The sequence below is a fragment of the Rossellomorea aquimaris genome (genome assembly GCF_020171925.1).
Classification (GTDB): domain Bacteria; phylum Bacillota; class Bacilli; order Bacillales; family Bacillaceae_B; genus Rossellomorea; species Rossellomorea aquimaris_F.
Genome location: NZ_JAIVAR010000006.1, coordinates 1 through 57,671, shown reverse-complemented (window position 1 = coordinate 57,671; position 57,671 = coordinate 1). Strand labels below are relative to the sequence as shown.

61 protein-coding genes, 1 pseudogene and 3 riboswitches (1 of these 65 running past the window's edge) are annotated in these 57,671 nt (G+C 42.5%); of the genes and pseudogenes, 46 read left to right on the top strand and 16 right to left on the bottom strand.

Annotation, left to right across the window (positions count from 1 at the left end; genetic code table 11):
- Positions 1 to 178, bottom strand: the 5' end (the start) of a protein-coding gene (gene mtnK / locus LCM10_RS16860) for an S-methyl-5-thioribose kinase (RefSeq protein WP_224877454.1). Its footprint begins 1,028 nt before the window's first position; 178 of the gene's 1,206 nt are visible here — the first part of the coding sequence; it begins with the start codon at positions 176 to 178; its stop codon lies off the left edge, out of view.
- 104 nt (positions 179 to 282) lie between these two features.
- Positions 283 to 434: riboswitch (SAM riboswitch) on the bottom strand.
- A 150-nt stretch (positions 435 to 584) separates the two neighbouring features.
- Positions 585 to 1,367: a carbon-nitrogen family hydrolase gene (locus tag LCM10_RS16855; RefSeq protein WP_224877453.1), complete on the bottom strand. Its 783-nt coding sequence runs from the start codon at positions 1,365 to 1,367 to the stop codon at positions 585 to 587.
- 125 nt (positions 1,368 to 1,492) lie between these two features.
- On the opposite strand from LCM10_RS16855, the gene LCM10_RS16850 reads away from it, so the two are divergent.
- The 11 genes and pseudogenes from LCM10_RS16850 (at position 1,493) to LCM10_RS16805 (ending at position 11,070) form a co-directional block, all read left to right on the top strand.
- Positions 1,493 to 2,692, top strand: coding sequence for a pyridoxal phosphate-dependent aminotransferase (locus tag LCM10_RS16850; protein ID WP_224877452.1), 1,200 nt, complete (start codon positions 1,493 to 1,495; stop codon positions 2,690 to 2,692).
- A 36-nt stretch (positions 2,693 to 2,728) separates the two neighbouring features.
- A riboswitch (SAM riboswitch) is annotated at positions 2,729 to 2,832 on the top strand.
- A 61-nt stretch (positions 2,833 to 2,893) separates the two neighbouring features.
- Positions 2,894 to 2,959, top strand: a pseudogene (locus LCM10_RS20895) (hypothetical protein); the annotation flags it as partial.
- Positions 2,928 to 4,127: a 2,3-diketo-5-methylthiopentyl-1-phosphate enolase gene (locus LCM10_RS16845; protein WP_412103416.1), complete on the top strand. Its 1,200-nt coding sequence runs from the start codon at positions 2,928 to 2,930 to the stop codon at positions 4,125 to 4,127. The pseudogene LCM10_RS20895 and the gene LCM10_RS16845, both read left to right, overlap by 32 nt.
- Positions 4,120 to 4,782: a 2-hydroxy-3-keto-5-methylthiopentenyl-1-phosphate phosphatase gene (locus tag LCM10_RS16840; RefSeq protein ID WP_224877450.1), complete on the top strand. Its 663-nt coding sequence runs from the start codon at positions 4,120 to 4,122 to the stop codon at positions 4,780 to 4,782. The genes LCM10_RS16845 and LCM10_RS16840 overlap by 8 nt, the downstream gene beginning before the upstream one ends.
- Positions 4,779 to 5,408 carry a methylthioribulose 1-phosphate dehydratase gene (locus tag LCM10_RS16835; protein ID WP_224877449.1) on the top strand — a complete coding sequence of 210 codons (630 nt, stop codon included), beginning with the start codon at positions 4,779 to 4,781 and terminating at the stop codon, positions 5,406 to 5,408. Before LCM10_RS16840 ends, LCM10_RS16835 begins: the two co-directional genes overlap by 4 nt.
- A gap of 16 nt (positions 5,409 to 5,424) precedes the next feature.
- Positions 5,425 to 5,937 (top strand): 1,2-dihydroxy-3-keto-5-methylthiopentene dioxygenase, encoded by a 513-nt coding sequence (locus LCM10_RS16830; protein ID WP_224877448.1) that lies wholly within the window; start codon positions 5,425 to 5,427, stop codon positions 5,935 to 5,937.
- Between the two features lie 839 nt (positions 5,938 to 6,776).
- A complete protein-coding gene (locus tag LCM10_RS16825; protein ID WP_224877447.1) occupies positions 6,777 to 7,022 on the top strand; it encodes an aspartyl-phosphate phosphatase Spo0E family protein in 246 nt (81 codons plus the stop codon).
- Positions 7,023 to 7,332: 310 nt separating this feature from the next.
- Positions 7,333 to 7,782, top strand: coding sequence for a MarR family transcriptional regulator (locus LCM10_RS16820; protein WP_224877446.1), 450 nt, complete (start codon positions 7,333 to 7,335; stop codon positions 7,780 to 7,782).
- A 178-nt stretch (positions 7,783 to 7,960) separates the two neighbouring features.
- Positions 7,961 to 9,655, top strand: coding sequence for a M3 family oligoendopeptidase (locus LCM10_RS16815; protein WP_224877445.1), 1,695 nt, complete (start codon positions 7,961 to 7,963; stop codon positions 9,653 to 9,655).
- Positions 9,656 to 9,786: 131 nt separating this feature from the next.
- The gene (locus LCM10_RS16810; protein ID WP_224877444.1) at positions 9,787 to 10,827 is read left to right on the top strand and encodes a hypothetical protein; all 1,041 of its coding nucleotides are present in this window, start codon (positions 9,787 to 9,789) and stop codon (positions 10,825 to 10,827) included.
- A 123-nt stretch (positions 10,828 to 10,950) separates the two neighbouring features.
- Positions 10,951 to 11,070, top strand: coding sequence for a DUF6254 family protein (locus LCM10_RS16805; protein ID WP_412103414.1), 120 nt, complete (start codon positions 10,951 to 10,953; stop codon positions 11,068 to 11,070).
- A 36-nt stretch (positions 11,071 to 11,106) separates the two neighbouring features.
- Here the strand turns inward: LCM10_RS16805 and LCM10_RS16800 are convergent, their stop codons facing one another.
- From LCM10_RS16800 to LCM10_RS16790, 3 genes are all read right to left on the bottom strand, one after another.
- Positions 11,107 to 12,495: a DUF2254 domain-containing protein gene (locus LCM10_RS16800; RefSeq protein ID WP_224877443.1), complete on the bottom strand. Its 1,389-nt coding sequence runs from the start codon at positions 12,493 to 12,495 to the stop codon at positions 11,107 to 11,109.
- A 175-nt stretch (positions 12,496 to 12,670) separates the two neighbouring features.
- Positions 12,671 to 12,850, bottom strand: coding sequence for a YkvS family protein (locus tag LCM10_RS16795; protein WP_224877442.1), 180 nt, complete (start codon positions 12,848 to 12,850; stop codon positions 12,671 to 12,673).
- A 184-nt stretch (positions 12,851 to 13,034) separates the two neighbouring features.
- Positions 13,035 to 14,156 (bottom strand): CotH kinase family protein, encoded by a 1,122-nt coding sequence (locus LCM10_RS16790; protein WP_224877441.1) that lies wholly within the window; start codon positions 14,154 to 14,156, stop codon positions 13,035 to 13,037.
- Positions 14,157 to 14,796: 640 nt separating this feature from the next.
- On the opposite strand from LCM10_RS16790, the gene LCM10_RS16785 reads away from it, so the two are divergent.
- From LCM10_RS16785 to LCM10_RS16775, 3 genes are all read left to right on the top strand, one after another.
- Positions 14,797 to 14,991 carry a hypothetical protein gene (locus LCM10_RS16785; RefSeq protein ID WP_224877440.1) on the top strand — a complete coding sequence of 65 codons (195 nt, stop codon included), beginning with the start codon at positions 14,797 to 14,799 and terminating at the stop codon, positions 14,989 to 14,991.
- A 139-nt stretch (positions 14,992 to 15,130) separates the two neighbouring features.
- Positions 15,131 to 15,718 (top strand): cell wall hydrolase, encoded by a 588-nt coding sequence (locus LCM10_RS16780; protein WP_224877439.1) that lies wholly within the window; start codon positions 15,131 to 15,133, stop codon positions 15,716 to 15,718.
- A 173-nt stretch (positions 15,719 to 15,891) separates the two neighbouring features.
- On the top strand, positions 15,892 to 16,629 hold the full coding sequence (locus LCM10_RS16775) for an SDR family NAD(P)-dependent oxidoreductase (protein WP_224877438.1): 738 nt from the start codon (positions 15,892 to 15,894) through the stop codon (positions 16,627 to 16,629).
- 71 nt (positions 16,630 to 16,700) lie between these two features.
- Here LCM10_RS16775 and LCM10_RS16770 read toward each other — a convergent pair whose 3' ends face one another.
- The gene (locus LCM10_RS16770) at positions 16,701 to 17,072 is read right to left on the bottom strand and encodes a PilZ domain-containing protein (RefSeq protein ID WP_224877437.1); all 372 of its coding nucleotides are present in this window, start codon (positions 17,070 to 17,072) and stop codon (positions 16,701 to 16,703) included.
- 156 nt (positions 17,073 to 17,228) lie between these two features.
- Between LCM10_RS16770 and LCM10_RS16765 the strand changes: the two genes are divergently transcribed.
- From LCM10_RS16765 to LCM10_RS16725, 9 genes are all read left to right on the top strand, one after another.
- The gene (locus LCM10_RS16765) at positions 17,229 to 18,161 is read left to right on the top strand and encodes an AAA family ATPase (protein WP_224877436.1); all 933 of its coding nucleotides are present in this window, start codon (positions 17,229 to 17,231) and stop codon (positions 18,159 to 18,161) included.
- Between the two features lie 5 nt (positions 18,162 to 18,166).
- A complete protein-coding gene (locus LCM10_RS16760; protein ID WP_224877435.1) occupies positions 18,167 to 19,360 on the top strand; it encodes a DUF58 domain-containing protein in 1,194 nt (397 codons plus the stop codon).
- Positions 19,330 to 20,601: a hypothetical protein gene (locus tag LCM10_RS16755; protein WP_224877434.1), complete on the top strand. Its 1,272-nt coding sequence runs from the start codon at positions 19,330 to 19,332 to the stop codon at positions 20,599 to 20,601. The genes LCM10_RS16760 and LCM10_RS16755 overlap by 31 nt, the downstream gene beginning before the upstream one ends.
- Before the next feature lie 115 nt (positions 20,602 to 20,716).
- On the top strand, positions 20,717 to 21,334 hold the full coding sequence (locus LCM10_RS16750; protein ID WP_224877433.1) for an ATP-binding cassette domain-containing protein: 618 nt from the start codon (positions 20,717 to 20,719) through the stop codon (positions 21,332 to 21,334).
- Between the two features lie 11 nt (positions 21,335 to 21,345).
- Positions 21,346 to 22,131, top strand: a complete 786-nt coding sequence (locus LCM10_RS16745) for an ABC transporter permease (RefSeq protein ID WP_224877432.1) — start codon at positions 21,346 to 21,348, stop codon at positions 22,129 to 22,131.
- A 117-nt stretch (positions 22,132 to 22,248) separates the two neighbouring features.
- Positions 22,249 to 22,509, top strand: coding sequence for a hypothetical protein (locus tag LCM10_RS16740; protein ID WP_224877431.1), 261 nt, complete (start codon positions 22,249 to 22,251; stop codon positions 22,507 to 22,509).
- Positions 22,510 to 22,778: 269 nt separating this feature from the next.
- A complete protein-coding gene (locus LCM10_RS16735; protein WP_032089054.1) occupies positions 22,779 to 23,045 on the top strand; it encodes a phosphocarrier protein HPr in 267 nt (88 codons plus the stop codon).
- A complete protein-coding gene (gene ptsP / locus LCM10_RS16730) occupies positions 23,045 to 24,766 on the top strand; it encodes a phosphoenolpyruvate--protein phosphotransferase (RefSeq protein ID WP_224877430.1) in 1,722 nt (573 codons plus the stop codon). Before LCM10_RS16735 ends, ptsP begins: the two co-directional genes overlap by 1 nt.
- A 762-nt stretch (positions 24,767 to 25,528) precedes the next feature.
- Positions 25,529 to 25,702, top strand: coding sequence for a hypothetical protein (locus LCM10_RS16725; RefSeq protein ID WP_224877429.1), 174 nt, complete (start codon positions 25,529 to 25,531; stop codon positions 25,700 to 25,702).
- Positions 25,703 to 25,754: 52 nt separating this feature from the next.
- Here LCM10_RS16725 and LCM10_RS16720 read toward each other — a convergent pair whose 3' ends face one another.
- Positions 25,755 to 26,909: an aminotransferase A gene (locus tag LCM10_RS16720; protein WP_224877428.1), complete on the bottom strand. Its 1,155-nt coding sequence runs from the start codon at positions 26,907 to 26,909 to the stop codon at positions 25,755 to 25,757.
- Between the two features lie 132 nt (positions 26,910 to 27,041).
- Between LCM10_RS16720 and corA the strand changes: the two genes are divergently transcribed.
- From corA to queE, 4 genes are all read left to right on the top strand, one after another.
- Positions 27,042 to 28,037 (top strand): magnesium/cobalt transporter CorA, encoded by a 996-nt coding sequence (gene corA / locus LCM10_RS16715; protein ID WP_224877427.1) that lies wholly within the window; start codon positions 27,042 to 27,044, stop codon positions 28,035 to 28,037.
- Between the two features lie 111 nt (positions 28,038 to 28,148).
- Positions 28,149 to 28,193, top strand: a riboswitch (PreQ1 riboswitch).
- A gap of 166 nt (positions 28,194 to 28,359) precedes the next feature.
- A complete protein-coding gene (gene queC / locus LCM10_RS16710; protein WP_224877426.1) occupies positions 28,360 to 29,019 on the top strand; it encodes a 7-cyano-7-deazaguanine synthase QueC in 660 nt (219 codons plus the stop codon).
- On the top strand, positions 29,019 to 29,456 hold the full coding sequence (queD, locus tag LCM10_RS16705) for a 6-carboxytetrahydropterin synthase QueD (protein ID WP_224877571.1): 438 nt from the start codon (positions 29,019 to 29,021) through the stop codon (positions 29,454 to 29,456). Before queC ends, queD begins: the two co-directional genes overlap by 1 nt.
- On the top strand, positions 29,453 to 30,172 hold the full coding sequence (gene queE, locus LCM10_RS16700; protein WP_224877425.1) for a 7-carboxy-7-deazaguanine synthase QueE: 720 nt from the start codon (positions 29,453 to 29,455) through the stop codon (positions 30,170 to 30,172). The genes queD and queE overlap by 4 nt, the downstream gene beginning before the upstream one ends.
- 52 nt (positions 30,173 to 30,224) lie before the next feature.
- Here queE and LCM10_RS16695 read toward each other — a convergent pair whose 3' ends face one another.
- Entirely contained in the window at positions 30,225 to 30,425 is a 201-nt protein-coding gene (locus LCM10_RS16695) for a hypothetical protein (RefSeq protein WP_224877424.1), read from the bottom strand.
- A gap of 182 nt (positions 30,426 to 30,607) precedes the next feature.
- Here LCM10_RS16695 and LCM10_RS16690 point away from each other — a divergent pair, with 182 nt between their 5' ends.
- Positions 30,608 to 31,510 (top strand): chemotaxis protein, encoded by a 903-nt coding sequence (locus tag LCM10_RS16690; RefSeq protein ID WP_224877423.1) that lies wholly within the window; start codon positions 30,608 to 30,610, stop codon positions 31,508 to 31,510.
- Positions 31,511 to 31,613: 103 nt separating this feature from the next.
- Here LCM10_RS16690 and LCM10_RS16685 read toward each other — a convergent pair whose 3' ends face one another.
- Complete coding sequence (locus tag LCM10_RS16685) at positions 31,614 to 32,081, bottom strand: YkyB family protein (RefSeq protein ID WP_224877422.1); 468 nt, start codon at positions 32,079 to 32,081, stop codon at positions 31,614 to 31,616.
- A gap of 219 nt (positions 32,082 to 32,300) precedes the next feature.
- Entirely contained in the window at positions 32,301 to 32,597 is a 297-nt protein-coding gene (locus LCM10_RS16680; RefSeq protein ID WP_412103415.1) for a hypothetical protein, read from the bottom strand.
- 234 nt (positions 32,598 to 32,831) lie between these two features.
- On the opposite strand from LCM10_RS16680, the gene LCM10_RS16675 reads away from it, so the two are divergent.
- The 6 genes from LCM10_RS16675 (at position 32,832) to LCM10_RS16650 (ending at position 38,905) form a co-directional block, all read left to right on the top strand.
- Positions 32,832 to 34,907, top strand: a complete 2,076-nt coding sequence (locus tag LCM10_RS16675) for an EAL domain-containing protein (RefSeq protein WP_224877420.1) — start codon at positions 32,832 to 32,834, stop codon at positions 34,905 to 34,907.
- Between the two features lie 118 nt (positions 34,908 to 35,025).
- Positions 35,026 to 35,241 (top strand): hypothetical protein, encoded by a 216-nt coding sequence (locus tag LCM10_RS16670; RefSeq protein WP_224877419.1) that lies wholly within the window; start codon positions 35,026 to 35,028, stop codon positions 35,239 to 35,241.
- Between the two features lie 119 nt (positions 35,242 to 35,360).
- Positions 35,361 to 36,128, top strand: coding sequence for a 2,4-dienoyl-CoA reductase (gene fadH / locus LCM10_RS16665; RefSeq protein WP_224877418.1), 768 nt, complete (start codon positions 35,361 to 35,363; stop codon positions 36,126 to 36,128).
- Positions 36,129 to 36,560: 432 nt separating this feature from the next.
- Positions 36,561 to 37,784 (top strand): EAL domain-containing protein, encoded by a 1,224-nt coding sequence (locus tag LCM10_RS16660; protein WP_224877417.1) that lies wholly within the window; start codon positions 36,561 to 36,563, stop codon positions 37,782 to 37,784.
- Between the two features lie 158 nt (positions 37,785 to 37,942).
- Entirely contained in the window at positions 37,943 to 38,182 is a 240-nt protein-coding gene (locus LCM10_RS16655) for a hypothetical protein (RefSeq protein ID WP_224877416.1), read from the top strand.
- Positions 38,183 to 38,398: 216 nt separating this feature from the next.
- Positions 38,399 to 38,905 carry a DUF3993 domain-containing protein gene (locus LCM10_RS16650; RefSeq protein ID WP_224877415.1) on the top strand — a complete coding sequence of 169 codons (507 nt, stop codon included), beginning with the start codon at positions 38,399 to 38,401 and terminating at the stop codon, positions 38,903 to 38,905.
- 51 nt (positions 38,906 to 38,956) lie between these two features.
- Here LCM10_RS16650 and LCM10_RS16645 read toward each other — a convergent pair whose 3' ends face one another.
- Positions 38,957 to 39,190, bottom strand: a complete 234-nt coding sequence (locus tag LCM10_RS16645) for a glutaredoxin family protein (protein WP_224877414.1) — start codon at positions 39,188 to 39,190, stop codon at positions 38,957 to 38,959.
- A gap of 304 nt (positions 39,191 to 39,494) precedes the next feature.
- On the opposite strand from LCM10_RS16645, the gene LCM10_RS16640 reads away from it, so the two are divergent.
- Together LCM10_RS16640 and cbpB are read left to right on the top strand one after the other, a co-directional pair.
- Positions 39,495 to 39,740 (top strand): YkuJ family protein, encoded by a 246-nt coding sequence (locus LCM10_RS16640; protein ID WP_224877413.1) that lies wholly within the window; start codon positions 39,495 to 39,497, stop codon positions 39,738 to 39,740.
- Between the two features lie 216 nt (positions 39,741 to 39,956).
- Positions 39,957 to 40,394, top strand: coding sequence for a cyclic-di-AMP-binding protein CbpB (cbpB, locus tag LCM10_RS16635; RefSeq protein ID WP_224877412.1), 438 nt, complete (start codon positions 39,957 to 39,959; stop codon positions 40,392 to 40,394).
- A gap of 76 nt (positions 40,395 to 40,470) precedes the next feature.
- Here cbpB and LCM10_RS16630 read toward each other — a convergent pair whose 3' ends face one another.
- Positions 40,471 to 41,196 (bottom strand): sulfite exporter TauE/SafE family protein, encoded by a 726-nt coding sequence (locus tag LCM10_RS16630; RefSeq protein WP_224877411.1) that lies wholly within the window; start codon positions 41,194 to 41,196, stop codon positions 40,471 to 40,473.
- A 110-nt stretch (positions 41,197 to 41,306) separates the two neighbouring features.
- On the opposite strand from LCM10_RS16630, the gene LCM10_RS16625 reads away from it, so the two are divergent.
- The 3 genes from LCM10_RS16625 to LCM10_RS16615 all read left to right on the top strand — a co-directional run bounded on the left by LCM10_RS16625 (position 41,307) and on the right by LCM10_RS16615 (position 44,303).
- Positions 41,307 to 42,188 carry a LysR family transcriptional regulator gene (locus LCM10_RS16625; protein WP_224877570.1) on the top strand — a complete coding sequence of 294 codons (882 nt, stop codon included), beginning with the start codon at positions 41,307 to 41,309 and terminating at the stop codon, positions 42,186 to 42,188.
- Between the two features lie 87 nt (positions 42,189 to 42,275).
- On the top strand, positions 42,276 to 42,986 hold the full coding sequence (dapD, locus tag LCM10_RS16620; RefSeq protein WP_224877410.1) for a 2,3,4,5-tetrahydropyridine-2,6-dicarboxylate N-acetyltransferase: 711 nt from the start codon (positions 42,276 to 42,278) through the stop codon (positions 42,984 to 42,986).
- A gap of 189 nt (positions 42,987 to 43,175) precedes the next feature.
- Entirely contained in the window at positions 43,176 to 44,303 is a 1,128-nt protein-coding gene (locus LCM10_RS16615; RefSeq protein ID WP_224877409.1) for an N-acetyldiaminopimelate deacetylase, read from the top strand.
- A gap of 52 nt (positions 44,304 to 44,355) precedes the next feature.
- Here LCM10_RS16615 and LCM10_RS16610 read toward each other — a convergent pair whose 3' ends face one another.
- Positions 44,356 to 45,231, bottom strand: coding sequence for a mechanosensitive ion channel family protein (locus LCM10_RS16610; protein ID WP_224877408.1), 876 nt, complete (start codon positions 45,229 to 45,231; stop codon positions 44,356 to 44,358).
- A 343-nt stretch (positions 45,232 to 45,574) separates the two neighbouring features.
- Here LCM10_RS16610 and LCM10_RS16605 point away from each other — a divergent pair, with 343 nt between their 5' ends.
- From LCM10_RS16605 to LCM10_RS16580, 6 genes are all read left to right on the top strand, one after another.
- Positions 45,575 to 47,329, top strand: coding sequence for an ABC transporter ATP-binding protein (locus LCM10_RS16605; protein WP_224877407.1), 1,755 nt, complete (start codon positions 45,575 to 45,577; stop codon positions 47,327 to 47,329).
- Between the two features lie 9 nt (positions 47,330 to 47,338).
- Positions 47,339 to 49,168, top strand: coding sequence for an ABC transporter ATP-binding protein (locus LCM10_RS16600; protein ID WP_224877406.1), 1,830 nt, complete (start codon positions 47,339 to 47,341; stop codon positions 49,166 to 49,168).
- 363 nt (positions 49,169 to 49,531) lie between these two features.
- Entirely contained in the window at positions 49,532 to 50,491 is a 960-nt protein-coding gene (locus LCM10_RS16595; RefSeq protein ID WP_224877405.1) for a nuclease-related domain-containing protein, read from the top strand.
- Positions 50,492 to 50,853: 362 nt separating this feature from the next.
- Positions 50,854 to 52,191, top strand: coding sequence for a cytochrome ubiquinol oxidase subunit I (locus LCM10_RS16590; RefSeq protein WP_224877404.1), 1,338 nt, complete (start codon positions 50,854 to 50,856; stop codon positions 52,189 to 52,191).
- A 59-nt stretch (positions 52,192 to 52,250) separates the two neighbouring features.
- On the top strand, positions 52,251 to 53,264 hold the full coding sequence (locus LCM10_RS16585) for a cytochrome d ubiquinol oxidase subunit II (RefSeq protein WP_224877403.1): 1,014 nt from the start codon (positions 52,251 to 52,253) through the stop codon (positions 53,262 to 53,264).
- A 133-nt stretch (positions 53,265 to 53,397) separates the two neighbouring features.
- Positions 53,398 to 54,060 carry a potassium channel family protein gene (locus tag LCM10_RS16580; RefSeq protein ID WP_224877402.1) on the top strand — a complete coding sequence of 221 codons (663 nt, stop codon included), beginning with the start codon at positions 53,398 to 53,400 and terminating at the stop codon, positions 54,058 to 54,060.
- A 51-nt stretch (positions 54,061 to 54,111) separates the two neighbouring features.
- On the opposite strand, the gene rnjA is transcribed toward LCM10_RS16580, so the two are convergent.
- Both rnjA and LCM10_RS16570 read right to left on the bottom strand, forming a co-directional pair.
- Positions 54,112 to 55,779, bottom strand: coding sequence for a ribonuclease J1 (rnjA, locus tag LCM10_RS16575; protein WP_224877401.1), 1,668 nt, complete (start codon positions 55,777 to 55,779; stop codon positions 54,112 to 54,114).
- 4 nt (positions 55,780 to 55,783) lie between these two features.
- Complete coding sequence (locus tag LCM10_RS16570) at positions 55,784 to 55,990, bottom strand: DNA-dependent RNA polymerase subunit epsilon (protein WP_224877400.1); 207 nt, start codon at positions 55,988 to 55,990, stop codon at positions 55,784 to 55,786.
- Positions 55,991 to 56,710: 720 nt separating this feature from the next.
- Here LCM10_RS16570 and LCM10_RS16565 point away from each other — a divergent pair.
- A complete protein-coding gene (locus tag LCM10_RS16565; protein WP_224877399.1) occupies positions 56,711 to 57,481 on the top strand; it encodes a Cof-type HAD-IIB family hydrolase in 771 nt (256 codons plus the stop codon).
- Positions 57,482 to 57,581: 100 nt separating this feature from the next.
- On the opposite strand, the gene LCM10_RS20890 is transcribed toward LCM10_RS16565, so the two are convergent.
- The coding region (locus tag LCM10_RS20890; RefSeq protein ID WP_224875669.1) for an IS3 family transposase at positions 57,582 to 57,671 on the bottom strand (90 nt) is incomplete at its 5' end.

The following is a 57,671-nucleotide window of genomic DNA, read 5'->3' as shown; positions in this document are numbered from 1 at the left end:
TGACGATGATTCCTTTTTGCCCGGATTCATAAATATGAAATACGAGATTTAAATTGCCGTCACCGATTTCACGGCAGTTTAATTCTGAATGCTGAGGGAAGTAGTTCAATGAAACGGCCAAATCCTTCGCGGTTTGTTCGTTCAGTGATTGATAATGTGTTACAGGACTGATTGACATGTTGATTCCTCCTAGGAAAATTATCATTCGGAGGCTTTCCTGCAGAGCATTAGAAAAGCCTCTTTCTTTTGCGGAAAGAGGCTTAAAGAACGAATCTTCGCTGCCTCTTATCTCTCAGAAAGTTTTCTTTCTGTTGGAATTAGCACCGTGCCTTATGGAATCATCCGGCGCATTCATGCGCCCCGTCTCACAACGGTATTACGGTCGGTTGCTGGGCTTCATAGGGCCAAATCCCTCAGCCAGCTCTTGATAAGAGTAATATTTAATTGGTGGTTTTTATGTTTGAATAGTATCATTTTTCGGAATACAGAGTCAATATCTTTTTTTAAAAACGGGCAGATGCTGAACATTTCTTTCACAGAAAACGCACTCTCCATTAGCAAGAAGAGGCTTATTGGGCAGAGGATCAATAAAATTCCGGACGACGATCCTGAAAGATGGGGATCTTCCGCCTTACTTGCTCGACTAGATCCAAATCAATCTCAGCACTAAGCAACCCTTCTGTTTCATCCGCTTCTCTAACGATTTCCCCCCACGGGTCAATGAGTAAGGAATGTCCCCCGAACTCGTTATTGGGGTCGCTGCCGGTCCGGTTACAAGCAATGACGTAGCACTGATTCTCAATGGCCCTTGCCATCAGCAAAGCCTTCCAGTGGGAGATTCTTTGGGCTGGCCACTCTGCCACAACGAATACTGCTTTAGCCCCTTGAATCACGTGCTTCCTGAACCATTCGGGAAAGCGGATATCATAGCAGATCAGCCCTGCCATCTGAATTCCCATCAAGTTAAATGATCCATCCGTTGTACCAGGTAGCATATAGTGATGTTCATCCATCAGTTTAAAAAGATGCAATTTACTATATTGCTTGATCAATTTTCCATTGTTGTCGATGACAAGGAGGGTATTGGTGATGCCTTCTTTCGTCTTTCTTGCAACGGAGCCGCCAACGATATGGATGGAATGACGGGAGGCAAGTTCGGAAAGGAAGCCTGTGATTTCCTCTGCTTCTTCGTCAGCGAGCTCACCGATTCTCTTCAAGTCATAGCCAGTGGTCCACAGTTCAGGAAAGACAACGATCTCGCAGCCGTCCTCACTTGCTCGTTCAACCCACTTCAGAACTCGCTTCTTATTTTCAGCAGGGTCCCCAAATGTAATATCCATTTGTGCAATGCCTATTTTCTTCTTCAAGATAACACCTCATTATGAACGGTAGTTTGGAATTAACCCTTTACAATCACTCCTTTACGTTATATCATTTGTGACTAGAATTTGAAAGTAATAAATTTTCAAAAAATAGATCGAAGGTGAACAGGATGAAAACCTTTAAAAAAGCGAATCGAATCGAATCATTGCCGAACCAGTTTTTTGCGTCTTTGAGTTCCAACGTACAGAATGTAATGAAAGAGGGGCATGATGTAATCAACCTCGGTCAGGGAAATCCTGACCGTCCCACTCCCGATCATATCGTGGAGGCGCTCATGAACGCAGCAAAATCGCCAAGTAATCATAGATATTCCCCATTCAGGGGGCTGGATTCCTTTAAGGAAGCCGTGTCCGTTTTTTACAAACGGGAATATGGGGTGGACATCGATCCCTACAAGGAAGTGGCAATATTATTCGGTGGGAAGGCAGGACTTGTCGAGCTTCCACAATGCATCTTGAACCCCGGTGATACGGTGCTCGTCCCGGACCCGGGATACCCGGACTATTTATCAGGTGTTTCACTAGCGGAGGCACGGATGGTGACGATGCCGCTGATAGAAGAAAATGAATTCCTTCCTGAATATGATGCTATTTCACATGCTGATAGGGAAAAAGCAAAGCTGATGTTTCTGAACTATCCCAACAACCCTACCGGTGCGATTGCTACTCGTTCTTTTTTCGAAGAGACTGTATCGTTTGCTGAAGAACATGATCTATGCGTCGTACATGACTTTGCTTATGGAGCAATCGGTTTCGGGGGGGAGAAACCCCTGAGCTTTTTGGAGATTGAAGGTGCGAAGGATACAGGAATCGAAATTTACACGCTCTCGAAAACCTATAATATGGCAGGCTGGAGAGTGGGCTTTGCAGTAGGGAATGAAAGTGTCATCGAGGCGATCAATGTTCTTCAGGATCATTTGTATGTTAGCCTATTCGGTGCCATTCAGGAAGCGGCGGTGACCGCATTACTGGGACCCCAGGACTGTGTTGGACAATTGGTTGAGACATATGAATCAAGAAGGCGGGTCCTTATGGACGGTCTTAAAAAAATCGGATGGTCGGTGAAAGCGCCACGTGGTTCGTTCTTTGCATGGTTGAAGGTCCCTGAAGGATTTACTTCCATGGAGTTTGCGGATTTTCTGTTGGAAGAGGCCAGGATCGCCGTTGCCCCTGGGATTGGCTTTGGCGAATATGGTGAAGGGTATGTCCGGGTTGGATTGCTGACGGGCAACGAAAGGTTACAAGAGGCCGTTGAGAGGATCGAAAATTTGAAATTATTCGATAAAAAGATTGACAGAATTGAAAAATGATGACATAATCCAACTGAAATTAATTGAATCTTTGAATTCTTATCAAGAGCAGGCGGAGGGACCAGCCCTATGAAGCCCGGCAACCGACTTTTACAAGCACGGTGCTAATTCTTGCAGCAGTTCATGCTGAGAGATAAGAGAGAGTGACATGAAAACCTCTTCTTATCGAAGAGGTTTTTTTCGTTCCTCAACAGAAACCAAATGACGTCGGGAGGCAAATCAATTGGGAGAAGTCATTGCTACATATGCTGTTTCAGGAAAAAGTGGGACATTCGAAAAGAAAGCGGAAGGAATCGCACTTGGGTTGACGGTCGGTTCATGGACAGACCTTCCGTTACTGGAAAAGGAGCAGCTCCAGAAGTACAAAGGTAGGGTTGTGAACGTAAAGGAATTGGATGAAGAGGGTAGAGCCGAAATCCAAATCGCTTACCCCTCCTGGAATTACTCTAACGATCTTCCGGCCATCCTGACAACGGTATTCGGTAAATTATCGCTGGATGGTCAAGTGAAACTGAAGGACCTGGAATTTTCCGAGGAGCTGAAAAAAGGGTACCCGGGTCCGCGATTCGGGATTGAAGGAATAAGGGAAAAAGTGAACGTCCATGATCGCCCACTTCTTATGAGCATTTTTAAAGGAGTGATCGGAAGGGATTTGGATTACCTAAAGGATCAACTGAAGGCACAGGCACTTGGCGGTGTCGATTTAGTGAAAGACGATGAGATCCTGTTTGAAAACGAGCTGACTCCTTTTGTGGAAAGGATAAAGGCAGGACGGAAGGTGCTTCGGGAGGTTGAAGAGATAACTGGTAAGCGCACCCTTTATGCTGTGAACATTACGGGTAGGACGAGTGAATTAAAGGAGAAAGCGAGGAGAGCAAAGGAACTAGGAGCAGATGCTTTGTTATTCAACGTTTTTACTTACGGATTGGATATGTTGCAGGAACTGAGGGAGGATGGGGACATCAATCTCCCGATCATGGCACATCCTTCATTCTCCGGGGCAATAGCCGCTTCTCCTATGTTTGGTGTGAGCTACTCTCTGTTACTCGGTAAATTCCTGAGGATGACAGGGGCTGATTTCTCCTTGTTCCCTTCTCCTTATGGAAGTGTTGCATTGGAGAAGGAACAAACGATTAGCATCAAGGAAGAGCTGACAAAGAGTGATCGTTTTAAACAGACATTTCCCGTGCCTTCCGCAGGGATCCATCCGGCACTGGTCCCTCAGCTTTTGAAAGACTTTGGCAGTGATTGTGTGATCAATGCAGGGGGCGGGGTGCATGGTCACCCGGATGGTGCCGAAGGTGGAGGCAAAGCTTTCCTTCAGGCGATTACGGCCACATTGGAAAATACACCCCTGTCTCATGCCGCCGCAGATCATTTTGAACTGCGAAGTGCACTGAGGCTATGGGGAGGAGAGGTCAAGGTCAGTGGGTAAGACAGTGATATTTTGTGATTTTGACGGTACGATCACAGAATCCGACAACATCATCTCCTTAATGAAGGAGTTTGCACCGCCGGAATGGGAGGCAATCAAGGATGGGATCCTTTCTAGGGACATTTCAATTCAGGAGGGGGTCGCGAAATTATTTGCCTTGATCCCCTCTTCCAGGAAAGAAGAGCTCCTTGATTTCTTACAAGAAACCGTGTCCTTCAGGGAAGGGTTTAAAGAATTCATCTCCTATACAAAGGCTCAGCATATCCCCTTGTACATTGTAAGCGGAGGAATGGATTTCTTTGTCTATCCGTTGCTCGAGGAGTATGGTCCTTTTGATGGGATCTACTGTAACGAAACGAACTTTGAGGGTGATGCAATCAAAGTGAACTGGCCACATCCATGCGATGAGGAATGTGAAAACAGGGGATGCGGCTGCTGTAAACCATCCATCATCAGATCGATGAATCTGTCTTCTGACCAAGACATCGTGGTGATTGGGGATTCCGTCACCGATGTTGAAATGACGAGATATGCGAATATGGTCATCGCGAGGGATTATCTATCAGAAAAATGCAGACAGGATTCCATCCCGCATGAAACCTTTGAAACATTTTATGATTGCATAACCATTTTAAAGAAAGGGGGATCTGAATGAAAGAATACGAATCAGAATGGAAAGAGCTTGCTTCCGTGAAGAAGGAATTGGCCGAGCGCGACTGGTTCATGGGCACTAGCGGCAATCTTGCCATCAGGGTCAATCAATCGCCGACCACCTTTCTTGTGACTGCAAGCGGAAAGGATAAGCGTCAACAAACGGCCGAGGATTTTCTTCTCGTAAGTGAAACAGGGGCCCCGTTGGAAGAGACGCATTTACGTCCATCCGCCGAAACCCTGCTTCACTGCAGGATATATGAACAAAGCAATGCCGGGTGCAGCCTTCATGTCCATACTATTGCGAATAATGTAGTAAGTGAATTGTATGGGGATAATGGCGTGATCACATTTCAACATCAGGAATTGATCAAGGCCTTTGATAAATGGGGAGAGGACGACACTCTCGAGATCCCAATCATTCCTAATCATGCCCATATCCCGGATCTGGCAAAAGAATTTTCAACGCATATCAGGGCTGATAAAGGAGTGGTATTGATCCGTAATCATGGAATCACTGTATGGGGGCGTAACGCGTTCGAAGCAAAAAAACTTCTTGAAGCAAGCGAGTTCTTATTTCAGTACCATTTGTCACTTCTTTCGTTAAAACAACAGAAAATACAAGTATGAAGGGGAGGAATTATATATGGCTACAATCAAAATTCAAGGTACAGGGACGATCATCGAGAATCAAGAGGAGGTAGAGGCGTTCTTAGATGAACAACAGGTGATCTATGAGAACTGGGACGTTTCTAAGTTGGATCCAAAGCTCAAGGAGCAGTTTCAATTGACTGCCGAAGAAAAAGAACAGATCATTGAAACATTCAAGGAAGAGATTGAAGATATTTCTGACAGAAGGGGCTATCAGGCATGGGACATCATCTCATTGTCTCCCACTACGCCCAACTTGGAAGAACTGTTGAAAAATTTTCAGCAGGAGCATCATCACACAGATGACGAAGTCCGTTTTATTGTCAGCGGTCATGGTGTATTCATCATTCAAGGCAGGGACGGGAATTTCTTTGAAGTGCACCTAGAACCAGGGGACCTCATTTCCGTGCCTGAACATGTGCGCCACTATTTCACGCTGAGTGATGATAAGCAAGTAGTTGCGGTGCGAATCTTTGTGACACAGGAAGGATGGGTGCCGATCTATTGATTTTGGCGACAAAACAGCTCTTTTTTTGGGGCTGTTTTTTGTTGTGTAGAGAAGTGTGATGGTGAAGAAGGAAGTGAACGGGCGAGGGGGATGACGGTGTGGTGACTGATCATCCAATCCCACTAAAAAGCTTCCACTTTCCGTCTATTTAGAGCTTTAATTTGTCTTTTTTAATTAAAACCCTGTGCTTTTTTACTTGAAGAGCCTATCATCCAGTTGAATGTATGCTAAGGCGTATCCCTCCCAATGTATTTCGATCGATATATTATCAAATACGAGGGGGATATTATCAAAAGAACGGATTTATTATCAAAACCGCACCCTTTATTATCAATAATGAAAATATTTTATCAAAACCAGCTTCGGTCCCCGTTTTCACCAGCCCGATACCCGGCGCCAACTCCATTGTCAGAATCCACGCCCCGATACCACCTCAACAAACCCCAATCAATCAAACAGCTATCCTCCCTGATGAGAATCCCCCACAGCAACGGATTCTTACCACACCCCGTTCTCCTTATCTCAAACCGACTCGACCGTTTCTACACAATCTTTTTTTTAGTAAAGGATCCTGAAGGCCGTACACGTAGTTCGAGAGTATGATGGATTTTGTCGAACGAAAGGACAAAACTAGTTATTTTGTCTTGTTTTGCGAATCTATTTACTTTTCTATCAATAGTTGCGATACTAACTGAGTAACGTTTGAATTGAATCGATTCAACTATGGATGTGATAGGCGCAAACGGTTGTACAATGGCAAATATCAGCGGGGTTCATGTAAAGAGACCAGTTAGATTTTGCAGCCTGATCGAAACAAAACGAAAAGGAGTTCGTATGAAATGGGTCAATATCTTAAAAAGAAATGGTTGCTTGTGAAAATCAGTCAGAAGAGAGCCGAAATGATTTCTCTGGGGGAGAGACTTGGATTGGGCGCGATTGAGACCATCGAGTGCAGTCAGCAATTGGACGAGCTATTGAATCAGTACGAGGATTGCACAAAGCGGGTTAATCCCGTGAATATTCAGGAAGTGCCATATGAGTTTGGGCAAGTCATAAGAAATCTATTAAAGAAGACAGCTTCATAATCAGCATTATCATTTCCTCTTATACCTTTTATTACATACTCCGAAGATTACCGCGAAAATATACACTATCAATTTGTCGTTAGTAACTGTAACTATATCAATGATAAAAAAAATAGATTCATCAAGCCCCTATGATAGTTCATGGGGGTTTTTATATGGCAATGGGAAGGATTGACTTTCTCACTTATTCCTAGTATAATACTTTGAAACTGAGATAATAATGCCGGATAGAATCAAATGTGACCGGCGGCCAGAATGAACCTGTTTCAATGCACATGATGGCTCTATACCAATCAAAGGAATGAAGAATATGCAAGGTAATCAAGATACAAAGCAATCTCTTAAACTGTTTATCGTTCTTTCTCGTGCATTTAAAGCATTGAATGAAGAAATCAACAAAAATATACAAGAGAATGGATTGAATCCGACTGAATTTGCTGTTTTGGAACTTCTTTATCATAAAGGGGATCAGCCTCTTCAGCAAATCGGTGGGAAAATCCTATTGGCCTCAGGAAGCATCACATACGTTGTGGACAAACTAGAGAAAAAAGGCTATTTGAAACGTGTCGCTTGCCCAAATGACCGCCGTGTAACCTACGCTCAAATCACTGGGGAAGGAAGAAGCCTGATTGATGGGATATTCCCCGATCATGAAGCGAGAATCCACGAATTGATGTCCTCGCTTTCAGCACAAGAAAAAAGCGAAAGCATCGAATTGTTGAAAAAGCTTGGCCTTTCCATCAAGGACCTATCATACTGACTAAAAAGAACCCATGTTGGGTTCTTTTTTTAATGAACTCATTTTCTGAAATGACAGGGAAAAGCTATCGACGTGTAGAATAGTTATAGAGGGATTACAGAAAGTAATCGATTGATGACCTCCGTAGATAATCGATAGAGAGGCCGTCTAAAAAAAGAATGAAAAAGGGGAAGAACATATGAAGTTCGAGCAATTTACATACGAAAGACCTGACTTAGGCGTGTTGAAGGAGAATTTCGAGAAAAAACTCTCTGCTTTTAAACAAGCGTCTACATTGGAAGAGCAAGTCAATGCGATGGATAGCATCAATAATCTTCGACTGGATTTCGATACAATGCTGAATATTTGCTATGTTCGGCATACGATCGATACCGAAGATGAGTTCTATAAAGAAGAACAGGATTATATAGATGATATCCTGCCTGAATTTCAGGGGCTCATCTCCGAATATTACAAAGCGCTCCTTGACTCAGAGTTCAGGGGTGAAATGGAGAGCCGTTGGGGAAAACAATTATTTTCACTGGCCGAAAGTGAAATCAAGACCTTTTCCCCTGAAGTAGTGGGACTTCTTCAAGAAGAAAATAAACTTTCCTCTCAATACACAAAGTTAATGGCTTCTGCCAAGATCCAATTTCAAGGTGAAGAAAGGACACTTGCCCAACTGGCACCATTCACTCAATCCATTGACCGGGATACGAGGAAAAAAGCTGCCACGGCTTCTGCTCATTTCTTTGAAGAGAATAAGGAAGAATTGGATCGGATCTTTGATGAGCTTGTCAAAGTTCGACATAAGATTGCCACTCAGTTAGGGTATGAAAATTTTGTGGAATTAGGCTACTATCGCATGACCAGGACAGATTATACACCTGAAATGGTCAAGGTGTTCCGGGAAGGTGTCAAACAATATGTAGTCCCTTTAGTGGAAAAGCTGAAGAAAAGGCAGAGTGAGAGAATCGGGATTGAAAACTTGAAGTTTTACGATGAAGGACTGAAGTTCACTTCCGGGAATGCCGTTCCAAAGGGCGATCCAGCTTACATTATTGAAAATGGGAAGAAAATGTATGAAGAATTATCAGAGGAAACGAAGGAATTCTTTCATTTTATGATCGATGGGAATTTAATGGATCTGGAAGCGAAGAAGGGAAAGGCTGGCGGCGGATATTGCACGTACATCCCTAATTATGAAGCTCCTTTCATCTTTTCAAATTTCAACGGGACATCCGGTGATATCGATGTACTGACCCACGAGGCGGGACACGCTTTTCAAGTATATAGCAGCAGGGGATTCGATATTCCCGAATATCATTGGCCAACTTATGAAGCTTGTGAGATCCATTCCATGAGCATGGAGTTTTTTACTTGGCCATGGATGGAACTGTTCTTTAAAGAAGATACCGACAAGTATAAATTCACGCATTTAAGTGATGGACTCAAATTCTTACCATATGGGGTAGCGGTAGATGAATTCCAACACTTTGTGTATGAGAATCCTGATGCAACACCAGCGGAAAGAAATGCTGCGTGGAGGGAGATTGAAGAAGCCTATCTTCCGGGCAGGGATTACGATGGAATCGAGTATCTCGAAACAGGCGGTTTTTGGCAGCGTCAATCACATATTTATAATTCTCCATTCTATTATATCGATTATACACTTGCTCAGATTTGCGCCTTTCAGTTCTGGGTAAAAATGAATGAAAACCGAGAGGAAGCATGGTCCGATTATGTGGATTTATGTAAATTGGGAGGTAGTCGATCATTTACAGAACTAGTGAAATCCGCTAATCTGGAGTCGCCATTTATTGAAGGCGCAGTCCAAAATGTCATTGAACCGATCGATGACTGGCTAAACGGGATCGATGATAAAAACTTATAAAGAGGCAAGTAAGGCAGCTGGTGAACAGGCTGCCTTTTTCATTTGAATGAGTAGGTAAGTAATTTATTTAATCTCTTCATAATTCCTCTGCTTGTACATAAAGTGAAGTAGAAGAGGTATGAGGTGAGAGGATGAAGAGAATTTCAGGAGCGTTCCAGATCGCTGCTGTGTATGTCGGCACGGTTATTGGTGCAGGATTCGCAACAGGGAGAGAGATTGTTGAGTTTTTCACCCGCTTCGGGTTTATCGGTTTTATCGCTATTCTATTTAGTGGGTATCTGTTCATTACTATGGGAACGAGAATCATGCTTAAGTCCCATGATTTAAAGGCTAAGTCCTTTGAGCAATTCAATGAATACTTGTTTGGAAAAGTGTTTTCTAAATTCATGAATATCATGATGATGGTCATGTTGATAGGAGTTTCTGCCGTCATGTTGTCCGGCGCAGGGGCAGTATTCCAGGAACAGCTCATGCTACCGAAACAGCTTGGTGTCCTCCTCACCATCGTGCTTGGCTTCATCACGATGATGATTGGGATGAAGGGTCTATTCGCGGTCAATACGTTCGTTGTCCCATTGATGATCCTGTTCAATTTATTTTTGATGACTCATTCGATATCGGAAAATGGATTTATGGATGCACTTTTGACAATCCCGCCGGTGGATGATGGCTGGAAATCCGTTGTTGCGCCGTTTTCGTATGTTGCATTCAATCTAGCGATGGCACAAGCAGTACTCGTACCGGTAGCGAGTGAAGTGAAGGATCGGAAAGTGATCAAGTATGGAGGATATTTGGGAGGGTTCTTCTTAACGGTGATCCTTATTTCAAGTCATTTTACGTTAGTCATGATTCCGGATGTGACATTGTACGAAATCCCGATGGCCGTCGTAATGAAATCATTTGCTGCAGGTTTTTACTTCATATATATACTCATCATTTACGGGGAAATTTTCACTTCGGTCATCGGTGGCGTTTTCGGATTGGAGAAGCAATTGGAGGGCTACGTGAAATCGAGTTCCTTGTCAAGATTCTTCGGTATTTTTATCATGATTTACTCGCTGAGCTTTTTTGAATATAGTGAGCTGTTATCATATTTGTACCCTCTTTTTGGTTATTTGAGTTTACTTTTCTTGGTGCTGTTGTGGATGAAACAGGACGGGAAGGATGAGTGAAGCACTGCTTTTTTTCCATTTACGGATCTCGCTGCTTTCTTGTTCTTTAAATTGATTGTGCTATACGATTATTTCTTCGTTTTTTGTTCAAGATAAACATGTAGCTGTAAAAAAGGAGGGGTAATGATGACCAAATCAAAGCACGAAAAAGAAAGGCAGTGGAACGTCCGTAAAGAAGATCAAAAGCCGCATGGAAAGGTAGCTTCCTTCAAGGAGTTAGGGGCGGGGGAAAAGAAGCAATAATGTAAAGAGGGGGTCGGCTTTTGAAGCCGCCCCCCTTTACGTTTTAAGGTCGGTATCGCGAAATGAATCAGAGGTCTTATATTTATCAGGAAAATAAGTATTACGGATTTTATCATGGTCCCAATCAGATAGCTCACAGCTTGAAGCAAGTTTTTCAATATGTGTCATCAGATATTTCATATCAAGGTTCTGCAGACTCTCATAGTCAATCCCTTCAAGGATATAATCTTTGAATGTCCATATGATTTTTTTTACATCTCCCTTGTTATTTTCTGAAATCATACTGAGAGACCTCAGAATTTCCGTCGTAACGGAGATATCCTGCTTTCCATAGTGCCTGAGCTGATAAAAGCTCTTATATAAATAATCATCAAATGATGGCTGTTCCAATATGATGCGCACATGACTTTCAGAGTCGGTTATATAAGAACCGGGCAACCGGTAGCGTGCAAGTTTAGATAGGATGATGCCGATTTCTTCAATGCAATTCTTCGCTGTATTCGGATCATTGATTGCGGGTGAGATGGCTCTTAACGCAATTTCAACCAATTTCCTGATCCCAAGATCGATATCCTCGATGGGCTCTTTATCTGGCCCGAGAATGAGAAAATTGACATATTCTTCTGGTTTGATCTCTTCATTGGCAGACCAGATCGTCATGACGGCCGTGCCTTCCAGAAGATACTCACCAGGCGTCTTTAGCAATCGGACGATGCAACCATCATGTGTCGCCTTTTTCATGAGTCCCTCTATTTCGATATGCTGTAAGTATCCGGAACTATTACTGTATGAATAAACGGGGTTTGTATCATCGAATGATATCGAATGAATTTCCTCTTCAGAATTATTTTCATCTTTATCTCGATAAAGCGGGCTTTCTTCGATCTTTTTATTTGTTTTGATCGTGATGTTATGAATCAAATTGCTTACTTTTACCCAATTTGACACGTGGTGCACGAAATAAACAAACACGAACAGGCAAATGATGGCTACAAGGGCAGCGAATGCCGCAGATATGAACAATTCCTGACCGGACTCGTCCTTCAACAGGATCAGGAGGGTAATGCAATATACGACACCTGATACAAAGATGGCCAATACACGCTGAGTAGGACGGTCATTAATGAAGTTTTGAAGTGTCCGGGGGGAGTACTGCGATAGAAAAGTCGTCAGGACGACCATGATTGTCGAGAAGGTGATGGTGGTCATGGTCATGATGGAAGAGGCGATTGTACTGATGATCATCGTGCTGAGATTGAAGTTGGCGAATAATACTTTCGGAAGGAATGGGTAGTTGTGCTGGCTCAGCCACCAATCAAAAGAAAAGGTAACCAGTGCAACTAGTAAGGAAATGAGTGAGAAAATGACAGGAACGAACCAAAAGCTTTTTTGAGCCTTCTTTAAGATATGGACATTCAGATGCATCGTATGCGAGCCACCTTATCATGAATTATTCTATAAGAATATCCTAAACGAAATAGAAGAAACTATTCATATTCATCATTGAATCGTTCGTCTACTCCAACATGTAAGTCATGAAGGCCGGTGTCCTTCAATCACGTATGATAGAAGATTGTCCACCCGGCCGTTCATAGAGGCATCAATGCCCGATAATCGAATAGTTCTTGTGGTTGACGACTGTTTTTTCTTCTAGTTCGAGGTCTCTGTAATTATCCATATAGGTAAGGTCGACAATGACAGAATTCTCATTTACTTTTTCAACAATCCCTTTCAGTCCATCCTTGAATTCAATAACATCTCCGATTTCCGCTTTTTTCATTAGAAGTCTCTCCTTTTGCCAAAATTCTACAAACGATTACTAATATTTTGACTTAAAGATGAGAAAAGGTAAAGAGTTTTCTAATAATTTAATTAAAAAACAATTGCTTGTAGATTTTCTACAAGCATTTTTTTATTGTTTGATTAAAAAAACGATAATAAATCTGAATTACTCGATAAGCTAATTACTTCAATTGCTTCAATTCATCCTTAAGAAAAGCGGCCCTGGCTTCAATGAATCGAAAAATAAACGATGGCTCCCTATCATACTGGCGAATACCTTTCTTGATATGAGGGTCGTTAAGAACATATGGCCTGAGGCTTTCATGTAACTTCATAACGTTCTCTTTTAAGTACTCTACGGTAAATTTCGTTTCTAAGATGTCCTCTACGATTTCTTTATATTGCCTTCTGAATTCGGGAACGTTCATAAGCTGAGTGGTTAGTTTATTTTTTGCTTTTCCTGTTAAGGGTACGTAATCATAATTCATGACGCCGCCACTGACTTTTCTCCCGAATGTAGCATCATAATCCCAGGGGATGATGGTGAACAGTCCATTTTCTGGATTGCGGTACAACGCGTAGTTATGAGTGAAGCCATCGTTATTCATCGTACAAACAGCCCCTGCGAGCCATTTTAAATAGTTTTCAACATCCAAAAGGTTGGGAAGGCTATCTGAGAGGGAAGCGATTGGAGAGGTATTGATTGTTTTTATGAGCTCAATGAGGTATTGATCATCTTGCTCGTTTCCAACTTTTCTCTGATAACCAGAGACTAACGATTTTTTCTTTTTTCCCTTTCTCATTAAGGAGAAATTCGCATTATTATTTGTGGCATAATAAATAGGGCCTAATGGGAGATTTCGACTCTCTAGGTAAATTTGATCGACCGATTCAAGCTGGAGGTAAAGGCCCAGAGGATTGCCATCTTGAACAAGAAATATATGCTGGCTTTCTGGCGTGTGGATGCCGATATCCCTCATGAAATCTAGGGAAAGTTTGTTCCGAAAGTGGGAAGGGTCATACAACTCAGCATTTAGGTGGATATCTAACTTGTCACCATATGTCCTCGGATTCACAAACTCTACATAATAAGATTTCTTTTCCAATTCCCTTGTATAGGACCCTCTGTAGCAAATATCGATATCATAGGTTTTTTGTTCAATTTTTAAATTGGCAGGTACAGGCAAATCATTCCAAACATCGCTTTCAAGCTCCCTTAAATCATTTTCCTCAAATAATAATTCATATAATGGGAGGGAAGAAGTCATGACCATGATGCTCCTTTCATCATAATGGTAGTCCATTAAAGTAATCTCTAAATAAAAAGTAGAAGAAACAGGAATGTATCTTCTACTTTTTTCTCTTTGGTTCCACTGTTACCTGTTTCTTCTTCTACGTGAACCAGTTGAACTACTTGAGCCAGTAGAACCAGTGGATCTTCTAGAGCTGTAAGAACCAGTAGATCTCCTAGAACCAGTGGATCTTCTAGAGCCAGTAGAACTTGTTGAACCGTAAGACCCTGTGGATCTTCTAGAACCAGTGGATCTTCTAGAACCAGTTGAACTAGATGAACCAGTAGAACTTCTTGAGTGTTTTTTTCTCCTTTTTGGTGGCATATCTTCTCCTCCTTTAAGTTAAGATAGAATATTATATTTGGTACTTGTCATTCTTGACACGTCACTTGTCCTGCTTTTAATCATCTATAAACATTTGGGTTGCAATTAGCAAAAGGGTTGTAGGGATAGCTTCTAATTCCTAAGAAACTTATTCCTAAAGGATGGTTCAGAGTAAATGAATCGTTGATTTAATGGGTCCAAAGCGAGGGTTGGAAGGAAGATACTCGATACTTGTAAGGGAGACTGTTATAATCGTCAAGCTCAAATGCTTGTAGTTTTTCTTCAGTGAAATAAAATGATAGTAGAGAATGATTAAGGAGTGGTATTGATGGAAGAAAAGGACATTCTGCAAATGATTGAGTCCTTAAGGAATAATGAAGTGGAAGAAATTCGAGTCGGGAAAGATGATTTCCTGTCATTCAGGTCAGTGCTCGTAAAGCAGTCAGATTTCAAGCATTTCCGTGGCATTGCTGAACATGGGGGGAATATCCGTTATCGATATTTGGAAACGGCCAGGAGCTGAAATTGCTCCCCATGAAAACAATTTGTCATCTTTTTGCTGAATAGCCAAGAATGATAAGCACAGGCATTCATTACCTGATGATATTCCCCTTTTCTCTTGTTATCGTAAAACATGAAGGATGAAAAAAGGGGAGAGTAAAATGAGGAAATACTTAAAATCTGGTTTAGCCGCAATAGGCATGTTCGTATTTTGCACAACTGCGGCTGGGGCAGAAGGTGTGCATACAGTGAAACAAGGAGAAACGTTATGGCAAATCAGTACGAATAATGCTGTATCGGTCCTTGAATTAATGGAGAAAAATGATTTGAAGACAAGTGAGATCAGACCTGGCCAGTCTTTGGCACTTCCTGAAGCTGATCTATCCGTAAAGGACAGGGAACTACTCGCAAGGCTTGTCCATGCAGAGGCGAAAGGTGAACCTTACGCTGGGAAGGTAGCCGTTGCAACCGTTGTCCTCAATAGAGTGGATTCAAATGATTTCCCTGACACTCTTAAAGATGTAATTTATCAGGTAGCGAACGGACATTATGCATTTTCACCCGTGCAAAATGGACAAATTTATAACACCCCTTCCGACGAATCACGGAAGGCTGTAAATGAAGCACTTGCATTCAAGGGGCAGGGAAAAGGTTCCCTATTCTTCTATAACCCTGAAACATCTAGTAGCTCATGGATCACATCAAGGGATGCTACTTTAACAATCGGAAACCATGTGTTTGCAAAATAAAGACAGCTGCTCTGCTTGAGCCAAAAAGATCAATTCTCTATTCCTCCTGTATTTCCAGGAGGGAGTGGATTGATCTTTTTTTGTTCGACATGCATCCGTTCTCATACCCCATATCACTGTTTCGATTCATTCATATGGGGTATTCTATTATTGTTTGGAAGGAGTGAGGAAAAATGACGAAACGCAACGTGGTTATTACCGGGGGAGCAAAAGGAATTGGAAAATCCCTGGTGGAACATTTTGCTTCCATGGGTGAGTTTGTCCATTTCTTTGATAACGATCGTGAAAGTGGAAAAGAAATTGAAAAACAATTGCTGGGAAGTGGACACGAAGTCGAGTTCCATGAAGTCGACGTTTCTTCGCATGCAGAGGTTAAAAAAGGGTTTGATGCAATCAGGAAAAAGCATGATGCCTTGGATGTCTTGATCAACAACGCAGGAATCTCTAAATTCATGTCATTTTGGGAGATGTCCCCTGGGGACTGGAATTCGATCATCGCCGTGAACTTAAACAGTATGTTTTATTGCACACGGGAAGCGGCAGAGATGATGAAGGAAGAGGGAGGCTCCATCATCAACATGGCTTCTACAAGGGCTTTGATGTCGGAAGCCAATACAGAAGCATATTCTGCTTCAAAAGGTGGGATTGCAAGTCTGACCCACTCCCTCGCCATCACATTGGCGGAATATCGCATCAGGGTCAATTCGGTCAGTCCAGGTTGGATTGAAACGGAAGATTACGATTCCTTGAGAAAAGTTGATCACAGTCAGCACCCTTCACAGCGGGTGGGGAAGCCTGAAGATATAGCGAGGGCTTGCCTCTTCTTATCAGACCCTCAAAACGACTTCATCACAGGTGAAAACCTCGTGGTGGATGGAGGCATGACAAGGAAAATGATCTACGAGCACTAAAATGGCATCTTGAAAAGGAAGCCCTATTACAAAGAAAAAGCCGGACCTGAGAAAGGTTCGGCTTTTTCAATTTATAATTTTTTGCGTGAATTAACAAACTGCTTCAGTTCGTTTATGACGATCTGTTTCGTTTTTTGATCTTCCAATGCTTCAATCCCATACACGTATTGATTGATTTCCCTTCTTTTCCAGACGGGTATTCCTAGTACGGAAAATGTTGTTCCATTTAAATTCAATTGAAGCTCCAGGAGGTATTTCCTTTCTTGGATCGGCAAATCAAGTGTTGTTTTGATCCTTGCACCATTGGGGCTCAAGTTTAGGACGAGGGCATCTGATTGCTTTGTTTCGACCATGGCGCCCTCTTTCTCGATGATGAGCTTATAAGTGGCAAGTTCGGGCTCCTGGAATGTGTAGCGAAATGATTCATGTCGTTTATATTGCACATCTATCACCCATTTAATGTAATATACTCCTATCATACCCCATGAACAAAATAACTTACAAGAATAATTGGATGGTAGAATTTCATTTTGTGAATATTTGCTAAATTTTTACTATTTAATTATAATGAAAGGACAGAAAATGGAAAGGGGATTCATATGACTCATTTAACAGAAATAAAAAGAGAAATGAACAAGGTGTTGGTGGGGAAAGACCACGAAATAGATTTATTATTGATTGCTTTACTCCAAGAGGGACATGTGTTGTTGGAAAGTGTCCCGGGTACTGGTAAGACATTGCTGGCCAAGACATTCTCACAATGCATCGAGGGGGCGTTCAAACGGATCCAATTCACACCTGATGTCCTTCCGAGTGATGTGACAGGAATCCAATTCTTCAATCCCAAAACCCAGGAATTTGAGCTGAGGACCGGACCGGTCGTTGCCAATGTACTGCTCGCAGACGAAATCAATCGGGCGACACCACGTACACAAGCCAGTCTACTTGAAGTAATGGAAGAAAAACAGATTACGATTGATGGTGAAACTGTCCCGTTGATGCCGCCTTTTATCGTAATCGCAACGCAGAACCCTATTGAATCTCAGCAAGGGACGTTTCCGCTTCCAGCCGCACAGCTCGACCGATTCTTACTGAAAATCCCTTTTACATATCCTGAATTTGAAGAAGAAAGAATGATCCTTAGCCGTTTCAAGGCGAGTCAGCCGTTAAATGATGTAAATGCCATCATCAACCTTTCAGAGGTCCAAGCTTTATCAGCATCGGTGAAGGAAGTGCATGTTTCATCTGATATAGAGTCTTACATCCTTCACATGACGAGGGGGACGAGAAATCATGAATCAATTGAAGTTGGTGCGAGTCCCCGTGCCAGTTTGGCACTCCTGAAAGCCTCCCAAGGAAAGGCATTCATCGAAGGCAGGGATTTCGTCCGGCCGGAGGATGTGTTGCTGGTTGCTCCATATGTCCTGCAACACAGGATCCAGTTGACCGCGGAAGCCTCATTGACGAAGTCAGAGGAAGAAGTAATCCGGAGCTTGATAGAATCAATCGGAATTCCTGTTGAAACGAGGTAATCGAATTGATCTGGAAACGAGAAGTGGTTGATGAACAGTACAACTACATAAGTGAAATTCTTTTGATCATTTTAGCGTTCGCATGCCTGTTTTTTGAATTTTACTCAGGGCTTGCGGTGTTTCTGCTTTGTTTATTCTATTTCAGAAGCCACAAATGGTACATAGAGACCGTGGGGAAAGGCTTGAAGCTCGATCAGTCCCCGAAACGAGTGAGGATCCATTGTGAAGAAAATGGGAGCTGGGATCTTCATCTTGTCAATGAAGGATTGCCGATTTGGGGAGCTGTCATTAAGCTTACCTTCAAAGACATCGTAGAACCGGTTAACCATCCATATGAAGTTTACCATGGCGGAAATGTGGAAGTGTCGATTCCATTTTCCCTGGGTAAAGGGGAAGGCGGAAACCTTTCGCTGCCTGTCGTTGGTAAAAGGAGGGGATTGTGCCGCCTGACGAAGGTTCAAGTCGTCATCCCCCATCTATTCGGGAGTGGTAAGGTGCTGATGGATTTGACCGAACCGGTGAAATCAACCATGATGGTATTCCCATCCCCGGAACCGGTCGTATTATCCGACCACCAGGATTCATATGAAATCGGTGAAGTCCCTACCCGCCATTCACTCTTTTATGATGTCTTCCAGCCAGTCGGTACAAGGGAGTATGTACCTGGTGACAGATTCCAGGACATTCACTGGAAAGCGTCTGCAAGGACCCAGTCTTTACAGACAAAAGTCTTCGCTCCTGCTGTAAAGAAAGAGTGGATGATCGTTGTCAACTTATCTGAAAAGTATTCCATTACGAGGGATTTGGAATCCATCATCCGGCATACAGCGTATTTGATGCATCTTGCTGTAAAAGAAAATATCTCTTTTTCACTTGTGCTGAATATAAGAAGTCTAGGGGTGACCCCTTTTTATTACTTGCCGTCCGGTACAGGGAGGAAGCATCAGCAAAAAGCCCTTGAGATCCTGTCCACTTTATCGACCGATGATACAACGATCCCGTTCCACATCGTCCTTCAGCATCTTTCGATCAGAGGTAGCATTCCTTCTGTCATCATCGTTGCCGGGATCCTTTTGGAAAAGGATGAAGAAAGGCTTAGAAAGATCGAAGGCAAGCAAAGGAACGTATTGTTCATGCAATCAGAAGCTAAACAAGGAGTCGTCTCACTATGGAATCAAAAATCCAAAATACCTTCCTGACAAACCAACAACGGTTACTATTGTTGAAAATGGGTTTATACCTTGGGATCGACATCTTATATGCGGTTCTTTTTGCTAGCTTCCTAATGGCAAACGATACAATCATCTCAGGATATTTACCGTTCATATCCATTAGCTTCATTTCACTATTTGGAATTCTTGCGATATGGATTAGGAAAGGGCATGCCAACACGTTTATGCTCTATGGGGCATTATTGCTCCTGCTGGCAGCTGGGATTTTTCTTTTCAGCCTTCCGATTTGGTTCATCACACTCATGCTCATCTACCTTCATTGGAGGATCTCTTCCTATTTTCAAACGAAGGATGTGCAGATCGAAGTAGCAAGCAGTACGGTAACCTTGTTTTTGAGTCTTTCTGCATTATCGTTTGTAATCGGAAATGCACGTGATTTAGAGAATAAAATGTTGATCATCTTCCTGGTCATCCTATTGTTTACGCTCATTGCAGCTGTCACCAGTGTCCAGAGGATGTTGAACGGAGCAAAAGGAAGCGGTGACAATAGGAATAAACAATTGAAGAAACCTTTTGTCATCATTCTCTTCGTCATCTTGGCGGGGGTCGTCCTTTCGTATACAAGCACATTTATCAGAACCGTGATTTACTGGGTACTTTCAAAGGTTTTCTGGCTGTTTTCTTTTCTAGTCGATCCCATTTACGGGTTCCTGGTGAAGGTAAGGGATTGGTTGTTAAGCAGAGTATCGAGGGACACCCTTTCAGGCATGGGGTTGAAATTTAACGAAAACGTCGAGCAAGTACAACAGCAAGCCACGAGTGACGGAATGTCTTGGGCTTGGTTCAATGAAGTCCTGATGATTTTATTCGTCATCGCAATCATTATCTATTTCTTGAAGAAAAGAAAAGTGCCTTATGAGGAATCGACTGGAGAAGTGATTCCGGTCATTATGAATAAGTTCACTTCAATCTCTAAGAAGGTAGAAAAAGAATTTAACGGCGGAACTTACACTGATGCGGAAAATGCAATTAGACACGCCGTTAAAGAACTTGAAAGCGCTGCTTCGACTGTAGGCAAAGGTAGGGAAAACAACGAAAATATCCGTGCTTGGTTTGCTAGATTAGGAATCCTTGAAGATGAATCCTTCTTTACTTTATATGAATCAGTAAGGTATGGGACACGCATCCCTGAGAAACTTGCTGTCGAGAATTTTACACACAGCATCGAGAAACATATTTCTTATATAAAAGAAGACAACGGCGAGTAAATGACTCAAAAAAACTGGTGCATGCAGAAAAATGAACGTTCTGCCGCATCGGTTTTTTTATTTCTTTTATCCTTGGGAATGATAACACTTATAGGAATGGAGGGAAGAGCACTTTATGCTGTTTGAACTTAATGGTCTCATCTATAAAAATATTTTGAAGATAAAGGAGATGAAGATTGAAGAGAACAAGACCACCTGCATCATCGGTGAAAGTGGGGCAGGGAAATCAACACTATTGAAGTTGCTTAATAAAATATACATACCCGACGATGGGTCCATATTGTTTAAAGGGGAACCGATAAAGGATATGGATCCCATACAATTGAGGAGAAGAGCAGTGATGATCTCCCAGGCACCCCTGCTTTTTGGAGAAACCGTCGAAGACAACCTGCAAAGTGGGTTATGTTTTTCCGAAAAACAAAAAGCGGGTGAAGACGAGTTGGAAAGGGTATTGAAAATAGTGCAGCTCGAGAAAGATCTAAATAAGAGGGCAGAGGAGTTATCTGGGGGTGAGAGGCAACGCTTATCACTGGGAAGGGTCTTATTGATGAAACCTGAAGTGTATTTACTGGATGAGCCTACCTCTGCATTGGATGAAGAAACGGAATTGGCTGTGATGAAAGGGTTTATCTCTGCAGCAGAGAATCACAATGGCACGGTCGTCATGGTCACCCATTCCATGAATGTAGCCGAACAGTACGGGGAAGACCTAATAAGGATAAAAAATGATTAGGTGGTGTCAAAATGAATAATGGTATCATCGACATTGAGTTATGGAGATTCATTGCCGCATATGCCTTTATCCTTCTATTATTATTCATTGTGAAGATAAGAGGCATCTCAAGGGAAAGGCAGATCATCATTGCATCGGTGAGGATGACGGTCCAGCTGATCATCGCGGGGTATATCCTGACCCTTATCTTTGATCACCCAAGCCCATGGTTGACGCTTCTGATCATTTTCGTCATGGAGTCATTCGCAATCCGGAACGTGTATGAGCAAGTGAAATTCAAGTTGAGCACCCCCCTTAAGGGAACCGTCGCCATAGCGATGGTAGGTGGGACGCTTGTTAGTCTGTTTTACTTTAATCTTGTGGTCATTCATTTCGCCCCATGGTACGAACCCCGCTATTTCATCCCGATTGCAGGAATGATCGTGGGAAATTCAATGACGGGTATCACGCTGGGACTCAACACCTTGATCGGGGCCTTGAAAGACCAAAGGGACGTCGTGGAAGGTGCGTTGATGCTCGGTGCGACCCCGAAAGCAGCGACGAAAAAATTTGTTGATGACGCTTTCGACGCAGCGATACTCCCAACGTTGAATAATATGATCGGAATGGGCATCATCTTTCTCCCGGGAATGATGACGGGTCAGATTCTATCAGGCGTGAGCCCGCTGGTCGCCATTGAATACCAAATAGCCATCCTTCTTGGAATCATTGGAAGTGTCGCATTGACCGTTATCCTATTCATTTACATCGGATATCAATTCTTGTTTACGAAACACGCTCAGTTGAATAGTCTATAGCCGTTCGCGTGTGGAGTCCCCGTAAGGATGTATGCAAGGTGATTCAATCTGCCAACGTTCTTTTCCCTATCTATTTGCATAAGATTATAGTAGAAAAAATCGGGAGGAGACGTTGGAATGAAATACGAAACTGAGCAAGCACTCCGCATTAAAAGTCTGGCCATGGATGTCATTGAGGCGTTGATGAAAGATCAGTCCGATTACGAACAAAAAGATTTGAAACAGGCAACGGAATTATTTGCACGTTGCGTGTGTGACTTAGTGAATGTGTATACTAATATTTCAGAAGATCATGACACAACGTTAAGGGGTACAGTGGTTAAGGCCAAGGTGGGTTATAACGCTCTAGTAAAGGACAGGTCCATTACCCGGGAGTGAACCCGGGGGAACCAATTCTGTCTTTAAACTACTTACCGTCAAGAAGTGCCATAACATTTGGAATGAAGAACATAATAGTGGCAAATAAATGAAATACTAAAAAAATGAAGCTTTACAATTGTGTATATGTTCATTGCATGCTATTCTTTTTTATTGAGCAGGCTTATAGGAAGAATGGATTAATTGCTAGAAATAGTTGACGTTTTCTTCAATTTCCATTACTTTAATGAAGCAACCAAAAACAAAGTTGATTAAGGAGTGTATTTAATATGGCACAAAAAACATTTACAGTAACAGCTGAAACAGGAATCCATGCTCGTCCGGCAACACTATTGGTTCAAACGGCTAGCAAATTCGACAGCGATGTACACCTTGAATATAAGGAAAAGAAAGTGAACCTGAAGTCCATCATGGGTGTAATGTCTTTAGGTGTTGGTAAAGATGCACAAATCACAATCATCACTGAAGGCAGTGACGAAGAGGAAGCATTAAAGAGCTTGGAAGAAACACTAAACAAAGAAGGATTGGCTGAGTAATGTCCAGCATCTTAAAAGGTATAGCTGCATCAAATGGGATTGCCATCGCAAAAGCATACCGTCTGGTAGAACCTGATCTTAGCTTCGAAAAGAAGTCTGTTGAAAATGCAGAGGAAGAAGTAGCTCGTTTTCAGGCTGCAATTTCAACATCAAAATCAGAGCTAGAAGCAATCCGCGATAAAGCAAGGGAAGAACTGGGCGAAGATAAAGCTCAAATTTTCGAAGCGCATCTATTGGTCCTTAGTGATCCTGAATTACTTACACCTATTGAAGACAAAGTGAAAACTGAGAGTGTTAACGCTGAATACGCCCTGAAGGAAACTGCGGATATGTTCGTTTCCATGTTTGAATCAATGGATAACGAATATATGAAAGAACGCGCAGCGGACATCAGAGATGTCACAAAGCGTGTACTTTCACATCTACTAGGGGTTCAAATTGCCAATCCTAGCATGGTGACTGAAGAAGTCATTGTCATTGCAGAGGACTTGACTCCATCTGACACGGCTCAGTTGAACCGTGAATTTGTTAAAGGATTTACAACTGATATCGGTGGGAGGACTTCTCACTCGGCCATCATGGCACGATCAATGGAAATCCCTGCTGTCGTAGGGACCAAATCTGTCACTTCTACGATTGAAAACGGTGATATGATCATTGTGGATGGTTTGAATGGGGAAGTACATATCAACCCGACACCTGAAGTCATCGAAGAGTACAAGAAGGAGCATGCACGTTACGAGGAGCAAAAAGCCGAGTGGGCGAAGCTCGTCAATGAACCGACTGTATCAAAGGATGGCCATCATGTTGAACTTGCTGCCAATATCGGTACACCTCAAGACCTTGAAGGTGTAAAGAATAATGGTGGTGAAGGAGTAGGCTTATATCGTACAGAATTCCTATACATGGGCCGTGATGAACTTCCGACTGAAGAAGAACAATTTGAGGCTTATAAAGCAGTGCTTGAAGGTATGGAAGGTAAACCTGTCGTCGTTCGTACCCTTGATATCGGAGGGGACAAGGAACTGCCTTATCTAGATCTTCCTAAGGAAATGAATCCTTTCCTTGGATATCGTGCGATTCGTCTATGTCTGGATGAACAGGAAATCTTCAGAACCCAGCTAAGAGCTTTATTGAAAGCAAGCCCTTATGGAAACTTGAAAATCATGTTCCCAATGATTTCTAATCTTCAGGAATTCCGGGAAGCGAAAGCAATTCTTGAAGAAGAGAAAAAGTCCCTTCAAGACAACGGTACTAACGTTGCTGATGAGATTGAAGTGGGAATCATGGTTGAAATTCCTTCCACGGCAGTGATGGCTGATGTATTTGCGAAGGAAGTCGATTTCTTCTCAATCGGAACAAACGACTTAATTCAATATACGATGGCTGCAGACCGTATGAATGAGAGAATTTCATATTTGTACCAGCCGTATAACCCTGCGATCCTTCGTCTTGTGAAGATGGTAATCGATGCCGCTCACAAAGAAGGCAAGTGGGCAGGTATGTGCGGTGAAATGGCCGGCGACGAAATTGCTGTGCCGATTTTACTTGGTTTAGGACTTGATGAGTTCTCCATGAGTGCGACTTCTATCTTAAGAGCACGCTCCCAGATCCACGGTCTGAACCAAAGTGAGATGAAAAAGCTTGCAGAAGAAGTCCTTCAGCTTGACACGAATGATGCAGTCATCAAAGCTGTTGAAAAAGCAACTTCTCAAGCATAAACATGTTTAACAACCCAATAAAGGGGTAAAGAACTAAGGAATAAGAAGTTGAGGCACATTTAGCGCCTTTTCATTCTCATTTCCCCCCTTTTCTCAGGATTGAAAGAGTTTTCTTTCAATCCTTTTTTTCTTGCGAATAAAAGGGTTTCTCTACTGAAATCACCAGTTCCATCGTAAATCACTTGTTCATTATACTCGATGAAAGCGCTTTTTTAAAGATATTTCACAAAAATATTTGTAGGTGTTTAAAAAATTTTATGATTATGGTCCGGTTGAACACCGTTGGTGATTTCTGTGCAGTTGGAAAAGAATCAGATCTTTACTCTATTGATTGTATCTAGCAATGCTTCCTTTGGTGATTCTCACCTCCTCGCAGAAAATTGTGGGAAGGTTTAGATTCTTGAGGACAGAGCTCGAAGAGGATTAGCCCACGCTCCTTGGAAAGCGAGCATCTGGAGTGAAGATCAACCACTACTCGCTTTTTTCAAAAGCAGGAAAATGTACGTAAACACACTTAAAAAAAATGAATAATCATGGTTTAGTAAATTGAATAAAGGGGTATCCTATAATTAAGCATGAAATTGGAGATTAATTTCTCACTAACACCCCCTTTTCCTTTTTTTTGACTGCCTCGTTATTGGAGGCAGTCTTTTTTTTGTCAGGGAACTTGTGGAGTCTCGTTGAATAGTTTGTCCTTTTACGTTCCATAATAAAAATAGTGTTCCTGTTGGGGCACAAAAAAGGTTGAGGGTGTGTGGATGAATGGCAAAACGTACGAAAAAGAACGATCCGCAGCAAAAGAATAAAAAAGGCTTTGATTCTTCGCAGTTGAATCAAGAGTTCGCACACGAAATGGGCAGTGCGGCAACAAATAAGATTCATAAAGACAAGGCGAAACAAGAAAAAGCACCGAAAAATAATGGTGAATTCAAATAATTGATTACATGAAAAAACAGACCTTCATTCAACGGGTGAAGGTCTGTTTTTTTCAATAAGATTTGATGAATGTCTCGATTCTAGATAATCCTTCTTCTAATTGTTCCATGGAGCATGCATATGAGAGGCGTATATAGCCTTCCCCATATTTTGAGAAAGCATTTCCAGGGACCACTGCCACTTTTTGTTCCTGTGCAAGTGATAATGCGAAATCAAAAGATGACAACGCGATCGCTTGAGGAATCTTCACAAAAAAGTAAAATGCACCATCTGGCTTCACAACGTTCTCGAACCCGATTTCATTCAAACGGTTGTATACATAATCTCTTCTCTTTTTGTATTCTTTCTTCATATCATCAGCGTCATTTGCACCGACGGTCAGAGCCTCAAGCGCAGCCATCTGGGAAATGGAAGATGCACATGATACATTGTATTGATGCACTTTCAATAAATGTTTGCTTATGCATTCCGGGGAAAAGATCATCCCTATTCTCCATCCAGTCATACTGTGGGATTTGGAGAGGCCGTTAATCATGATCGTTTGATCTTTCAGGAATTCAGCAATTGAGCGATGATCTCCCTCGAAGGTCAGTTCGCTGTATATCTCGTCTGCCACCACGAAGATATCCCTTCCTTTAAGTACACTTGCAATGGCTTGTAATTCCTCTGCATCCAAGCTGACACCGGTAGGGTTCGATGGATAAGGAAGGATGATGCATTTTGTCGACTCTGTAATGTGACGTTCAATCATTTCTGCATTAATTTTGAATTGATGTTCCGTTGTGTCGATATGGACGGCTTTTGCGCCACACAAATGAATGATGGGTTCATAACCAGGGTAAACCGGCCCAGGTAGGATGCATTCATCCCCTGGCTGAAGAATCGACCGAAGTACGACATCGATTCCCTGTGAGGCCCCATTCGTGATGATCACCTCGGACTCAGGACGATACTCAACACCATATTTTGTTGATATATAAGACGATGCTGCCTCCCTTAATTGCAGAAATCCTGCATTATGTGTATAAGAAGTGAAGTCATCATCGATTGCTCTCTTCGCCGCTTCTTTCACGTGTAATGGGGTGGGGAAGTCAGGCTGTCCAATCGTCAGGGAAATCATCCCATCTATGTCTGCCACCATGTTAAAGAATTTTCTGATTCCAGATAGTTTGATATCCCGTACTTGGGGGTTTAACTGATTTTCCAAGCTGTGCACCTACTTTTATCGTTTGTTTCATAGTTTATCATTTTTTATTATACTAAAGGAATGGTTTTGTTTGAATGGGCTGGAAACAGGGAATGGATAGAAGCAGATAAAGATTGAAGGTGAGAAACAACAATGATAAGGACGAGTGCAGTATTGAACGATGGGAGCGTCATACAGGGTGTGTCCCTATCCCGTGTGAAAGAAGAAGATATAAAGTGGTATTGGGTTGATTTTTCTGAGCCGACAGAAAGGGAAATCCGTGTGATGAAGAGATTCTTCAGGTTTCATCCTCTTGCCATCGAGGATTGTCTGGATGATTTCAGTCAACGGCCCAAGCTCGATTTCTATGATGGATACATATTTGTACTGATGCATGCAATCGATCGTAAAAGTTTGGATTCATATGAAGTGAATCTTTTTGTTAATTCACGATTCATTGTTACCTTCCATAAACAACCAGTGAACGAATTGAATAAGCTATGGGACATGTTCAAGGAAGAAGGCGTGGATCAAACCCCGTTCACGATCATGCATGGAGCGGTTGACAGGATCGTCGATGAATATTTTCCGTTGATCTATAGTATTGAAGATCGTTTGAACAGTATTGAAGAACATACGAATGAAGATCCAGATTCTAATCTCATGGATGAGTTATTTGATATCCGTCATGAAATGTCCAAATTGAGAAGAACGCTTGTACCGATGAGGGATTTATTATACAGGATCAGTAACTCTGGACGACTGAATTCGTTGAAAGAAGAACAATTATACTTCAACGATGTGTATGATCACTTGATCAAACAAGTTGAAATGTTGGAATCATATCGTGAATTTTCTGCGGATATCAGGGATAATTATCTGTCCATCAACTCAGATAAAATGAATAATATCATGATGACACTGACAGTCATCACAACAATCTTCATGCCCCTTACTTTCATTGCCGGACTATACGGGATGAACTTCGTTTATATGCCGGAACTTAATGAGCATAACGGGTATTTCATCGTTCTTGGTGTGATGGCTCTCATTGCCGCTATCATGTTCGGCTTTTTTGTGAAGATCGGGTGGCTAAAATTCGGTACAAAGAAGAGAAGAAGGAAAAGAAGACTGCTGAAGTTAAAGTGACGAGAATTGCCTAATGGAAATAAAAATTCTTGCTTTACGGTGGATTTTTACGAGAAAACGCGGTATATTGATTGAAGACAAAAGAAGAATTGGGATGATGGGTCGATTGATTCCCGAGAGGTTCTAGCACAACCCTCTATAAAAAACTAAGGGAAACGGCATCCTTTGGTGTCGTTTGTTTTTGTTTAAGTCGCCCTTCTATCTTTAGTCAGTTGAAATACATGATCTAAATGAAGAGAAGAGCATGAATATAGAGTTATGAAGAATCTTTTTCTTCTTTTCATGCGGGATTTGCATCCCAAAGAAAGAGAGGAGAATGGCATTGAAAAAGGATAAAGCATTAGTCGTCTTCAGTGGTGGGCAGGATAGTACCACTTGCCTGTTCTGGGCGAAAAAGGAATTTAAGGAAGTGGAAGCCGTCACGTTCAACTATGGTCAACGACACGTCGCTGAACTGGACTGCGCAAAAGAAATCACAGAGGATCTTCAGGTGCCTCATCATATATTGGATATGAGCTTGTTGAACCAATTGGCTCCCAGTGCATTGACAAGGGACGAGGCAATCACTCAAGAGGAAGGACAATTACCTTCGACATTCGTTCCTGGCCGGAATTTATTGTTCTTATCGTTTGCGGGGGTTCTGGCGAAACAAATTGGTGCAAAACATATCATAACGGGTGTGTGTGAGACAGATTTCAGTGGCTATCCCGATTGTCGTGATATATTTGTGAAATCATTGAATGTTTCATTGAATTTATCCATGGACGAACAATTTGTCATTCACACACCGTTAATGTGGATTGACAAAGCGCAAACGTGGGAAATGGCGGATGAGTTGAATGCATTGGAGTATATCCGTGAGCGCACGCTGACTTGCTACAACGGAGTGAAAGGGAATGGATGCGGGGAATGCCCTGCATGTGAATTGAGGCAAAAAGGCCTGAACGAATACATGAAAAGCAAAAAAGGGGGAGGGGAATGATGCTTCAGCAAATTTATCCTACTCCTAACCATGATTATGTATATGAGCTTAATAAAGACATGCAATTTGCGGCAGCCCATTATATACCGCACGAAGATGCGGGAAGTTGTCAGAAAGTACATGGTCATACTTACTTTGCGAATATTACCATCGGTGGGGATAAACTGGATGAATCCGGATTCCTTATCAACTTCCAGCATATCAAGAAGTTGATTCATAAACGCTTCGATCATACGGTATTGAACGAGGATAGTCGTTTCTCTGATCAGGAATCTGATCAATATCCGACTACGGAAGTGGTGGCCAAAACGATTTGTGAAATTATCCAGGAACACTTGGATACGCTGGAACACCGGCCGCAATGCTTACAGGTGTTCTTACGGGAAACCCCTACTTCATACGTGATTTACAGACCTAAAAAGGGGAGAGTTTCATGAAGATACCGGTATTGGAAGTATTTGGACCAACGATTCAAGGAGAAGGCATGGTCATTGGCCAGAAAACCATGTTTGTCAGGACGGCAGGATGTGACTATAGCTGTTCGTGGTGTGATTCTGCCTTCACTTGGGATGGATCGGCGAAGGAGGATATCAGGCTCCTGAGCCCAGAAGAGATTTGGCAGGAGCTGAAAGAAGTAGGTGGAGACCGTTTCTCTCATGTAACAATCTCCGGGGGGAATCCAGCACTCTTATCCAATCTTGAAGAATTACTGCACATTTTCAAGCAGAACGCCATCGAATCTGCTCTTGAAACCCAAGGTAGCAGATGGCAGGACTGGTTCTTCATGATTGATGATTTGACCATTTCACCCAAGCCTCCAAGCTCTGGCATGAGGACGGACTTTGAGAAGTTGGATACAATCATACAAAGATTGAATGAGAATGAATCGACTTTCAGCCTGAAGGTGGTTGTTTTCAATGATGAAGATCTACAATATGCAAAGCGTGTTCATCAGCGATATCCATCAGTCCCATTCTTCATCCAAACAGGAAATCCGGAAGTGAATGAGGGGAACACGAAGAAATTAGTCTTTGATTTATTGAATGATTATGAGACATTGATTGATAAGGTATCAAACGATGCTGAATTCAACAGGGTAAAAGTACTGCCTCAACTGCATACACTAGTGTGGGGCAATAAACGCGGTGTTTAAAAAAAGGGCGATTGGAGTGACACTCCGATCGCCCTTTGCTGTATGAACATGATCATTTCCTGCCATTTTCATCTTGATGGCGGTCAATCCCGCTTTTTCCTTCAACATAAAATACCTCATCAAAATCATCTTTTCCCTCGCTATTCTTCGTTATGGCAAGAATGGGGGTAGGATATTGGGCAGGCAGAATATGACCACTCACTTCGTCAAAATCAAGAATTCTTTTATTCTCCTCATTTGTGTTTTCCGGCACTTGAATACACCTCCTCCCTTTAGTTTGTTGTTCCATACTGAATGTATGTAAGAAACTTGGTTCGGTGGCGCATCATTTTTAGTTTGCCTGTAAACAAGTGAACGAATTGTTCGATATAAGATATAAGAAAGTTTCTTTGACTAATGCATCATGCACTTTTAAGAATGGAAGGACGTATCAATATGAATGACTCTAAAGGAATTCTGCTGGAAAGTGGAACGAATGAACTTGAAATGGTTGAATTTGAGGTTGGAAATAATAAATTCGGCATTAACGTCATTAAGGTGAAGGAAATCATCCAACCTACTGCGATTATTCCGATTCCACATTCACATCCACATGTGAAGGGGTTGATCCAACTAAGGGGTGAAGTATTGCCTGTGGTCGATATGGCAAGGGTCTTGGGACTAGAAGAAAGCAACTCACCTCAATCCAAATTCATCGTTTCCCAGTTCAATAAACAGAAAGTAGTATTCCATGTACATAATGTAACCCAGATCCACCGTATTTCGTGGGATCAAATAGAGAAACCTTCGGAAATGTATTCTGGGATGAAATCCGGGATCATAGGAGTAGTGAAACGAGAAGATACGATGGTGCTGATGGTTGATTTCGAAAGCATCATGGTTGAAATCAATCCGGAGTCAGGAATCCATATCGACCAAGTTAAAAAGCTTGGCCCGAGGGAGAGGAGCGATAAAAAAATCGTGGCAGCCGAGGATTCGCCACTCTTGCGTAAATTGCTGAGCGATACTTTGTCAGAGGCGGGCTATGTCAATGTCGAGTTCTTTGAGAACGGAAGGGATGCATTGAACTACCTTGAGTCACTGACAAACGGTGACAGCGCAATCGAAGAAAGCGTGGGGCTGGTCATCACCGATATTGAAATGCCCCAGATGGATGGTCACCATCTTACAAAAAGAATTAAGACCGACCCTGTACTAAAGAAGCTGCCGGTCATTATTTTTTCTTCCCTTATTACAAGTGACCTCCGTCACAAAGGGGAAATGGTTGGGGCAGAGGATCAAGTGAGCAAACCTGAAATTGCCGAGTTGATCTTGAAAATCGATCAACATGTGTTGTGAGGGCATAGCAGAAAAGGAAAATGGCCGTATGATGAAAAGATCATACAGCCATTATTCTACCCTTTAAAGGGGATATGCGTTAATGCGCTAAATTTTAAAGGTATTAAAAGAAGCTGTCTCCCAGCTTTTTAAATACAGGCTTTTGATACCCGTTGTTTCGTTGTTTCTTATGGTTATCATGTGAATCATTCATTTCGGTATATGATTCTAATATTCCCTTGGCGTGCTGAAGGCTCATCTTACTTCGAGGGTTTCTCAGTGATTGATCGAGTGTACCCAAGTGAGGTAATTGTTTGAAGTCTTCCTTGGTAGGGGGAATATGGAATGTGTAGTCGCCGCAATCAATCAGAACATCGGATTGTTGTTGGCTGAATTTGGGATTCTTTGAAAAATGAAGACCGACCTTTTTGGCTTTTCCTTCACGAATCATCTTCATCAATGCTTGTTTCTTTAAAGCATATAAGTATTTTGGGTTACCTGCAGTCTTCGCATGCCTATTCACCGTGAAAATAGCTTGAGAGAGGGTATTTACTGATGTGGAAGAAGGGGTATGATTACTAGTATTTCTCAAAATTTTAGCTCCTTTCCGTATTATTCCCCACTATTATACCTTCTTTTCCTAGCGTTGGAAAGGTTATGAAAATAATTTATTATTTGAAAAGTGTCATTTTTCATGGAATGTGACTCGAGTGGAAGCATCAGGACAAAAAAAGAACTGAACCATCGTGCATGCTCAGTTCTTTCTGATGCCCGTTCATTCTATAACAGGGAAGGTTCATTATATAAGCCCTTATCGGGGATACACATTGATATTTTCCGTTACATTGTATGGAGCGGGAGCATATTGGGGGTTGCCGTAAGGTGCACCTCCATAAGGTGCTCCCCCATATGGTGCCCCTCCATAAGGTCCGTACGGTGGATAAGGCGGATAACCGCAGCCATAGCCATAGCAAGGTCTGTTGAACAATAGCGGGCTAATGGCTAACCCTGCCAAGCCTCCTGCTAAAAATGGCAGACCGAAAAACGGGAAAAAGCGTTGGTCATAGCCTCTCACGGCTGGATATTGATAATTGTAGTATGGAATCATTGAGCGATGATACATGGATAACCTCCTCTCTATTCATGTTATTGTATGGTCATGAAGGCTACTATGCGCCTGTCTATCCCTTAAAAGACAATCGCCGGAATTTAATAAGATGGTTCGTTCATATGCACATATATTGGAATTTTCTCACATGATTATGGGAAAAATGTGCGTTTAATAGTACAATGGTTTCAGGAAAATAGTATCAACCAAGTTAAAACGATGAGGATGAAAATCATGCAGGCACTAGGTAAAAGCAACGATATTGATAAATTAGACTCCGTCTTGAAAGAAATCGTATTAGAATACATAAATGACATGATCTTCATCATGAAAGTGGAAGAAGGGCCTTCTTTTCGATATGTATATATAAATGAATCTGCCAGGAGAGCAACAGAGATCACGAAAGAAGATATGGGACGGTTACTGGAAGAAGTACTTACGGTTGAACTTGCAGCCCGTTTAAAAGAGAAATATATTCAGTTGGTCGAAAACGAAGAAAAGATCATATTCAGGGACAAGGTATGTCTACCAGGAGGACAACAGGTTGTAAATGAATCCATACTGACACCGATCAAAAATGATTCCGGTATCATCGAATATGTCGTTTCAATCACCAGGGATGTTACCCCGGTAATGAGAGAAAAGAAAAGGTTAACAAATGCCAAAAATCGGTATAGGTCGATCATTGAACATAATCTTGATGCCATCTTCATCCTGGACGCTAAAGGGGTAATCAAAGAATCGAATATTGCGAGCGGTCAATTGACAGGTTACCAAAAAGATCAACTCGTGGATAAAACCATTTTTGAGCTATTTCATGCTTCAGTAAAAGATGATCTTCAAAAGACACTTGATGATGCCTTGACTGGACGTCCGGTCACATTGGACCAGTGCTTGATGAAAACCAGTGATCAGAAAGAAAAAGTCACAAGCGTGAAAGCTGTCCCCATCATAGTAAAAGAAACGTTTGATGGCTGCTATATCATCGTCAAGGACAATACGATTTCGTACAAGCAGAATGAAATGATCCATTACATGGCGCTTCATGACCAACTGACCGGTCTTTGGAACAGAAAAGCATTGGATGAGCATCTCCCATTATTCGTTAAATCCATGGAGGATACCGACCAAGAACTTTCCGTTCTATATTTGGATTTGGATCGATTCAAATTTGTGAATGATACGCTTGGGTTAAAAGGTGGAGACCGTTTCCTGAAAAAAATTACAGACAGGTTGGTCATGCTGACAGACGAAGAATGTCTTTTATATAGGCAGGGCGGCGATGAATTTGTTTATTTATTAAAAAATAGCAGTCTTGAAGATACAAAGAAAAAAGCGGGTGAGGTACTTTCATTGTTTCATCAGTCCTTCACAATCGATGGGCAGGAATTTTATATCAGTCCTTCCATCGGCGTGAGTATGTACCCGGCGGATGGATATGACGCAAACTCACTTATCCAGAAGGCTGCCCAGGCACTTTTTCAGGTGAAAGAAAAGGGAAGGGCCCATTATCGATTTTATCAGACACATATGGAATCAAGCTTTCCGAATTACATCATCATGGAATCACATTTACGAAAGGCCATAGAGAAAGAAGAACTATTCATTCATTATCAACCTCAGATGAACCTGACAACGGGTGATGTCGATAGCTTCGAAGCCTTGATCAGGTGGAATAACCGCAAATTCGGATTTGTTTCACCAGGACAGTTCATCCCACTTGCAGAAGAGACGGGCCTGATCCACGGAATCGGGGAATGGGTGCTGGAACAGGTATGTATCCAATTGAAGAATTGGCGGATGAAGGGCTATAAAAATGTGAGGATCGCGATCAATATTTCACCGAAACAATTTCTCCAAGAGCAATTGGTCGAAACAATAGGCGGGTATCTTTACAAGTACGGAATCCCGGCTACGTGTTTGGAGATTGAAATAACCGAAGGCGCCATGCAGGATACCCAACAAACACTCAGGGTCCTTAAGGAATTAAAGGAGTTGGGTGTGTACATTTCTGTTGACGATTTCGGAACAGGCTATTCATCATTGAACTATTTAAAGAGGTTTCCAATCGATATCTTGAAAATCGACCAGTCCTTCGTACGGGAAATCGAGTCCAATCAGAAGGATTCGGCGATTACGACCACCATCATTCATTTAGCACACAGCCTTGGGCTTGAAGTCATAGCGGAAGGCGTGGAAAAAGAAGGACAGGTTTCCTTCCTCAAGGAGGCAAACTGCCAGAAAGCGCAAGGGTATTATTTCAGCAAACCGAAGCATCCCGATGAATTGGAACACTATGTCCTTATGTAGCCCGAGATCAAAGTGATTGACAGTCTGCCATCCATAACTTATGTTAGAGAGGGAGAGCATCCTATCAGCACTTCATCGATCTTTTAATGATGAAGTCCATAAAGGAGAGGGATTAAAGATGAAGAATAAGCAAATGGAAATCCTTTTTCTCCCTACCGAAGGAGGAACGGTTAAAGTATATGTTTATGGCTTTAAAAAGCCCCGCTCCGTTGGCCATGTCATCGTTACATTTGACCACGTTTCGGTTGAAGCAAAAGGATATAAACGGAATCAGACGATTATCAAGGCTTTGGCTCAACTTCACGAGACGATCATAAACAATCAGGACCACTAATAAATTATCCGGCACAAGTCAAAGGTGTCGGATTTTTTTATTGAAGAGACTGGCTGAATGAAAGCGTTTTATGGTAAGATAATGAGTGAATATTCATTCATTTTAAGGGGGAGTTCAAGATGGGGGACAATCAAACGGTCATTATAACCGGTGGTTCTAATGGAATGGGGAAATATATGGCTAAGTATTTCCTGGAAAAAGGAGCGAATGTTGTCATCACGGGAAGAGATGAAGAAAGACTTCAAGCAGTGAAGGATGAGTTTGCACCTCTTGAAGGGAAGCTAGAAGTGTTTCAAATGGATGTAAGAGAGCCTGAACACGCTATTGCCATGGTTAAATTCACGGTGGAAAAATTCGGGGTCATTGACGTTTTAATCAATAATGCAGCAGGTAATTTCATCTGTCCGGTTGAAAAGCTTTCACCAAACGGTTGGAAATCGGTCATTGACATTGTGCTGAATGGGACATTCCACTGTTCACATGCCGTAGGGAACCATTGGATAAATGAGAAACATAAAGGCTCGATCATCAACATGGTTGCAACCTATGCCTGGAATGCAGGGGCTGGTGTCGCCCATTCTGCGGCAGCGAAAGCAGGGGTCCTGTCATTGACCAGGACGCTCGCGGTTGAGTGGGGACATAAATACGGAATCCGTACAAATGCCATTGCTCCAGGTCCGATCGAAAGAACGGGTGGAGCGGAAAAACTGTGGATTTCTGAAGAAGCGGCCAAAAGGACAATTGAAAGCGTCCCACTGAAACGCCTAGGCACACCTGAAGAAATAGCAGGGCTTGCCTATTTCATTTCTTCAGACCAAGCTGCATACATGAACGGAGAATGTATCACCTTGGATGGGGGACAATGGCTGAATCCATTCCCTTTCTGATCATGTAAAAGCTTCCTTGTCCTTTAGCATCGGGACGAGGGCCGTTTTACAGATAATCTATAAACGAGAATGCAGACTCTTAAAAGGAGCATGATCAGTCTCCCTGACTGATCACGCTCCTTGCGTTTTGCATTCTTTTTTTGTTAAAAAATGTTGGTGATTGTAGCCAGTTCCCGCTGGCGATCGTATTGTAAGACGAATCCTTCGGGAATAACGAGTTAGGTGAGACCCAGCAGGACGAAGCGACGAGATGGTCCACCATCGCAAACGGAAAGCGTAGCATTCTACGGAAATCAACAGAGGTGGTTAGCAGATCTTCTTGAAAATATGAAGTGAATGTCCCTGACGTATCCACAACTCTTCTACTTTGACTAAATCAATCAAAATTATGTTATAATTATGCAAAAACTTGTTTATCTTGGGGGAGTGTCGATGGATCCGTTAGATATCATATCGAATAGTGAGAAGATCATTCCCTATTTTCAACCGATTTTCAGTGCGGATGAACATAGAATAATCGGATATGAAGTATTGGGCAGGATCATTCTGGAAGAGGGAACGGTGGAGAGTCTTGGGCCGTTCTTTACAGGAAATGATATTCCAGATGAATACAAAATCGAAGTGGATGAAATTGTGACGAGGAGGGCTCTTGATCGATTTGTTTTAAGTGAAGGGGAAGGGCTCATCTTCATCAATAGGAATGCAAGACTTCTTATGGTCGACCATGGTGAGTCTTTCCTTCAAATGATACAGGAATACCAGGAAAAGGGACTTCAGTTGAGCAGGGTTGTATTGGAGCTTTCCGAGAATTCTTTTAACGGCGATTTTGAGCAACTGGTCCATGTCCTTCTTTATTACAAAACATATGGGATCAAGGTCGCCATCGATAACGTAGGTGGGAATATAGGAGAACTTGACAGATTATCGAAGTTCTCTCCCGATATATTAAAAGTGGATCTCTCGCAATTGCGTAATGATGCAGGGAATAAAATTTATAAAGATATATTATTCAGTCTTTCCATGCTCGCCAGAAAGATCGGTGCCTCCTTGCTGTTTGAGAATATTGAGATCAACTATCAGCTGCAATTTGCATGGTTAAATGGCGGAAGATATTATCAAGGGTATTATTTAAAACCCCCTGCAAGTGATTTCCTGCCAAGTGAACTCCTCAAAGACAAATTAAGGGAGAAATGTCAAGACTTCATCAGATATGAGAAGAAGCATCTGGAAGCGGGATATCAATTTGCCGAAGAGCTACATAAGAAAATCAATGGGATGATCTCACAGTTGAAAAAGCCGGCAGAGGACTTTGATCAACTTCTTCATAAGTTAGCCGTGACCTTTACAGACCAGTGTTTCCGATTGTACATGTGTGATGAAAATGGTTTCCAGGTGACGAGCAATATTCTTAAGGAGGATGGTGACTGGAAGGTCCATCAACAATTCAAAGGAAAGAATTGGAGCTGGCGTCCTTATTTCCTTGAGAACATCATCCGGATGAGAATAAATAAAAAAGGTTTGTTATCTGATATATATAGCGATATTGACTCGGGGGAACCGATACGGACATATTCGTATCCTCTTGGCAACGGATTGTACCTGTTTATGGATTTATCCTATGAATTCCTTTTTGAAGAAGATAGTCTGCTTTATTAAAGGGAGCTCATAGGGGAGAATGATTGGCATCCCGTTCCTTTTTGAACAGTGATGATGCGGTAAACGTTTGGCCAGTCCATGGCAACTGATGAGCCTCTGACTTTTACCTGAATAGTGTGTTTCAGGTAGGGGAAAGTATAGATAAAGGAGGGGCTCGGATGAGTATATACATCATTTTGCTCACATTGATTGCCGTAGCGATAGCCGGTTATTCTATTTATTATACCTTTAGGGTGGCAGGTCAGGAGAAGAGGCTGAAGGGTGAATTCGATACCGATATCCCGGATGCGGTAAAACAACATCCCTACATTCGTAATCCTGTCTTCCTGGCTGTACTTTTATTTTCGGCATTCGTAGTGGTCATGATTCTGTATTTGTCTTTTAAATTTGCATATTAACACATGAAAAGCTTGTCCCCTAAATAGTGAGGGCAAGCTTTTTTTTGGTTGTATATTCCAGTGAGGGTTGTGTTTAACGGTCATAATCAGCGGGAAATTTACATATAAATGAAAAACATGTCAAGGAATGTTGGGATTTTACGAAAGGTTATCGGTCTATCGACAAATTTCAATTGCTACAATAGATTCACCAACAATTTCTAGGAGGGGATTATTTTGGAAAGAAGGAGAATGCTGCTCTTATTCATCATCATTGGCATGGTGTCGGCTGCTTGTGCACAAGTAAACCGTACCCAGGCTTCAACGTTTAATGATGATCAAGCACTTAACTTAGTTAAGCAGGCATTCCATGCACAGGTTTCGCTTAGTGAGCGACCGCAAGCAATGGAAGGGATCAAGAAGCAACTTCAGGCTTATTTCACGGACGAATTGGCAAGTTCATTCATTAAAGAGAATGTAGTGGAAGTGGAAGGTGGCTACCAAAGCTTCGGTTCTGATTTTGCCCCTTATTACATCCCGTTTTTTACATTCGACTCTGTTACCGAAGTAGAATACCTCAATGGAAAATGGTACATATGGGAAGTACGTTCGGGGGAAGTGGAAGGTCCAGTATCAACCGAACGAGGAGTGGATGCAGTCGTACTATCCAAGGTAAAAGGGGAGTGGAAAGTTTCTTCCATAACGTCGGAATTGCCCCAAACGCTGTTGGAACCAAAGGAATGAAAGAAAGATACCTCCTGTACTAGTTGGAGGTATCTTTCTTTTTAAAATGATTCACAATTCAAGTGCCGATTTAAGGGCATCAAGGTCAAAGCCTGTAATGATTGTTTCACCCACTGTAACTGTGGGGGTCGAATAAGAATTCAATTGCTTGATTAGATGATCCCTTGCTGCAGCGTCTTCTTTAATGTCCTTCTCAACATAATCAATTTTATTTTCATTCAGGAAGAGTTTCACCACTTTGCATGGCGGACATTCAGGCTGCGTATATAAAGTGACTTCTTTCAATGATTCATTCCCTCCTTTTTGGTTGTATTCAAGCTCATTCACTTTCCCCGTTTGCCAACATTCCGCATTAGAAGTAAAAAAGCTGTCCCGTCTAGGCATTGGTATGATAAAAGGTATTGAATATCTGTTCAATACATGTTTAACTTAGAGAGACCTTTTTTTCCGATACCGGGATTTTAACACATTCCCCATTATATATGATTTTTTATTGGATTAGGGCAAAACATTAGATTTATCAGGATAGAATCTGTTACAATGCAAAAGCTATGCAAAAAGAAATAGAACAGGAAAGGAGAGACTGCACATGTCTCAGCTTCTTGGAATTATACAACGGTTAAAGACATTACAGGAACAAGGGGAACAAGGGGAAACTCAACAGCGTTTCTTTGAATACAATGGGAAGAAAATTTGTGAAGTGAAATACTTACCAAAGCAAGATACGTTCGAGATTGAGGTCATGAATGAAAAAGGAAGCACTTTTCCTTTTGATAATATAGACATCACGGCGATCGAAATCTACGAGCTGCTGCAGGAAGCGAATCAAGATTAAGTAAGGGATAACCAGATGAGATGACATTCTTATTTGGTTATTTTTTTTGGTTAGGTTTTTTTCTGTTAATTCAGAATGGATGATTACTCCTTTTCCCTGCAGATGTGTTAGAATTAAGTTGGTGCGTATGCCATTTGGTATCATCGTGTTTACATAAAACGAACAAGTCCACAATCATTACAAATGTAAAATGAATTATTGAATGAGGGGTTTTACATGATTTCATTAAGTGGAAAAGAATTTTTAGAAACAAATATTAAGGAATTTATCATCCCATCAGAGAAAGTCGCTCATGTTCAAGCAGGGAACTCCCTTGAACATGCACTGCTATTATTGACGAAGAGTGGTTATTCTGCGATTCCTGTGCTTGATCCCAAATATCGTTTTCAGGGCCTGATTTCTTCTTCATTGATAACAGATGCGGTCCTGGGATTGGAGCGTTTCGAGTTTGAAAAGCTAGAGACGATGAGGGTGGAAGAAGTGATGACGAAAGACTTCCCAACCATATCAATCCATGCTGACTTTAAAAAAGCAATAGAGCTTCTGATCGATCATCCTTTTTTGTGCGTGGTGTCTGATGAAGACTACTTTGAAGGGATCATGACCAGAAGAGTGATGCTGAAACAACTTAGAAAGAATATTTATCATTCATGAAATGTTGATAAGGAAAGGAGGGTGGCACGGTAAGCCACCCTCCTTTATATATGAGATTGAAATGCATTACCGCTTACTAAAGGAATAGCTCAAACCCGACTTGAAGAATCAAGATGAGTGTAACGATATTCAATAGGATTCCAGCCTGGCGAATAGAGATTTTGGATGCGAGTCGTACGGATAGCTGAGACCCAATCAATGCCCCGGTTGCAAACGGGATTGCAATCGTCCAGTCAACATGACCGTTTCCGGCATAAATGATGAATGCTCCCATGCAACTGATGAATGTCTGGAACCTTGTCAATGCTACCGTCTTCAAATAATCCTGACCATGCTTCAGGTGAGTATACATGAGAAGTGTGGCTTGACCAGGGCCGAATAAACCGTCATACATACTGATCAGCAGTAACTTACCTGTTGGCATTGCTTTCTTTGTCTGAGTACGTACTGGCTTCAATCCTTTCAGCAAACTAAGAACAAGTGCGAAAAGCAAAAAGAAAAAAGCCATCCATTGGAGAGTCAGCGGAGCTATTTTATCCGAAAGGAAGGCACCCGCCACCCCACCCGTCACTGCCAGGGGAATGATGGGTAGACATTCTTCCAGCTTGATTTTACGGTCTTTAAGCAAATAAACGAAGCTCGAAGATGAACTGATAATATTCGAAAACTTTGCCGTGGCAATGCTCGTATGAACAGGTATCCCCAGAAGAAGCATCACCGGCATTCCAATTAAACCTCCGCTCCCTGCAAGCGTCCCCAAAAAGGCAACCATAAGCCCAGTCATAAACAATAAGATTACCATGAATTTCTCCTCCTGAACGACTTGATACTTATAGTGTATTCGAAGCATTATGATAATGAAATTTTATATAATTTAAGATATAATATAAGAAAAACTTATGAGGTGGTATGATGGCATTTACTGAATATCAGTTGTTACAAGTATTGGCACATGAAATGAATATGCGTAAGGCTGCAGAAAGGCTTTTCGTATCACAGCCCGCCTTATCACAACGGCTTCAAAATATTGAAAAAGAGTGGGGAACCAAGCTATTCATCCGTTCACAGAAGGGGCTTTCGCTGACTCCTGCAGGAGAGCTTGTAGTCAAACTGGCAGAAGAAATGCTTCGCAGGGAGGAAGAGGTCAAGGAGCAAATTCAATCATTGGAGAACGAAGTGCACGGGACACTGAAAATCGCGTGTGCGTCCATTGTCGGACAAAATTGGCTGCCGAAGGTATTGAAGCGTTTTGTGGAGTCATATCCACATGCGAAGATTTCACTGATGACAGGTTGGAGCAGTGAAATCCTCAAGGCCATCTATGAAGATGAAGTGCATATCGGAATCATACGCGGCACTCCCGACTGGAAGGGACCGAAGCACCATCTGTTTCAAGATTCGCTGTACTTGGTGGACCGTGAAATCCAATCGATCGAGGATGTTGTGAAGACAGACAGGCCATTTATCCAATTCAAAAGCGATTCCAATTATTATCAGGAAATTCAGGAGTGGTGGCACCGTCAATTCAAAACCACACCAAAACGGACGATCGTGGTGGATCAGATCGAAACGTGCAAACAAATGACGCTTAATGGAATAGGCTATGCCATCTTACCGGCCATCACGCTTAGCGGAATGGAGGAAAACATCTATAAAGTTCCCCTGATCGGTGAACATGACACATGCATCCATCGTGATACATGGCTCCTTGGGTATGAATCTACTTTTCAACTTAGGCAAGTAGATGCTTTTGTTGAAGTGGTGAAGGAATTTCTGGAAGAGAAAACTTTCTAAACTATTTGGGTTGTCTTCCACCCTTTAATTTGATAAAGTAATTCAAGAAAGAATCTGAATTTATACATAATTGTGGAGGGAAAACATATGAACATGATGGATGCAAATGAGATTATCTCTTTTATTCAAAATAGTAAAAAATCAACGCCGGTAAAGGTATACGTTAAAGGGGATCTGAAAGGTATTGATTTCGGTACTTCCTCCCAAACCTTCATCGAAGGCAATTCAGGAGTCGTTTTCGGTGAGTGGAATGAGCTAGCGAAAGTTCTTGAAGACAACAAAGAGCGGATTGAAGATTATGTGCTTGAGAACGATCGTAGAAATTCCGCAATCCCTTTGCTTGATCTTAAGGGGATTAAGGCACGAATCGAGCCTGGCGCAATCATCAGGGATCAAGTGGAAATCGGCGAAAACTGTGTCATCATGATGGGATCGGTCATCAATATCGGTTCGGTTATCGGTGCTGGTACCATGATTGATATGAATGTTGTACTTGGAGGCCGTGCGACTGTCGGGAAGAATTGTCATATCGGTGCAGGTGCCGTGCTTGCCGGAGTCATCGAGCCGCCTTCTGCAAAGCCTGTTATCATTGAGGACGATGTGGTCATCGGTGCCAACGCCGTTGTATTGGAAGGTGTAACGGTCGGTAAAGGTTCTGTTGTGGCAGCTGGTGCTGTCGTGGTTGATGATGTGCCTCCTTACACTGTGGTGGCCGGTACACCTGCCAAAAAGCTGAAAGATATCGATGAAAAGACGAAATCGAAAACAGAAATCAAACAAGAGCTTCGCCAGCTTTGATTTGATGCGGGAGGATCACATAATAGCGCCGGCTCGGAAGCACAACACACCGGAATGCGATTGGTTTTCCCCTGCATGATGCGGCTATGAGTTATCTATTTACCTTGATTGGAAGAACGGACGTAAAGATCATCTTTCGTCTGTTCTTTTTGTATACCGAGGCTTACAAGGGAAGGAGAGGAATCCAGCATGACAAAGACCGATTTCAAAGCAATCAGAAGGGACTTGCATAAAATCCCGGAGCTGGGATTTCAAGAGTATAAGACGCAGGAGTATTTATTGAACTATTTATTATCCCTGCCGCAGCATCGATTCCAAGTGAAGAAGTGGAAGACAGGGCTATTTGTTAAGGTGAAGGGGACTGCTCCGACTAGGATCATAGGCTATCGAAGCGATATTGATGGCCTTCCGATAGAGGAAGAAACAGGTCTGGATTTCAAATCCGATCACGAAGGTAGAATGCATGCGTGTGGCCACGACCTCCATATGTCGATAGCACTCGGCGTATTGACACATTTCGTTCACCACCCGATTCCGGATGATCTGGTCTTTATCTTTCAGCCTGCAGAAGAGGGACCGGGCGGGGCAGAGCCGATGCTTCAAAGTGAAGAGATGAAAGAGTGGATGCCAAACGTCATCTTTGCCCTTCATATTGCTCCCGAGTATAAAGTAGGGACGATTGCGATCAAAGAAGGCCTCCTGTTTGCCAACACGTCCGAACTATTTCTGAAGTTTAAAGGAAAAGGTGGACATGCGGCGTATCCTCATCAAACGAAGGACATGATCGTGGTTGCATCGCATTTTGTGACACAGCTTCAAACGATCGTATCCAGAAACGTCGATCCCCTTGATAGCGCCGTCATTACGATCGGGAAGATGGAAAGTGGTACTGTACAGAATATCATTGCGGAAACGGCCACTCTGGAAGGCACGATCCGCACATTATCCAAAGAATCGATGGAAAGCGTGAAAGAACGGTTGGAAGCGATGATTGAAGGAATGAAGATCAGCTACGATTGTGAAATTGAAGTAGACTATGGCAGTATGTATCGACAAGTATACAATGATCACGAATGGACCAGGGACTTCATTTCTTTTCTCGAATCGAACGATGATCACCAGCTAGTCATCTGCAAGGAGGCGATGACCGGAGAGGATTTCGGTTATATGCTGGAGAAGATCCCGGGATTCATGTTCTGGCTCGGAGTGGATTCGGACCATGGCCTTCATCATTCAAAGTTGAACCCTGATGAAGAAGCGATTGATTACGCAATCTCGACATTGACTGCGTACATCGGGTCGCTGTCAACGAAATAACTGAGAATACGAAAGGGTCGTCCCGACATCGGGACGACCCTCTTTCATACCATTACTGTTCCTTCTTTTCGATATAGACTTGATGAGGGAAAGGAATTTCGATTCCGTTCTGATCAAGGGCTTCTTTTAGTGCTTTACGAAGCTTTCTTTCTACACCCCATTGTTCCATATTCTTTGTCTTTCCGATTACGCGGAGTACAACGTCGGAGGCACCAAGTGTCTGAACACCGATGACATTCGGGCCGTCGATGATATTCTCATCTTCTTGAGCGATTTTGTCACAAACCTGTTGGAGTACAGCAATTGCTTTGTCGATATCATCGTCATAGGAGATCCCGATATCAACAAGTGCCCGCATATTCCCTCTCGAATGATTACTTATGCTGGTGATTTCTCTATTAGGTACGTAGTGGAGGGTACCATCGAAACCACGGATATGTGTAGTCCGGAGGCCGACCTCTTCTACAATCCCTGAAAAACTTCCGGTCGTGACATAGTCACCAACATCGACCTGCTTCTCTAATAGAATGAAAAAGCCCGTCACAACATCACTTACAAGTCCCTGTGCCCCGAAACCGACTGCGAGACCGACAATACCGGCTCCAGCAAGGATCGCAGTTACCTGGATACCGAAGATTTGAAGGATCGTCACAAAGAAAATGAAGATCAGGACATATCCCACAATGTTCTTGCTGAGACTCAGAAGTGTCTGTGCTCTGCCTGCAGACACGTCATTCCTTTTACTGTAATTATCAAAAACCCTTTCGAGGACCTTGTTTGCTGCTCCCTTAACGATGATAAAGGCAATCCAGATCGCTAAAATCTGTAAGGCGCCGATCCCGATCGTCACGAGAAGACCGCCCCAATCAAAATTGGCGAACTTATCGCCAAGCACGTTCAATCCAACTATGTAATTCAATCTAAACATCCTTTCTTATATAAATGATAACCTTTATAGTATACACATTGTTCCAAGGGTTATGTCAAAGGAGAACCCTTTAAATGCCTACTTTTATGGATGAAGGAAAACAAGAGGGGGCGAGGAACAATGCATCCGGATTTCTCCTCCAGAATATCGACTAATCATCGGTCAATGGACTGATTTTTTTGGATAGAATAGGTTTTATGATGGGTTTATAGTCAAACATTTTCACTTGAAGAACAATTCATAAAAAAGAAAAAAATCCAAAAAAGGGTAGATAAATATTTCGAAAGCCGATATATTTATTAGTACGTCGTTTTTTATGCACCCAGGGGAAGGGAGAGTAATTATGGAAACATTCAAAAAATTAAAAGCCTATTATTGGCCATACAAGAGATACTTTATCATTTCGATGTTCTTCTTGTTGTTTGTGACGGGTATCACCGTTGTGTATCCGATCATCCTGCAGAAAACAATCGATGATGTGATCCTGAAAGGGAACTATCAGTGGATTCCTTATCTCGCATTCGGCTTTGTTGCCATCATGATCGTGAAAGGGATCACGACTTTCATCCAGCAGTACTGTGGTGATTTGTTCGGGATCACGTCGGTGTACAGATTAAGGAATGAATTGTATGAGAAACTGCAATTTTTACCATTCAGTTATTATGATAATGCAAAAACTGGAGACTTGATGTCACGTCTGACGGCCGACGTTGAAGCATTCCGCTTTTTCTTATCTTTCGGTTTCACCGAACTATTACGTTTCTTCTTATTAATTACTGTCAGTTTTGGAGTCATGTTCTATTACTCTCCATCATTGACCTTCGTCACGCTTATCACATTGCCATTTTTAGCAATAGCTGTTTACAAGTTTGATAAAGCCGTTCACCCGGCATTCAGGGGCATCCGGAAGTCATTCGGTAAATTGAATACGAATGTCCAGGAAAATATCAGCGGAATCAATACCGTCAAATCCCTATCAAGGGAAGACTTTCAGATTAACAAGTTCAATGCATCAAACGGTGATTATAAAGATAACTATCTTTCCACCTCGGATATTTGGGCAAAGTACTTTCCACTGATGGAGTTTCTCGGCAATGTAAGCGTAGTGACCCTTCTTGCCTACGGTGGTTACCTTGTCATGAATGGAACTCTGCAGCCGGGGGAACTAGTCGCCTTTTACAGCCTCGTTTGGTATATCATCTGGCCGATCATGAACCTCGGATTCACGATCAACTTATTTTCACAATCAAAAGCCTCAGGGGAAAGGTTGCTTGAAATCCTAGAAGTTGATGAAAAAATCAAAGATCACCCGGATGTCGTGGATGTGGACCGTATGAGGGGCGAAGTGGAATTCAACCACGTATCCTTGAACTACACAGAACATGATGAAGCTGCACTCCAGGATATCTCGTTCCGTGCAGAAAGTGGAAAAATCATCGGTCTGATCGGAAGTACTGGATCGGGTAAAACAAGTATCACCCAGCTCTTGACCCGCTTCTATGAACCTAGTGAAGGAGAAATTCGGATCGACGGGAAAATGCTCGATGATTACTCGTTGAAATCACTTCGAAATAATATCGGAGTCGTACTTCAAGAATCGTTCTTGTTCTCTTCAACAATCAAAGCGAACATCTCTTACGGACGTCCCGGAGCCACGATGGACGAAATCATTGCGGCAGCCAAGATGGCACAGGCCCACGATTTCATCACAGAACTCCCGGATGGCTATGATACAAGATTGGGAGAGAGGGGGCTCGGTCTTTCTGGCGGGCAGAAACAACGTATTGCCATTGCGCGTGCCCTTTGTACCGATCCGTCCATCCTCATCCTGGACGATGCCACTAGTGCGGTAGATATGGAAACTGAATTCAGAATTCAAAAGGCGCTGAAAAATGTCATGTCCGACCGGACGACCTTTATCATTGCCCATCGTATCTCTTCATTAAAGCATGCAGATGAAATCCTCGTCATGGAGGATGGGAAAATCGTTGAAAGAGGGGTCCATGACTTCTTATTGAAAAATAACGGCCCATATCAGCGAATCTATGATATTCAATACAAGGATCAAAAAAAAATATTACAAGTACAAGGAAGGTAGGTGAGGGGAATGAGCAAGAATCCTAAAGCGAAAGTGAATAAAAACGTGTTAAGTCGATTTCATTATTCAACTGATCAGGTCATCGATAAGCCGTTTAACTGGGAACAGCTATGGCGTCTTCTGACCTATTTAAAGCCATATTCCAAGAAGCTGCTTCCCCTTTCAATCCTGACCGTTTTGATCACGACCGCAATCCGTTTGATCATCCCTATCTTGATAGGGGTCTATACCTTAGATAAAGCGATCCGACAAAAGGATGGCACACTCCTATTTACTTTGGTTGGCATCATTGCAGGGTTATACATCCTTAATTACATTGCCAATGTCCTCAGGATCCGCTGGATGAACCAGTTGGGGCAGGGAGTCATTTATGATTTGCGGAAGCACTTATTCAGTCACGTCCAGTGGCTATCGCATCGTTTTTTCGACCAGCGCTCCGCAGGGTCGATCCTCGTCCGGATCATGAACGATATCAATTCCCTTCAGGAACTATTCACCAATGGGGTCATCAACCTCTTGATGGATATCATCCTCCTGGCAGGGATCATTGTCATCCTGTTTACACTCAGTCCTGAACTGACGCTTGCAGTCATGGTGATTCTGCCAATCATGTTCTTCATATCCACCAGCTTGAGGAAAAATATCCGCAGGTCCTGGCAGGATGTACGGATCAAACAGGCGAAGCTTAACTCTCACTTGAATGAAAGCATTCAAGGAATCCGTGTGACTCAATCATTTACGCAGGAAAGAGAAAATATGGCGTTCTTCGATGGCGTCAACACCGAAACATACGACAGTTGGAAAACAGCCACCAAGAAGAACGCCATGTTCCGACCGATGGTAGAATTGACGAATGCGGTCGGAACGGCAGTATTGATCTGGTACGGTGTCCACCTCATCCAGGCAGGTTCACTTGAACTCGGTGCATTCGTTTCATTCGCGTTCTATCTCGGGATGTTCTGGGAGCCGATCTCAAGGCTCGGTCAAGTGTATAATCAGCTGCTGATCGGGATGGCTTCTTCAGAGCGTATATTTGAATTCCTAGATGAACAGCCGATCGTCAATGAAAAACGTGATGCGATCGAATTGAATGACATCAAAGGAAGGATTCAGTTTGATGATGTGGAATTTTCCTATGATGATAAGAGGAAAGCACTGCAAAACATCAATCTTGAAATGAAGGCCGGTCAGACCGTCGCGTTGGTTGGCCATACAGGTTCAGGAAAAACGACCATCGCCAATTTAGTCAGCCGTTTCTACGATCCTACCAATGGGACAGTGAGCGTTGACGGTGTCGATTTGCGTGACGTCACGGTTTCGAGCCTGAGAAGCCAGATCAGCATCGTCCTTCAAGATACGTTCATTTTCTCGGGTACGATCATGGATAACATCCGTTTCGGTCGCCCGGATGCCTCCGATGAGGAAGTCATGAAAGCGGCGGAAGCCATCGGGGCCAATGATTTTATTGAAAAGCTTTCAAAAGGATATGAAACAGAGGTTGAGGAAAGAGGAAACGTCCTGTCAGTAGGCGAAAGGCAACTTCTCTCCTTCGCACGTGCGCTCCTTGCCAATCCGCGCATCATCATCCTGGATGAAGCAACGGCGTCAATCGACACCGAAACCGAAGTGAAGATTCAAAACGCCCTCAAAAAACTACTGGCGGACCGAACCGCCATCATCATTGCCCACCGACTGTCCACCATCCGTGATTCGGACAATATCTTCGTCCTTGAACAGGGCAGGATCAAAGAATCGGGCAATCACGATGAACTTATGGAACAGGAAGGGCATTACTTCGAATTGGTCAGATCTCAATTTAAGATGTTGGATGCTATGTGATGTTGGACCCCGCATTTGTTGTGCGGGGGTTTTTTTGTGTGTTGGTTTTGTTGTAGTGAGGGGGGTGTTGAAGTGCTGGTGCGGGGCTGTGGGGTGCTGTTGGAGGTGGGGGGGCGTGTGCGGAGGAGTAGTGAGGAAAAGTGCGCGCGGATGATGTCGAAAAATGAAGAATGGCAGATAAATTGGATTTTTGGAAGATAAATCGGAAAAACGGCAGATAAAATGATTTTTTGGCAGATAAATCTTGAAAATGGCAGATAAATCTACTCACACACCGATACTCATAAAAAAAATCCTCCGAAATAGAGGAATTTCACAAAATGCTGTCGAATATTTGGATAAACATTGAAAAGGAGTGATCGCTTGATCATCAAAGGTAGAAAAATCCCTCTCATCATCCTCTATAAAGAAGCACTTTTAAGGAGGATTCCTCAAAATTCCCCGCATCGCCCTAAAATCAAAGAAGATCTCCTTAAGTACTGGTCCGGATACCACGGAGAATGCAAGGTGGATCGCCATTTGAGTACCCTCAGTCAAAAGAATGTCCTCATCTTGAATGACCTTCAAATTCCAATCGGAAAAACCACTTTCCAAATCGACTCCCTTTTAATTTTCAAATCCGTTGCACTTATCCTCGAAGTCAAGAATATATCCGGTATGTTAAATATAGGTGGTGAATTCAACCAATTTTCTAGAACAAATAATGATGGCATCATTACCGGGTTCACCAATCCGATTTCCCAGGCGGAACGCTATTCCCACCATTTACGTCAGTGGCTTAAAGCAAACGGATTTGCCCAATTGCCGGTTGATTATTTAGTGGTATTTACAAATCCATCGTCAGTACTAAACGGTTTGCCAAACAGTAAGCAGTTTAAGCAACGTGTTATCAAGGTTGCGGATCTTCTCAAGAAACTCAGTGAAATACAAACGGATTACCCCAAAACGGTCCTTTGTGATCGAGATGCAAAAAAAGCCGCAAAGAAATTACTGAAAGCCCACATCGATCCCCCTATCTTCACAAAAATAGAAGAAACAATCTTGACGGGTGTACAGTGTGTTAATTGTCGAACATTCGGTATGGAAAGGAAAAAAGCCTCGTGGTACTGCAATTCGTGCGGAAGTTACGATAAGCAAGCCCACGTGCAGGCTATCTTCGATTATTTTTTGTTGGTGAACCCTAAGATTAGTAATAAGCAGGCGCGATCGTTTCTTCACGTGAACTCATCAAAAGTGGTTCACGGCATCTTAAACTCCATGAGATTGAACTCACAGGGAGAAAACAAAAATAAACAATATGTCACCCCATTCCATTCTGTCTAAAGGCGAACGCCATCACACTTCGCCTCACTACACCAATAAGGCCCACCACCTCAATACCAAGTACAGCCCAGACGTCCCAAACCACCCAACCCCATTTCTAGCTTACAAGTCTAAAACCATCCCAATACCAAGTCCAACCCAATCCCAACCCAGCCCCCAGCGCCCCCACAACACCAAAATCAACACCAAAATCAACACCAAAATCAACACCAAAATCAACACCAAAATCAACACCAACACTTTGTGAAAAACGTCACAAAATATTCATGTTCAATACTTCACAAACTCAAAGTGAGGTTTTATAATGGCAGTAAAGTGATAAAGATTAGTATCCGAGATGATCTGGTGGGGGGATTAATGAAATGATGTTAGATAGTGTGATTTTAAGCAGGATGTTGACTTCCACAACGCTTGCCTTTCATATTATTTTTGCAACGATTGGTGTAGGTGTGCCGATCATGATATCGATTGCCGAGTTCATGGGGATCAAGCGTAATGATCCTCATTATCTTTTGCTTGCGAGACGGTGGGCGCGTGGCTTTACGATTACGGTTGCAGTGGGTGTCGTTACCGGGACGGCGATCGGGTTGCAGCTTTCAATGTTATGGCCTTCGTTCATGCAGGTTGCCGGACAGGTGATTGCACTGCCTCTGTTCATGGAAACCTTTGCGTTTTTCTTTGAAGCCATATTCTTGGGGATTTATTTATATACGTGGGATCGTTTTAAGAATAAGTGGATTCACTGGATTTTGACGATTCCAGTGATGATCGGATCCTCTGCATCGGCGTTGTTCATTACGACAGTGAATGCATTCATGAATACGCCTCAAGGGTTTGAGCTGAGCGACGGGAAGGCAATCAATATCGATCCGATTGCGGCTATGTTGAATCCCGCTACTCCTACCAAGGTGTTTCACGTTTTGACGACGGCGTACTTGACTTCAGCCCTGATCCTGGGTGGAATCACGGCATTTGCAATCTTAAAGAAGAAAGGCAGTGAGTATCATAGGAAAGCACTTCGTTTGACGATGGTTTCCGCACTGATCTTTGCCTTTGGATCGGCTCTGGCTGGCGATTTATCGGCTAAATTCCTGGCAGAATATCAACCTGAGAAGTTGGCGGCTGCCGAATGGCATTTTGAGACGGAAGATAATGCCGACTTAATCCTTTTTGGTACATTGGATGAAAATAACGAGGTGCATAACGAAATCAGATTACCGGGATTCCTGAGCTTTTTGGCAGGAAGTTCTTTCGATTATGAAGTCATCGGTCTGAATGAAACGCCTGAAGATGAAAGACCTCCGCTCTGGATCCATTACTTGTTTGATCTAATGGTTTCGATCGGCTTCTACAGTATTTTCATTACAGGGTTGTTCATTCTTTTCTGGAAATGGAAGAAGCGGAATGAATGGAATAAGCCTCTGCTATGGGGGATCGTTGCGAGCGGTCCATTAGCGATGCTTGCGATCGAATTTGGTTGGATTTATGCGGAGGTGGGAAGACAGCCATGGATCCTTCGTGGGTATATGAAGGTGGCGGATGCGGCCACTAAAGCGGATGGAGTCGGATTGACATTCGCGATGTTCGTAGCTTTATATGTTCTTCTTGCCATCCTGTGTGTGGTTGTCCTGATCAAGATGTTCAAGAATAAACCTGCCGAAGCCGAATTGGAACAACGATTCCCGCGACGGTCTGCATAATCACAGGTTGAGCGATTTGAGAAAGTGTTCTGCTTATCAATAATGGGGGAGGACTGACAATGAGTTTGGAACTATTGGGGATCACGGTTTTATGGATCTTCCTTTATGGTTATTTAATTGTGGCATCAATTGACTTTGGTGCCGGTTTCTTTGCATTTTACGGTAGGTTGAGAAACAAGGAGCATACGTTGAACGCTCTGATCAGCCGCTATTTATCGCCTGTATGGGAAGTGACAAATGTCTTCTTCGTATTCTTTTTCGTAGGTCTTGTAGGTTTTTTTCCTGATACGGCTTATTACTATGGCACTGCGTTACTGATTCCTGGAAGCATTGCGATCATATTGCTGGCGATCAGGGGAAGCTTCTATGCATTTAATCATTATGGCTCGAAAGAAAATATTGTTTACCTTTTCCTTTATGGTGCGACAGGATTGTTGATACCTGCTTCGTTATCGACAGCATTGACGATTTCAGAAGGTGGATTCCTCCAAGTTACAGAAGGAAGTGTCAAATTCCTTGCAGGTGAATTGTTCAAAAGCCCTTATTCATGGAGTGTCGTCGTGCTTTCGATCGTGTCCGTACTATTTATCAGCGCAACCTTTTTAACGTATTATGCCGATCGGGCAGGGGACATTGATTCGAGAGAGCTGCTCAGGAAATTTTCGTTGTTTTGGAGTCCACCGACGATCCTGGCAAGTTTCTTGGTGTTCGTGGGCTTGAGAGAACATAATGGGGAACATTTTATGAATGCCCTCGATATTTGGTGGATGTTCGGCCTATCTTTACTCAGCTTTATCATTGCTTCGTTCTTGATTTATAAACGAAGAAAATTTGGGACAGCATTCCTCCTGGTGATGCTGCAGTTTTTCTTTGCGTTTTTCGGGTACGGGGCATCTCATCTTCCATATATATTGAAACCCTTCATAACGATTGAATCAAGTGTGACCAATGATACGATGGGGATCGCTTTGGTGATCGTTTTCATTGCGGGACTGCTTCTGCTCATTCCATCTTTATTCCTTTTGATGAGATTGTTTTTGTTTGATGCAGAGTATGTAAAAGGGAACAAATAGAGTCATTGAAGAATCATGATGTGCCAATACGGACGTCATGATTTTTTTGTTTTTTCACTTTATCGTTCTATCAGTAGAGGAACTTCGTGATAAAATAGTAGTATGATTACTGGAAAATCTGGGGGAATTTATAATGAAAAAAGAATTTGTAGTGATTGGATTGGGACGTTTCGGGGGAAGTATCGTACGTTCCCTGACAGAACAGGGGATGGAAGTGATGGCCATCGACCAGGATGAGGATAAAGTAAATGAGTTCTCTACGATTGCTTCTCATGCGGTCGTTGCCGATTCAACAGATGAATCCGTGCTGAAGAGCCTGGGTATTAGGAACTTTGATCATGTCATCGTAGCGATCGGCGATGATATTCAATCAAGTATATTAACGACGCTCATGTTGAAAGAAATTGGCGTGAAGAATATTACCGTCAAGGCACAGAATGACTATCATGAAAAAGTATTAAGGAAAATCGGGGCCAATCAAGTCGTGCATCCTGAACGCGATATGGGACGCAGGATCGCTCATAATATCGTATCAAATAACGTACTTGATTATCTTGAACTCTCGGATGAACATTCCATCGTTGAAATCGTAGCGAATGAACTTTTAGCAGGTAACACGCTGATCGACCTCGATATCCGAGCAAAGTACGGTATCAATATTGTTGCCATTAAACGGGAAAAGGACATCATCGTTTCGCCGCAGGCTGATGAACAAATCAGAGTGGGTGATATCCTGATCGTCATCGGTGCAGACACGGATATCAATCGATTCGAGAAGAAAGTCTTTTCCCTTTAGTACACAAAAAAAGAAAGGCTCAGTTTTCACTGAGCCTTTCTTTTTATTTTATTAAACTTCCATGATGATCGGTAGGATCATTGGACGTCTTTTTGTTTTTTCGTATAAGAATGGAGCCAACGTATCGGTGATTTCATTCTTGATTTCGGACCATTGAGAAGTTCTTCTTTCAAGGACCTTATTCAAATGCTTGCTGATCAAGTTCTGTGCTTCGTTGATGAGGTCCCCGGATTCTCGCATGTAGACAAATCCTCTTGAAATCAAGTCTGGGCCTGAAGCAATCTTGAATTCCTTCATATCGATGCTGACGACGACAATGACAAGTCCTTCTTCTGAAAGGATGCGGCGGTCTCGCAATACGATATTCCCGATATCACCGATTCCGCTACCATCGATATAGACATTGCCTGAAGGGATTTTGCCAGCAACCTGTGCTGAATCGCTGCTTAAAGCAAGCACTTCACCATTGTCCATGATAAAGCAATTCCCTTCCTGGACTCCACAATCGACACCGATCTGGGCGTGCATCTTCTGCATCCGGAATTCACCGTGAATAGGCATGAAGAATGTAGGGTTCATCAAGCGGAGCATCAGCTTCATTTCTTCCTGGCCGCCGTGACCCGATGTATGGATATCATTCAATGGACCGTGAATGACTTCCGCACCTGCACGATACAGTAAATTGATCGTGCGGTTAACGCTGATCGTGTTCCCTGGAATAGGGGAAGAAGAGAATACTACCGTATCACCAGGCTGAATTTGAATCTGGCGGTGAGTACCGTTTGCGATCCTTGACAATGCTGCCATCGGTTCACCTTGGGATCCTGTGCATAGGATGACGACCTCATTTGCAGGAAGCCTGTTGATTTGGCCGTGATCGATGAATGTATCCTTAGGAGCATTGATATATCCTAATTCCTGACCGATTGTGATGGCTGCTTCCATGCTGCGACCGAATACGGCCACTTTGCGGTTATGGTAGACAGCTGCTTCCACTACTTGTTGAAGGCGGTGGATATTCGATGCAAATGTAGCAAAGATGACACGTCCGTCAACTTTACGGAAGATATCATTGATGCTTTCTCCAACCTTGCGTTCGGACATTGTGAAGTTTGGAACCTCGGCGTTCGTACTGTCAGACAACAGACATAGCACGCCTTCCTTACCGATTTCAGCCATCTTGGCGAGGTTCGCGGGCTCGCCTACCGGTGTGAAGTCGAATTTGAAGTCTCCTGTGTGGACGACATTTCCCGGTGGTGTCTTCACTACGATTCCATAAGAATCCGGAATACTATGTGTTGTCCTGAAGAAGGTAACGGAAGTTTTGCGGAACTTGATCACATCATCTTCTTTGATGACATTCAGCTTTGCATTCCTTAATAAACCGTGTTCCTCCAACTTGTTCTTAATCAGGCCAAGGGCAAGTTTGCCTCCGTAGATCGGAATATTCAATTCGCGAAGAAGGTATGGAATCCCGCCAATGTGGTCTTCGTGACCATGAGTGACAAAGAGTCCCTTGATCTTATCCGCATTCTTTACAAGGTATGTGTAATCCGGAATTACATAGTCAATACCGAGCAACTCGTCCTCAGGGAACTTGATCCCTGCATCGATTAAAATGATTTCATCTTGAAATTGTACGCCGTATGTGTTTTTTCCGATTTCTCCCAAACCGCCAAGGGCAAATACTGCGGTCTGGTCATTTTTCACAAATTTCATCTACTTATTTCTCCAACTCGAAAGAATGGTGATTTTGTTCATACTCTAAAAAAGCGCCCTCTAGCTTTTGTACGAATTCGATGTTAAACGGTTTTTCTTTAAGTTTTTGGCGTACTTCTCGTTCTGATTCTGCTTCTACGTAAAGTGAATGAGTGCATTCGCGAACAGGCACTTCAGCTTTACTTTCTTGGTAAAATACTTTGAAAATCATGTTTTTTCTCTCTCCTTATCCGTTTTCAAAAAATCTAACTTTCATCTATGATAAAAAAGTTATCAACTATATAAATCGGGTACGTATGACTACCCGTGGTAATGAAGGATGGAAGTGTTCCCTTATATGGAATTGTCTCCCTGTCACTTCTAATATAAACAATAATAAAATGTAATCTACCATGTTAAAATTGAATATGTATGTTTTGATTATAAAGGATTCTTGCAAGTAAATAAAGTTTTACGAGGAAGTGGCGTTGAAAAAACGCTTTGTTCACATAGTCCTCAACCCGGATAGGGGTAGTAGGTACCGACAAACAAGAGGGACTGAAAACCAAAGGAGACGAAAATTCCCCTCTAATGGCTTCAGTCCCTAATCGTATAACATTCCTATTGTCTTTAAAAACTAGTGTCTAAGGGAGTCGGTCTAGGCAATCGTTTTTCTTCTGAGAATATCTTTCCACTGTTTTAAAAGCTTCTTTCTCAGCTTCTTTAACATATTGCTCACTCCTTATCATTAGTTTACCGAGAATGTCCGTTGAAGTAAAGGTGTAATGAGGCTAACGTCTCTATTGTCTTACTACTAGTGTACGGAATTTTCCGATTCTCTTACATGGATAAGTATGGTAATGAGGCGGAAATGGTTGTTTGACAATTAATTCTCAAAGGTTTACGTTATTAAGCGAATCAAATCGATATAGTTGTAAAAAGGAGATCACTCATGAAAAAAATAGTTTTCTTTGATATAGACGGAACCTTATTGGATCACGACAAAAAGCTGCCTGACGCAACGAAAAAAGCGATTAAAACACTTCAGGAAAATGGGACATATGTGGCGATTGCAACAGGAAGGGCGCCATTTATGTATGAAGGCTTGCGAAAGGAATTGGGGATAGAATCTTATGTTTCTTTTAACGGGCAATATGTCGTATTTGAAAATGAGGTCATCCATACAAATCCATTACAAGTAGAAAAGCTTGAAGAACTGCTAGAGGACAGTCATCGCTTTGGACACCCGGTCGTCCACTTGAATCATGAAACGATGAAGGCGAATCAAAAGCATCACCGGTACATTCAAGAAAGTATGGATAGTTTGAAATTTCCTCATCCTGGTTATTCTCCTGATTTTTATAAAGGCCGTGATATTTATCAGTCACTTCTTTTCTGTCAAGAAGAAGAAGAACACTTCTATAGGGAGAAATACAAGGGATTCACTTTTATCCGCTGGCACCAGTATTCCATGGATATCCTTCCAGGCGGGGGATCCAAAGCCGAGGGAATCAAGAAAATGATTGCCCGATTAGGATTCAGGATGGAGGACGTCTATGCATTCGGGGACGGTCTTAATGATATTGAGATGCTAGAGTCGGTAGGAACGGGTATTGCGATGGGCAACGCTGTGTCCGAGGTACAGAAGCATGCAAACATGATCACGAAGCCTGTGGACGAAGATGGGATTTATTACGGATTGAAGGAGCTCCAACTGATCTAATAGTGTATGAAGCTGGATTTAAGCTCTTCATCCCTTTGATATTTCAGATAGAAAAAACCGCATCCAGAACTGGTGCTTACCCCCGGAAGTTAGAGTTTTATTATGCAGCTGAATGGCTGGAGTGAGTTCGGTATTCGACAGGACTCATCCCAGCCAATTTTTCTTTTGACCGGTCATGATTGTACCAGTG

Coding starts and splice junctions, on each gene's coding strand:
- LCM10_RS16655 (WP_224877416.1), top strand. CDS start 37,943: ATGAGTATATACATCATTTTGCTCACATTGATTGCCGTAGCGATAGCC.
- LCM10_RS16830 (WP_224877448.1), top strand. CDS start 5,425: ATGGCTACAATCAAAATTCAAGGTACAGGGACGATCATCGAGAATCAA.
- LCM10_RS16605 (WP_224877407.1), top strand. CDS start 45,575: ATGGAAACATTCAAAAAATTAAAAGCCTATTATTGGCCATACAAGAGA.
- corA (WP_224877427.1), top strand. CDS start 27,042: ATGATAAGGACGAGTGCAGTATTGAACGATGGGAGCGTCATACAGGGT.
- LCM10_RS16785 (WP_224877440.1), top strand. CDS start 14,797: ATGGAAGAAAAGGACATTCTGCAAATGATTGAGTCCTTAAGGAATAAT.
- ptsP (WP_224877430.1), top strand. CDS start 23,045: ATGTCCAGCATCTTAAAAGGTATAGCTGCATCAAATGGGATTGCCATC.
- LCM10_RS16690 (WP_224877423.1), top strand. CDS start 30,608: ATGAATGACTCTAAAGGAATTCTGCTGGAAAGTGGAACGAATGAACTT.
- LCM10_RS16675 (WP_224877420.1), top strand. CDS start 32,832: ATGCAGGCACTAGGTAAAAGCAACGATATTGATAAATTAGACTCCGTC.
- LCM10_RS16565 (WP_224877399.1), top strand. CDS start 56,711: ATGAAAAAAATAGTTTTCTTTGATATAGACGGAACCTTATTGGATCAC.
- rnjA (WP_224877401.1), bottom strand. CDS start 55,779: ATGAAATTTGTGAAAAATGACCAGACCGCAGTATTTGCCCTTGGCGGT.
- LCM10_RS16820 (WP_224877446.1), top strand. CDS start 7,333: ATGCAAGGTAATCAAGATACAAAGCAATCTCTTAAACTGTTTATCGTT.
- LCM10_RS16755 (WP_224877434.1), top strand. CDS start 19,330: ATGGAATCAAAAATCCAAAATACCTTCCTGACAAACCAACAACGGTTA.
- dapD (WP_224877410.1), top strand. CDS start 42,276: ATGAACATGATGGATGCAAATGAGATTATCTCTTTTATTCAAAATAGT.
- LCM10_RS16750 (WP_224877433.1), top strand. CDS start 20,717: ATGCTGTTTGAACTTAATGGTCTCATCTATAAAAATATTTTGAAGATA.
- LCM10_RS16805 (WP_412103414.1), top strand. CDS start 10,951: ATGATGACCAAATCAAAGCACGAAAAAGAAAGGCAGTGGAACGTCCGT.
- LCM10_RS16775 (WP_224877438.1), top strand. CDS start 15,892: ATGACGAAACGCAACGTGGTTATTACCGGGGGAGCAAAAGGAATTGGA.
- LCM10_RS16765 (WP_224877436.1), top strand. CDS start 17,229: ATGACTCATTTAACAGAAATAAAAAGAGAAATGAACAAGGTGTTGGTG.
- fadH (WP_224877418.1), top strand. CDS start 35,361: ATGGGGGACAATCAAACGGTCATTATAACCGGTGGTTCTAATGGAATG.
- LCM10_RS16630 (WP_224877411.1), bottom strand. CDS start 41,196: ATGGTAATCTTATTGTTTATGACTGGGCTTATGGTTGCCTTTTTGGGG.
- LCM10_RS16570 (WP_224877400.1), bottom strand. CDS start 55,990: ATGATTTTCAAAGTATTTTACCAAGAAAGTAAAGCTGAAGTGCCTGTT.
- LCM10_RS16815 (WP_224877445.1), top strand. CDS start 7,961: ATGAAGTTCGAGCAATTTACATACGAAAGACCTGACTTAGGCGTGTTG.
- LCM10_RS16795 (WP_224877442.1), bottom strand. CDS start 12,850: ATGAAAAAAGCGGAAATCGGAGATGTTATTGAATTCAAGGATGGACTG.
- LCM10_RS16810 (WP_224877444.1), top strand. CDS start 9,787: ATGAAGAGAATTTCAGGAGCGTTCCAGATCGCTGCTGTGTATGTCGGC.
- LCM10_RS16660 (WP_224877417.1), top strand. CDS start 36,561: ATGGATCCGTTAGATATCATATCGAATAGTGAGAAGATCATTCCCTAT.
- LCM10_RS16835 (WP_224877449.1), top strand. CDS start 4,779: ATGAAAGAATACGAATCAGAATGGAAAGAGCTTGCTTCCGTGAAGAAG.
- LCM10_RS16585 (WP_224877403.1), top strand. CDS start 52,251: ATGAGTTTGGAACTATTGGGGATCACGGTTTTATGGATCTTCCTTTAT.
- LCM10_RS16625 (WP_224877570.1), top strand. CDS start 41,307: ATGGCATTTACTGAATATCAGTTGTTACAAGTATTGGCACATGAAATG.
- LCM10_RS16740 (WP_224877431.1), top strand. CDS start 22,249: ATGAAATACGAAACTGAGCAAGCACTCCGCATTAAAAGTCTGGCCATG.
- LCM10_RS16590 (WP_224877404.1), top strand. CDS start 50,854: ATGATGTTAGATAGTGTGATTTTAAGCAGGATGTTGACTTCCACAACG.
- LCM10_RS16850 (WP_224877452.1), top strand. CDS start 1,493: ATGAAAACCTTTAAAAAAGCGAATCGAATCGAATCATTGCCGAACCAG.
- queE (WP_224877425.1), top strand. CDS start 29,453: ATGAAGATACCGGTATTGGAAGTATTTGGACCAACGATTCAAGGAGAA.
- LCM10_RS16580 (WP_224877402.1), top strand. CDS start 53,398: ATGAAAAAAGAATTTGTAGTGATTGGATTGGGACGTTTCGGGGGAAGT.
- LCM10_RS16610 (WP_224877408.1), bottom strand. CDS start 45,231: ATGTTTAGATTGAATTACATAGTTGGATTGAACGTGCTTGGCGATAAG.
- LCM10_RS16600 (WP_224877406.1), top strand. CDS start 47,339: ATGAGCAAGAATCCTAAAGCGAAAGTGAATAAAAACGTGTTAAGTCGA.
- LCM10_RS16725 (WP_224877429.1), top strand. CDS start 25,529: ATGGCAAAACGTACGAAAAAGAACGATCCGCAGCAAAAGAATAAAAAA.
- LCM10_RS16670 (WP_224877419.1), top strand. CDS start 35,026: ATGAAGAATAAGCAAATGGAAATCCTTTTTCTCCCTACCGAAGGAGGA.
- LCM10_RS16640 (WP_224877413.1), top strand. CDS start 39,495: ATGTCTCAGCTTCTTGGAATTATACAACGGTTAAAGACATTACAGGAA.
- LCM10_RS16680 (WP_412103415.1), bottom strand. CDS start 32,597: ATGATTCCATACTACAATTATCAATATCCAGCCGTGAGAGGCTATGAC.
- LCM10_RS16825 (WP_224877447.1), top strand. CDS start 6,777: ATGGGTCAATATCTTAAAAAGAAATGGTTGCTTGTGAAAATCAGTCAG.
- LCM10_RS16735 (WP_032089054.1), top strand. CDS start 22,779: ATGGCACAAAAAACATTTACAGTAACAGCTGAAACAGGAATCCATGCT.
- LCM10_RS16745 (WP_224877432.1), top strand. CDS start 21,346: ATGAATAATGGTATCATCGACATTGAGTTATGGAGATTCATTGCCGCA.
- LCM10_RS16800 (WP_224877443.1), bottom strand. CDS start 12,495: ATGCATCTGAATGTCCATATCTTAAAGAAGGCTCAAAAAAGCTTTTGG.
- LCM10_RS16790 (WP_224877441.1), bottom strand. CDS start 14,156: ATGGACTACCATTATGATGAAAGGAGCATCATGGTCATGACTTCTTCC.
- cbpB (WP_224877412.1), top strand. CDS start 39,957: ATGATTTCATTAAGTGGAAAAGAATTTTTAGAAACAAATATTAAGGAA.
- LCM10_RS16615 (WP_224877409.1), top strand. CDS start 43,176: ATGACAAAGACCGATTTCAAAGCAATCAGAAGGGACTTGCATAAAATC.
- queD (WP_224877571.1), top strand. CDS start 29,019: ATGCTTCAGCAAATTTATCCTACTCCTAACCATGATTATGTATATGAG.
- LCM10_RS16780 (WP_224877439.1), top strand. CDS start 15,131: ATGAGGAAATACTTAAAATCTGGTTTAGCCGCAATAGGCATGTTCGTA.